At 62.7% G+C, this 56,007-nt stretch carries 50 protein-coding genes (1 of these 50 only partly in view); 26 read left to right on the forward strand and 24 right to left on the reverse strand.

Annotated elements, in window-relative coordinates:
* The first annotated feature begins 205 nt into the window (after positions 1-205).
* Positions 206-1,279 (forward strand): quinolinate synthase NadA, encoded by a 1,074-nt coding sequence (gene nadA, locus LG30_RS0105320; RefSeq protein ID WP_033129681.1) that lies wholly within the window; start codon positions 206-208, stop codon positions 1,277-1,279.
* Between the two features lie 156 nt (positions 1,280-1,435).
* Here the strand turns inward: nadA and LG30_RS0105325 are convergent, their stop codons facing one another.
* Together LG30_RS0105325 and gap are read right to left on the reverse strand one after the other, a co-directional pair.
* On the reverse strand, positions 1,436-2,305 hold the full coding sequence (locus LG30_RS0105325; protein ID WP_033129682.1) for a D-hexose-6-phosphate mutarotase: 870 nt from the start codon (positions 2,303-2,305) through the stop codon (positions 1,436-1,438).
* A gap of 109 nt (positions 2,306-2,414) precedes the next feature.
* Complete coding sequence (gene gap / locus LG30_RS0105330) at positions 2,415-3,410, reverse strand: type I glyceraldehyde-3-phosphate dehydrogenase (protein ID WP_033129683.1); 996 nt, start codon at positions 3,408-3,410, stop codon at positions 2,415-2,417.
* A gap of 344 nt (positions 3,411-3,754) precedes the next feature.
* On the opposite strand from gap, the gene malQ reads away from it, so the two are divergent.
* The 4 genes from malQ (at position 3,755) to msrB (ending at position 10,901) form a co-directional block, all read left to right on the forward strand.
* A complete protein-coding gene (malQ, locus tag LG30_RS0105335; protein WP_033129684.1) occupies positions 3,755-5,944 on the forward strand; it encodes a 4-alpha-glucanotransferase in 2,190 nt (729 codons plus the stop codon).
* Between the two features lie 79 nt (positions 5,945-6,023).
* A complete protein-coding gene (glgB, locus tag LG30_RS0105340) occupies positions 6,024-8,201 on the forward strand; it encodes a 1,4-alpha-glucan branching protein GlgB (protein ID WP_033129685.1) in 2,178 nt (725 codons plus the stop codon).
* On the forward strand, positions 8,201-10,342 hold the full coding sequence (gene glgX / locus LG30_RS0105345) for a glycogen debranching protein GlgX (RefSeq protein ID WP_033129686.1): 2,142 nt from the start codon (positions 8,201-8,203) through the stop codon (positions 10,340-10,342). Before glgB ends, glgX begins: the two co-directional genes overlap by 1 nt.
* Positions 10,343-10,487: 145 nt before the next feature.
* Positions 10,488-10,901, forward strand: a complete 414-nt coding sequence (gene msrB, locus LG30_RS0105350) for a peptide-methionine (R)-S-oxide reductase MsrB (protein WP_033129687.1) — start codon at positions 10,488-10,490, stop codon at positions 10,899-10,901.
* A 71-nt stretch (positions 10,902-10,972) separates the two neighbouring features.
* Here msrB and chrA read toward each other — a convergent pair whose 3' ends face one another.
* The 4 genes from chrA to LG30_RS0105370 form a co-directional block, all read right to left on the reverse strand.
* Positions 10,973-12,106: a chromate efflux transporter gene (gene chrA, locus LG30_RS0105355; protein ID WP_033129688.1), complete on the reverse strand. Its 1,134-nt coding sequence runs from the start codon at positions 12,104-12,106 to the stop codon at positions 10,973-10,975.
* Positions 12,107-12,164: 58 nt separating this feature from the next.
* Positions 12,165-12,605, reverse strand: coding sequence for a nucleotide triphosphate diphosphatase NUDT15 (locus tag LG30_RS0105360; RefSeq protein ID WP_033129689.1), 441 nt, complete (start codon positions 12,603-12,605; stop codon positions 12,165-12,167).
* Between the two features lie 240 nt (positions 12,606-12,845).
* On the reverse strand, positions 12,846-13,850 hold the full coding sequence (locus LG30_RS0105365; protein WP_033129690.1) for an NADP-dependent oxidoreductase: 1,005 nt from the start codon (positions 13,848-13,850) through the stop codon (positions 12,846-12,848).
* Positions 13,847-14,275 carry an organic hydroperoxide resistance protein gene (locus tag LG30_RS0105370; protein WP_033129691.1) on the reverse strand — a complete coding sequence of 143 codons (429 nt, stop codon included), beginning with the start codon at positions 14,273-14,275 and terminating at the stop codon, positions 13,847-13,849. The genes LG30_RS0105365 and LG30_RS0105370 overlap by 4 nt, the downstream gene beginning before the upstream one ends.
* 142 nt (positions 14,276-14,417) lie before the next feature.
* Here LG30_RS0105370 and LG30_RS0105375 point away from each other — a divergent pair, with 142 nt between their 5' ends.
* Together LG30_RS0105375 and LG30_RS0105380 are read left to right on the forward strand one after the other, a co-directional pair.
* Positions 14,418-14,843 (forward strand): MarR family winged helix-turn-helix transcriptional regulator, encoded by a 426-nt coding sequence (locus LG30_RS0105375; RefSeq protein ID WP_033129692.1) that lies wholly within the window; start codon positions 14,418-14,420, stop codon positions 14,841-14,843.
* Between the two features lie 232 nt (positions 14,844-15,075).
* Positions 15,076-15,393 carry a single stranded DNA-binding domain-containing protein gene (locus tag LG30_RS0105380; RefSeq protein WP_033129693.1) on the forward strand — a complete coding sequence of 106 codons (318 nt, stop codon included), beginning with the start codon at positions 15,076-15,078 and terminating at the stop codon, positions 15,391-15,393.
* 79 nt (positions 15,394-15,472) lie between these two features.
* Here the strand turns inward: LG30_RS0105380 and LG30_RS0105385 are convergent, their stop codons facing one another.
* Together LG30_RS0105385 and LG30_RS0105390 are read right to left on the reverse strand one after the other, a co-directional pair.
* Complete coding sequence (locus LG30_RS0105385) at positions 15,473-15,949, reverse strand: Lrp/AsnC family transcriptional regulator (protein WP_033129694.1); 477 nt, start codon at positions 15,947-15,949, stop codon at positions 15,473-15,475.
* 308 nt (positions 15,950-16,257) lie between these two features.
* Positions 16,258-16,878 carry a helix-turn-helix transcriptional regulator gene (locus LG30_RS0105390; protein ID WP_033129695.1) on the reverse strand — a complete coding sequence of 207 codons (621 nt, stop codon included), beginning with the start codon at positions 16,876-16,878 and terminating at the stop codon, positions 16,258-16,260.
* A 272-nt stretch (positions 16,879-17,150) separates the two neighbouring features.
* Between LG30_RS0105390 and LG30_RS0105395 the strand changes: the two genes are divergently transcribed.
* Both LG30_RS0105395 and LG30_RS0105400 read left to right on the forward strand, forming a co-directional pair.
* Entirely contained in the window at positions 17,151-18,389 is a 1,239-nt protein-coding gene (locus LG30_RS0105395) for an MFS transporter (RefSeq protein ID WP_033129696.1), read from the forward strand.
* A 187-nt stretch (positions 18,390-18,576) separates the two neighbouring features.
* Positions 18,577-19,398, forward strand: coding sequence for a Cof-type HAD-IIB family hydrolase (locus LG30_RS0105400; RefSeq protein WP_033129697.1), 822 nt, complete (start codon positions 18,577-18,579; stop codon positions 19,396-19,398).
* Positions 19,399-19,490: 92 nt separating this feature from the next.
* On the opposite strand, the gene LG30_RS0105405 is transcribed toward LG30_RS0105400, so the two are convergent.
* On the reverse strand, positions 19,491-20,054 hold the full coding sequence (locus LG30_RS0105405; protein WP_033129698.1) for a DUF2799 domain-containing protein: 564 nt from the start codon (positions 20,052-20,054) through the stop codon (positions 19,491-19,493).
* 195 nt (positions 20,055-20,249) lie between these two features.
* On the opposite strand from LG30_RS0105405, the gene LG30_RS0105410 reads away from it, so the two are divergent.
* Together LG30_RS0105410 and LG30_RS0105415 are read left to right on the forward strand one after the other, a co-directional pair.
* On the forward strand, positions 20,250-21,089 hold the full coding sequence (locus LG30_RS0105410) for an isopenicillin N synthase family dioxygenase (RefSeq protein ID WP_033129699.1): 840 nt from the start codon (positions 20,250-20,252) through the stop codon (positions 21,087-21,089).
* A gap of 211 nt (positions 21,090-21,300) precedes the next feature.
* On the forward strand, positions 21,301-22,614 hold the full coding sequence (locus LG30_RS0105415) for a sodium-dependent transporter (RefSeq protein ID WP_033129700.1): 1,314 nt from the start codon (positions 21,301-21,303) through the stop codon (positions 22,612-22,614).
* Here the strand turns inward: LG30_RS0105415 and LG30_RS21915 are convergent.
* On the reverse strand, positions 22,580-22,774 hold the full coding sequence (locus tag LG30_RS21915) for a hypothetical protein (RefSeq protein ID WP_152599045.1): 195 nt from the start codon (positions 22,772-22,774) through the stop codon (positions 22,580-22,582). The two genes, LG30_RS0105415 and LG30_RS21915, sit on opposite strands and share 35 nt — an antisense overlap.
* Positions 22,775-23,041: 267 nt before the next feature.
* On the opposite strand from LG30_RS21915, the gene LG30_RS0105420 reads away from it, so the two are divergent.
* Positions 23,042-24,355 carry a sodium-dependent transporter gene (locus LG30_RS0105420; RefSeq protein ID WP_033129701.1) on the forward strand — a complete coding sequence of 438 codons (1,314 nt, stop codon included), beginning with the start codon at positions 23,042-23,044 and terminating at the stop codon, positions 24,353-24,355.
* Positions 24,356-24,530: 175 nt separating this feature from the next.
* Here the strand turns inward: LG30_RS0105420 and LG30_RS0105425 are convergent, their stop codons facing one another.
* Entirely contained in the window at positions 24,531-24,995 is a 465-nt protein-coding gene (locus tag LG30_RS0105425; protein WP_033129702.1) for a hypothetical protein, read from the reverse strand.
* Between the two features lie 27 nt (positions 24,996-25,022).
* Entirely contained in the window at positions 25,023-26,396 is a 1,374-nt protein-coding gene (locus tag LG30_RS0105430) for an aminotransferase-like domain-containing protein (protein WP_033129703.1), read from the reverse strand.
* Positions 26,397-26,513: 117 nt separating this feature from the next.
* Between LG30_RS0105430 and LG30_RS0105435 the strand changes: the two genes are divergently transcribed.
* The 3 genes from LG30_RS0105435 to LG30_RS0105445 all read left to right on the forward strand — a co-directional run bounded on the left by LG30_RS0105435 (position 26,514) and on the right by LG30_RS0105445 (position 28,590).
* On the forward strand, positions 26,514-27,110 hold the full coding sequence (locus tag LG30_RS0105435; protein ID WP_033129704.1) for a LysE family translocator: 597 nt from the start codon (positions 26,514-26,516) through the stop codon (positions 27,108-27,110).
* A gap of 102 nt (positions 27,111-27,212) precedes the next feature.
* Positions 27,213-27,803: a LysE family translocator gene (locus LG30_RS0105440; protein ID WP_033129705.1), complete on the forward strand. Its 591-nt coding sequence runs from the start codon at positions 27,213-27,215 to the stop codon at positions 27,801-27,803.
* Positions 27,804-27,897: 94 nt separating this feature from the next.
* Positions 27,898-28,590 (forward strand): aspartate/glutamate racemase family protein, encoded by a 693-nt coding sequence (locus tag LG30_RS0105445; RefSeq protein WP_033129706.1) that lies wholly within the window; start codon positions 27,898-27,900, stop codon positions 28,588-28,590.
* A 246-nt stretch (positions 28,591-28,836) separates the two neighbouring features.
* Here the strand turns inward: LG30_RS0105445 and LG30_RS0105450 are convergent, their stop codons facing one another.
* Positions 28,837-30,627: an AMP-dependent synthetase/ligase gene (locus LG30_RS0105450; protein ID WP_033129707.1), complete on the reverse strand. Its 1,791-nt coding sequence runs from the start codon at positions 30,625-30,627 to the stop codon at positions 28,837-28,839.
* Between the two features lie 182 nt (positions 30,628-30,809).
* Here LG30_RS0105450 and LG30_RS0105455 point away from each other — a divergent pair, with 182 nt between their 5' ends.
* Positions 30,810-31,355, forward strand: a complete 546-nt coding sequence (locus tag LG30_RS0105455) for a thioredoxin domain-containing protein (protein WP_033129708.1) — start codon at positions 30,810-30,812, stop codon at positions 31,353-31,355.
* Between the two features lie 56 nt (positions 31,356-31,411).
* Here the strand turns inward: LG30_RS0105455 and rimI are convergent, their stop codons facing one another.
* Positions 31,412-31,873, reverse strand: a complete 462-nt coding sequence (gene rimI, locus LG30_RS0105460; protein WP_033129709.1) for a ribosomal protein S18-alanine N-acetyltransferase — start codon at positions 31,871-31,873, stop codon at positions 31,412-31,414.
* A 138-nt stretch (positions 31,874-32,011) separates the two neighbouring features.
* Positions 32,012-32,419, reverse strand: a complete 408-nt coding sequence (locus LG30_RS0105465) for a DNA polymerase III subunit psi (protein WP_033129710.1) — start codon at positions 32,417-32,419, stop codon at positions 32,012-32,014.
* A gap of 232 nt (positions 32,420-32,651) precedes the next feature.
* Between LG30_RS0105465 and LG30_RS0105470 the strand changes: the two genes are divergently transcribed.
* Complete coding sequence (locus tag LG30_RS0105470; RefSeq protein ID WP_033129711.1) at positions 32,652-34,259, forward strand: ATPase RavA domain-containing protein; 1,608 nt, start codon at positions 32,652-32,654, stop codon at positions 34,257-34,259.
* A gap of 102 nt (positions 34,260-34,361) precedes the next feature.
* Positions 34,362-35,816 (forward strand): ATPase RavA stimulator ViaA, encoded by a 1,455-nt coding sequence (viaA, locus tag LG30_RS0105475; protein WP_033129712.1) that lies wholly within the window; start codon positions 34,362-34,364, stop codon positions 35,814-35,816.
* Positions 35,817-35,920: 104 nt separating this feature from the next.
* Here viaA and LG30_RS0105480 read toward each other — a convergent pair whose 3' ends face one another.
* Positions 35,921-36,925 carry a sensor domain-containing diguanylate cyclase gene (locus tag LG30_RS0105480; protein WP_033129713.1) on the reverse strand — a complete coding sequence of 335 codons (1,005 nt, stop codon included), beginning with the start codon at positions 36,923-36,925 and terminating at the stop codon, positions 35,921-35,923.
* Positions 36,926-37,122: 197 nt separating this feature from the next.
* Between LG30_RS0105480 and LG30_RS0105485 the strand changes: the two genes are divergently transcribed.
* The 3 genes from LG30_RS0105485 (at position 37,123) to LG30_RS0105495 (ending at position 41,395) form a co-directional block, all read left to right on the forward strand.
* Positions 37,123-38,997, forward strand: coding sequence for a GGDEF domain-containing protein (locus LG30_RS0105485; RefSeq protein ID WP_033129735.1), 1,875 nt, complete (start codon positions 37,123-37,125; stop codon positions 38,995-38,997).
* A gap of 253 nt (positions 38,998-39,250) precedes the next feature.
* The gene (prfC, locus tag LG30_RS0105490) at positions 39,251-40,840 is read left to right on the forward strand and encodes a peptide chain release factor 3 (protein WP_152599047.1); all 1,590 of its coding nucleotides are present in this window, start codon (positions 39,251-39,253) and stop codon (positions 40,838-40,840) included.
* Between the two features lie 216 nt (positions 40,841-41,056).
* Positions 41,057-41,395, forward strand: a complete 339-nt coding sequence (locus LG30_RS0105495; protein WP_033129715.1) for a nuclear transport factor 2 family protein — start codon at positions 41,057-41,059, stop codon at positions 41,393-41,395.
* 161 nt (positions 41,396-41,556) lie between these two features.
* Here LG30_RS0105495 and LG30_RS0105500 read toward each other — a convergent pair whose 3' ends face one another.
* The 3 genes from LG30_RS0105500 to LG30_RS0105510 form a co-directional block, all read right to left on the reverse strand.
* Complete coding sequence (locus tag LG30_RS0105500; protein ID WP_033129716.1) at positions 41,557-42,018, reverse strand: acyltransferase; 462 nt, start codon at positions 42,016-42,018, stop codon at positions 41,557-41,559.
* Entirely contained in the window at positions 42,015-42,944 is a 930-nt protein-coding gene (locus LG30_RS21355) for a bifunctional helix-turn-helix transcriptional regulator/GNAT family N-acetyltransferase (protein ID WP_033129717.1), read from the reverse strand. The genes LG30_RS0105500 and LG30_RS21355 overlap by 4 nt, the downstream gene beginning before the upstream one ends.
* Before the next feature lie 277 nt (positions 42,945-43,221).
* A complete protein-coding gene (locus tag LG30_RS0105510) occupies positions 43,222-44,259 on the reverse strand; it encodes an alkene reductase (protein ID WP_033129718.1) in 1,038 nt (345 codons plus the stop codon).
* Positions 44,260-44,431: 172 nt separating this feature from the next.
* Between LG30_RS0105510 and LG30_RS0105515 the strand changes: the two genes are divergently transcribed.
* A complete protein-coding gene (locus tag LG30_RS0105515) occupies positions 44,432-45,004 on the forward strand; it encodes a TetR/AcrR family transcriptional regulator (RefSeq protein ID WP_033129719.1) in 573 nt (190 codons plus the stop codon).
* A 92-nt stretch (positions 45,005-45,096) separates the two neighbouring features.
* Positions 45,097-46,509 (forward strand): DUF2252 domain-containing protein, encoded by a 1,413-nt coding sequence (locus LG30_RS0105520; RefSeq protein ID WP_052100858.1) that lies wholly within the window; start codon positions 45,097-45,099, stop codon positions 46,507-46,509.
* Between the two features lie 162 nt (positions 46,510-46,671).
* On the opposite strand, the gene LG30_RS0105525 is transcribed toward LG30_RS0105520, so the two are convergent.
* Positions 46,672-47,583: a LysR family transcriptional regulator gene (locus tag LG30_RS0105525; protein WP_033129720.1), complete on the reverse strand. Its 912-nt coding sequence runs from the start codon at positions 47,581-47,583 to the stop codon at positions 46,672-46,674.
* A 146-nt stretch (positions 47,584-47,729) separates the two neighbouring features.
* On the opposite strand from LG30_RS0105525, the gene aguA reads away from it, so the two are divergent.
* Both aguA and LG30_RS0105535 read left to right on the forward strand, forming a co-directional pair.
* Complete coding sequence (gene aguA / locus LG30_RS0105530; protein WP_033129721.1) at positions 47,730-48,827, forward strand: agmatine deiminase; 1,098 nt, start codon at positions 47,730-47,732, stop codon at positions 48,825-48,827.
* Positions 48,828-48,996: 169 nt separating this feature from the next.
* Positions 48,997-50,700, forward strand: a complete 1,704-nt coding sequence (locus LG30_RS0105535) for an amidase (RefSeq protein WP_033129722.1) — start codon at positions 48,997-48,999, stop codon at positions 50,698-50,700.
* A 238-nt stretch (positions 50,701-50,938) separates the two neighbouring features.
* Here the strand turns inward: LG30_RS0105535 and LG30_RS0105540 are convergent, their stop codons facing one another.
* The 3 genes from LG30_RS0105540 to LG30_RS0105550 form a co-directional block, all read right to left on the reverse strand.
* Positions 50,939-51,652, reverse strand: coding sequence for a hypothetical protein (locus tag LG30_RS0105540; RefSeq protein ID WP_033129723.1), 714 nt, complete (start codon positions 51,650-51,652; stop codon positions 50,939-50,941).
* Positions 51,653-51,787: 135 nt separating this feature from the next.
* Complete coding sequence (locus tag LG30_RS0105545) at positions 51,788-52,243, reverse strand: GNAT family N-acetyltransferase (RefSeq protein WP_033129724.1); 456 nt, start codon at positions 52,241-52,243, stop codon at positions 51,788-51,790.
* A 283-nt stretch (positions 52,244-52,526) separates the two neighbouring features.
* Positions 52,527-53,951 (reverse strand): DASS family sodium-coupled anion symporter, encoded by a 1,425-nt coding sequence (locus LG30_RS0105550; protein ID WP_033129725.1) that lies wholly within the window; start codon positions 53,949-53,951, stop codon positions 52,527-52,529.
* A gap of 388 nt (positions 53,952-54,339) precedes the next feature.
* Between LG30_RS0105550 and LG30_RS0105555 the strand changes: the two genes are divergently transcribed.
* Positions 54,340-55,632 (forward strand): lipopolysaccharide biosynthesis protein, encoded by a 1,293-nt coding sequence (locus tag LG30_RS0105555; RefSeq protein ID WP_033129737.1) that lies wholly within the window; start codon positions 54,340-54,342, stop codon positions 55,630-55,632.
* Between the two features lie 102 nt (positions 55,633-55,734).
* Here the strand turns inward: LG30_RS0105555 and LG30_RS0105560 are convergent, their stop codons facing one another.
* Positions 55,735-56,007: the 3' portion of a DEAD/DEAH box helicase gene (locus LG30_RS0105560; protein WP_033129726.1), read on the reverse strand. The gene runs 972 nt beyond the window's last position; only the last 273 of its 1,245 coding nucleotides appear in the window; the start codon falls outside the window, past its right edge; its stop codon occupies positions 55,735-55,737.

Genomic DNA, 56,007 nt, shown 5'->3' on the forward strand with positions numbered 1-56,007 from the left:
TAACGACCACCACTTTCTTTTCAAAGAAAGCCAGAAGCCCGCTGCATCGCGGGTTTTTTCGTTTCTACGATCTGGCGGCTGATCAGCCAAAACATAATCATGAGGCCGTGGAATCACTTATCCCGTCGGCTGGATTTGTTGATGGGTTTGTGGCTTGCTTCTGGGTATAATTTTTACCTTTCCAAGCGTTGATGGAACAGTCGCAATGAGCAATGCACTGATCAGTGTCCCTCCGGTCATCGAGATGGACTATCCCTTTCCGGTCAAACCGGCTCCCCTGACTGCCGAACAGAAGGCGGCCCTGATCACCGAGATCAAGGCGCTGCTCGAGACGCGTCAGGCCGTGCTGGTTGCCCACTATTACACTGACCCCGAGATCCAGGCGCTGGCCGAGGCCACAGGCGGTTTCGTCGGTGACTCCCTCGAGATGGCCCGTTTTGGCCGGGATCACGCCGCCCAGACCCTGATCGTGGCCGGGGTGCGTTTCATGGGAGAGACCTCCAAGATCCTGAGCCCTCACAAGCGGGTGCTGATGCCAACCCTGGAGGCCGAGTGTTCCCTTGATCTGGGCTGCCCCATCGATCAGTTCTCCGCGTTCTGTGACGCCCATCCAGACCACATAGTGGTGGTCTATGCCAATACCTCGGCCGCCGTGAAGGCACGGGCCGACTGGGTGGTGACCTCCAGCATTGCGCTGGAGATCGTCGAGCACCTCGACAGTCAGGGCCACAAGATCATCTGGGGTCCGGACAGGCACCTCGGCGCCTATATCGAAAAGAAGACCGGGGCCGAGATGTTACGCTGGCAGGGGCACTGCATCGTCCATGACGAGTTCAAGGCCAAGGCCCTGCGCGAGCTCAAGGCCCAGAACCCGGATGCGGCCGTGCTGGTACACCCGGAATCCCCCGCCTCGGTCATCGAGCTGGCCGACGCGGTGGGCTCCACCAGTCAGCTGATCAAGGCGGCCAAAGAGCTGCCCCAGCAGAAGCTGATCGTGGCGACCGATCGCGGCATCTTCTACAAGATGCAGCAGGCCTGCCCGGACAAGGAGATGGTCGAGGCGCCGACCGGTGGTGATGGTGCCACCTGCCGCAGCTGTGCCCATTGCCCCTGGATGGCGATGAACGGCCTGGTGGCGATCAAGGAGGCGTTGACCGATGGCGCCGAGCGTCACGAGATCCTGGTGGACGAGGCGCTGCGGGTGAAGGCACTGATCCCGCTGGATCGGATGCTGAACTTTGCCGCCGAGCTCAGGCTCAAGACCCAGGGCAATGCCTGATTTCTTCGGAGCATTGAACGTAAAGAGGGCACCCAATGGGTGCCCTCTTTCGTTATGGAGGCGGTGCTCCTTATCCGGCATCACTGTGATGTCAGCATTGACGGTGATGACGGTCTCGACCCGGAGGCTGGAGAGAGAGCCGTCGTCACTCAGGGATCAGATGATCACGGTAGAGAAGCTGTGCTCCTCATCCGGCGCTATGACTACTCCAGCCTCGGCCGTGATGGCGGCTTCGACACAGAGCATGGTGCGGTAGCCGTCATCGCTCATGTCGGCCATGGCGCTGGCGCCTTCCAGCCAGGGGGTCCAGACCACTATGCTGTCGTGGTTGCCGCTGACCACATGAGTGGCACGCTCCGCATCCTGAACAGTGACTCTGGGCTCTGGTTGCAGGTAGATGCGATCCAGGGCGCCAGAGAGCGTCAGAGCGCCCTGCTGCTGTGCTGGTTGGCCACCGGTCACCTTGTCCAGGTAAGGTGCGCCCAGGCCAGTCACGCTGACGGCTGCCGGGCTGCTTATCTGCAGATAGGTATGCAGGGCGGCGTTGTAGACGAGGGGGCTGTTGCCAGTGTTGCGGGTGGTCAGCACCAGTGACAACTCCTTGCCGATCAGCACGTCCAGCTCCAGCTCGAAGGCGTGAGGCCAGAGGGCACGGCTGGCGTCGGTGTCGCGCAGAGACAGATGGACGAGCGTGCCATCCTCGTGGTCGGAGACGCCATCCAGGGACCACAGTGTGGTGCGGGCGAAGCCATGGGCGGGTTTGCCGCTGCCAACGCGCGCGGGTGCGGGGCCAAACCAGGGCCAGCACAGGGGGATGCCACCCCGGATGGGCTTGCTGCCGTCCAGCACGGCCTTGTCACTGAGCCAGAGAGAAGCCGGTTCACCATGGCGCTGATAGCTCAGCACATGGGCGCCAAACAGGCTGATCTCGGCCTTGGCATAGGCATTGTCGATGGTCAGCAGGGGCAGCCCTGTCTCGTTGTGGCTGAGGCTGCAGTGGGCTGTCAGAGTGCGTATGGGTTGCATGAAGGCTCCTGTGCTCGCGCACATTCAGAAAAGAGGGTTACAAGACTCAGAATACAAAAAGGCGGCCAATGGCCGCCTTTTTTCAAGCTACGCGATTGCGCATCCCAAATTACTTGGAGATGTGAGCGATCAGGTCCAGAACCTTGCTGGAGTAGCCCATTTCGTTGTCGTACCAAGATACAACTTTAACGAATTTGTCGTTCAGCGCGATACCAGCCTTGGCATCGAACACGGAAGTCTGACGCTCACCCAGGAAGTCAGTGGAGACCACTTGATCTTCGGTGTAGCCCAGCACGCCCTTCATGGAACCTTCGGAGGCGGCTTTCATGGCTGCGCAGATTTCGGCGTAGGTGGCGGCTTTCTTCAGGTTGACGGTCAGGTCAACAACGGACACGTCCGGAGTCGGTACGCGGAAAGCCATGCCGGTCAGTTTGCCGTTCAGTTCCGGGATAACGACGCCAACAGCCTTGGCAGCACCGGTAGAGGACGGGATGATGTTCTGAGCCGCACCGCGGCCACCGCGCCAGTCTTTGGCTGACGGACCATCAACGGTCTTCTGGGTAGCAGTGGTAGCGTGGACAGTGGTCATCAGGCCGGATTCGATACCGAAGGTATCGTTCAGAACCTTGGCGATCGGGGCCAGGCAGTTGGTGGTGCAGGAAGCGTTGGAAACGATGTCCTGGCCAGCGTAGGTAGAGTCGTTAACACCCATGACGAACATAGGGGTAGCGTCTTTGGACGGGCCGGTCAGTACGACTTTCTTGGCACCGGCAGCGATGTGCTTACGAGCAGTCGCGTCGTCCAGGAACAGACCGGTGGCTTCGGCAACAACGTCAACACCGATGGCATCCCACTTCAGGTTTGCCGGGTCACGTTCAGCGGTAACACGTACGGTTTTGCCGTTGACAACCAGGTTGCCGTCTTTGACTTCAACGGTGCCATTGAAGCGGCCGTGAGTGGAGTCGTACTTCAGCATGTAAGCCATGTAGTCAACGTCGATCAGGTCGTTGATGCCAACCACTTCGATGTCAGCACGCTCAGCGGCCAGACGGAAGACGAAACGGCCGATACGGCCAAAACCGTTAATACCTACTTTGATAGTCATATTTGGTTACCTAACTGTTCAGTAGTCAAAGAAAATTCCGTTTGTAAATTTACTAGAACTCACCGGTGAGTCAACCAACAATCTGTCTGAAATTGCGCTATATCATGAAAAACTGTGAAATTTATTTTCGGTTTATGTAACTGACTACCAACTTTTGTCGAAAATGCCATCGGCTGGTTCTCGTCACAGAGATCAACAATAGTGCCTGCTCGGTCACACATCCAGCCGGGGAGATATGTAAAAATGTGCGCGGTTTAGCATGGCCAAAGAGCCACTGTTCAAGCACCACCCATAAAAATTAATCAAATAGTATAGATAGAATCCACAGCGGGAATTCTCAAACTATGACCACCCTGATTGAACAGCTGGCTGCCGCCAAAGGCATCGCCAGCGAGTATGTTGATGCCTGGGGCCACCCGGCCCAGGTATCCGAAGAGAGCAAGGCCGCCATGCTGGGCGCCATGGGTTACCGCGTCGATGACGAGGCCGCCCTGACCGAGCAGCTGGAGCAGGAGCACCGCCAGCACTGGTTGCGTCCATTGGATCCCGTGATGGTGGTGCGCAGTGGCGAGGCCATCAGCCTGGAAGTTCGTCTGCCCATCGAGTTCGTCAACGATGCGTTGCATTGGCAGATCGCGCTGGAGCAAGGAGCCCTGTTGTCCGGCCAGCTGACCCCCATCGAGGGAGAGCTGGTCGGGGTCGCCGAGTTTGAGGAGATGGAATGCCAGGCCTATCGCGTGGCGCTGGATGTGCAGCCCGAGCTCGGCTATCACCAGCTGATCCTGCTGGAAGAGGGCAACGACGAGCCACTGGCCAGCATGCGCCTCATCGTCGCTCCCAAGTCCTGCTACAAGCAGGCGCCGATCGCCAACGGGCGCAAGGTGTGGGGCCCGAGCGTGCAGCTTTATTGCCTGCGCAGCCGCCACAACTGGGGCATGGGGGATTTCAGCGATCTCGGCCAGCTGGTCGAGAAGGCGGCCGCCTGGGGCGCCCACTTCGTCGGTCTGAACCCGATCCACGCGCTCTATCCGGCCAACCCGGAGAGCGCCAGCCCTTACAGCCCCTCCTCCCGTCGCTGGCTCAACGTGGCCTACATCAACGTCGAGGCGGTGCCCGAGTTTCTGGCCAACGAGCGACTCAAGGCCGAGGTAGCCAATCCTGCCTTCCAGCAGCACCTCGCCTCCCTGCGTGCCAAGGAGAACGTGGACTATACCGGCGTCATCGAAACCAAGATCGGCATGTTGCGTCAGGTGTTCGAACAGGCCAGCTTTGGCGCCGAGCGCCAGGCCAAGTTCGATGCCTTCGTGGCCGCCGGTGGCGACAGCCTGCAACAGCAGGCGGCGTTCGATGCGATCCAGGCTCATTTCTATGCCAAGGGCGACAATGCCTGGGGCTGGCCGGTCTGGCCAGAGGCGCTGCGTGATTACCACAATCCCGAAGTGGCAGCCTGGATGCGCGAGCACAGTCAGGATGTGGCGTTCTATCTCTATCTGCAGTTCCTGGCCGACGAGCAGCTTGCGCAAGCCGATGCCCGTGCCAAGGCTGCCGGCATGGTGATGGGGATCTACCGCGATCTGGCGGTGGGTGTCTCCGAAGGTTCCACCGAGATCTGGGCGAACCGGGATCTCTACTGCCCCAAGGCCTCGGTCGGTGCGCCGCCCGATATCCTGGGCCCGCTCGGTCAGAACTGGGGCCTGCCCCCCATGAACCCGAACCAGCTGTTCGAGGCGGCCTATCAGCCCATGGTGGACCTGTTCCGCGCCAACATGCGTGCCTGTGGCGCGCTGCGTATCGACCACGTGATGGCCTTGCTGCGCCTGTGGTGGGTGCCGCCCGGAGAGTCTGCCGCCAAGGGTGCCTACATCTACTACCCGGTCAACGATCTGCTGGGGATCCTGGCGCTCGAATCTCACCGCAATCAGTGTCTGCTGATCGGTGAAGATCTCGGCACAGTGCCGGAGGGCATAGATGTCACTCTTAAAGAGAACGGCGTGCACTCCTACAAGGTGTTCTTCTTCGAGCGCTCCAAGGGGGATGGCGGCTTCATCTCTCCTGCCCACTACACCGAGCAGGCGATGTCGGCCCTGACCACCCACGACATGCCGACCCTGAAGGGGTTCTGGCATTGCGACGATCTGGCGCTCGGTCGCGAGCTGGGATTGTATCCAGATGAAGAGGTGCTCAAGACCCTGTATGCTGATCGCCACCAGGCCAAGCAGCGGATCCTTGACAGTCTGCACGCCCATGGGGTCATCTCTGACAGCGTCAGTCATGACGTGAACTGGGTCGGCATGAACACCGAGCTCAACCACGGTCTGCAGCTCCACATGTCCCGCGGCAGCTGCGCCCTGTTCAGCACCCAGCTGGAAGACTGGCTGGAGATGGACAAGCCGGTCAACGTGCCGGGTACCAGTTACGAGTATCCCAACTGGCGTCGCAAGCTCTCTCGCGATCTGGAGGATATTTTTGCCGATGAGGCGCTCAAGGCGCTGGCAGGCAAGATGAGCCAGGCCCGTGACGAGGCCAGTCGTTGAGCCATTGTCGCCAACTGACTTACTTTCATCCGCTTCGGCCTCGGCCGGAGCGGATGCTCAGCCATGAAAGGAAATGTCGATGCCCGTTGAACATTTGGTTGCCGCCCGCTGTGCCGAGCCCTTCTCCCATCTAGGCCTGCTGGCCAATCCGGGTGGACCAGGCCTGAAACTCACCGCCTGGTTGCCCGATGCCCTCGAGGTCCGAGTCAGGGATCTCAAGTCCGGCAAGATAGTGGCCACCCTGACCCCCGCCGACGAAGCGGGCCTTTTTGAAACTGTTTTCACCCGTCGCAAGAATCCCTTCCCCTATCAGCTGATCGCCAGCTACCCCGATGCCAGTGCCGAATTCACCGACCCCTATCAGTTTCAGGCCACCGCCTGGGATGGCCTGGCAGAACTGACCTCGCAGCCGGAAAACATCTACCACACCCTCGGTGCCCAGCTGCGCAGCGTCGACCATCTTGGCCAGCGGGTGGAAGGGGTACGCTTCGCGGTCTATGCGCCGAGCGCCAGCGCGGTGAGCCTGATCGGCGACTTCAACTTCTGGGACGGTCGCCGCCACCCCATGCAGCGCAGCCAGTGCGGTCACTGGGTGTTGTTCGTGCCGGGCCTCAAGGCGGGGGATCGCTACAAGTTTGAACTGAAAGATCCGGCCGGCCACCGGTTGCCCCACAAGAGCGACCCGGTCGGCTTCTATTGCGAGCAATACCCGTCCTTTGCCTCCGTCATCCACGACCATGAGCAGTACCAGTGGCAGGATACCGCCTGGCGCGAGAGCCAGCACAACGACAAGCGGGGGCAGCCGCTCTCCATCTATGAGCTGCACGTGGGCTCCTGGAAGCGTCATCCCAACGGTGACAGCCTGAGCTGGCGCGAGCTGGCGGTGGAGCTGGTCGACTACGTCAGGCAGATGGAGTACACCCATATCGAGCTGATGCCGGTCTCCGAGCACCCCTTCAGCGGCTCCTGGGGCTATCAGCCGGTGGGCATGTTCTCGCCGACCAGCCGCTTCGGCAGCGTCGATGACTTCAAATACTTCGTCGATCAGTGCCACCAGGCCGGGATAGGCGTGATCCTGGATTGGGTACCGGCCCACTTCCCGGCGGATGCCCACGGTCTGGCCCGCTTCGACGGTACCCCGCTCTATGAGTACGAGGATCCACGCCGTGGCTGGCACCCGGACTGGAACTCCTACATCTACGACTTCGGTCGCAACAACGTGCGCCAGTTCCTGGTGGCGAGCGCCCTGTTCTGGCTCGACAAGTTTCACATCGACGGTCTGCGAGTGGATGCGGTCGCCTCCATGCTCTACCTGGATTACTCCCGCAACGCCGGCGAGTGGGTGCCGAACGTCGATGGCGGCAACCACAACTACGAGGCCATCAGCCTGCTGAAGTGGACCAACGAAGAGGTGTACGGCAAGTATCCCCACACCATGACCATCGCCGAGGAGTCCACCGCCTTCGCCGGGGTCTCCCGTCCCACCTTCCTCGGCGGCCTAGGATTTGGCTTCAAGTGGAATATGGGCTGGATGCACGACACCCTGAGCTACATGCAGAAGGAGCCCATCCATCGCCGCTATCACCACAACGAGATGACCTTCTCCATGGTGTATCACTATGACGAGAACTTCATCCTGCCGCTGTCCCACGACGAAGTGGTGCACGGCAAGCACTCCTTGCTCTACAAGATGCCGGGAGACGAGTGGCAGCAGGCCGCGAATCTGCGGGCCTACATGGGCTTCATGTACGCTCATCCGGGCAAGAAGCTGAACTTTATGGGCACCGAAATCGCCCAGAGCAACGAGTGGAATCACGATGCCCAGCTGCCCTGGCAGTTGCTGCAATACCCCAAGCACGGCGGTCAGCAGCGGCTGATCCGGGATCTCAACCGCCTCTATCGTCATGAAGCTGCCTTGTATCAGGCCGATTATGAGCAAGCGGGCTTCCGCTGGCTGGATCACAACGACGCCGACAACAGCATCTTCGCCTGGCTGAGAGCTGACAAACAGGGTGAAAATCCCGTCCTGATCGCCAGCAACTTCACCCCGGTACCGCGCATCGCCTATCGACTGGGGGTGCCGGCGGCAGGCCACTACGCCGTGGTGCTCAACACCGACAGCGAGCATTACTGGGGCAGCAACTATGATGTGGGTCTGGCCTTCGTCGCCGAGCCGACGCCCTGGCAGGGGATGGCGCACAGCATAGTGCTGGACTTGCCGCCGCTGGCGACCTTGTTCATCAAACAGGAGTCTTGATGTTTGTAATGGAAAACGGGGTGGACTACCCGCTGGGCGCCCGACTCGATGAGACGGGTTGCCACTTCTGTGTCTGGGCCCCCCAATCGGATCGGGTGGAACTCTGCCTGTTCGATGAACAGGAGCAGGAGCTGGTTCGGCTGACGCTGCCCGGCCAGCGTGGCCAGTATCGTTTCGGCCATGTGCGCGGCGTCAGGGCGGGTCAGCGTTATGGCTACCGGATCCATGGCACGCCACGGGACGGCATGCTGTTCGATCCCGACAAGCTGCTGATCGATCCCTATGCCAGGGCGCTCAGTCGTCCGACCCACTGGGACGACGAGCAGTATGAGGGGGACAGTGCGGCCATGGTGGCCAAGTCGGTGGTGGTGGATGACGCCTTCGACTGGCAGGGGATCGGCAAGCCTGCCATTTCTCCCGAGCGGGTCGTCGTCTACGAGACCCACGTCAAGGGCTTCACCCGCCAGCATCCCGGCGTCCCCGCCGAGCTGCGTGGCACCTACCTCGGCATCAGCCATCCGCTGATGATCGAACACCTGACCACCCTTGGGGTCACCTCGGTGCAGCTGATGCCGGTGGCGGCCTTCATGTCCGAGCCCAGGCTCGAGCAGCTGGGGCTCACCAATTATTGGGGCTACAACCCCATCGCCTTCTTCGCCCCTGAGCCGCGCTACGGGGCGGGAGAGGCGCTGACCGAGTTCAAGACCATGGTGCGCGAGCTGCACAGAGCCGGGCTCGAGGTGATACTCGACGTGGTCTACAACCACACCGCCGAATCCGGCGCCGACGGCCCCATGCTGTCCCTCAAGGGGTTCGACAACGCGGGCTACTACGCCTTCGAGGCGGGGGCGCACGGCCCGGACTACAACCGTCACGCCAACGTGACCGGCTGTGGCAACAGCGTCAACCTGGATCACCCCAACAGCCTGCGGCTGGTGCTGGATGCCCTGCGCTACTGGGTGACCGAGATGCAGGTGGATGGCTTCCGCTTCGACTTGGCGGTCACCCTGGCGCGGGAGGCGGGGGAGTTCGATCCCATGAGCGCCTTCTTCAAGGCCCTGCTGGCGGATCCCGTGCTGGCGCGGGTCAAGCTCATCGCCGAACCCTGGGACATAGGCCCCTTCGGCTATCGGCTCGGTCAGTTCCCGAGCCAGTGGTTGGAGATCAACGATCGCTATCGCGACACTGTGCGCGCCTTCTGGCGCGGGGATGCCGGCAAGATGGGGGACTTTGCAACCCGTCTGGTGGGCTCGCGGGATCTGTTCCCGAAGAACTGGCGCGCCCCTCACACCAGCGTCAACTACCTCTGTTACCACGACGGCTTCACCCTGGAGGATCTGGTCTCCTACAACCAGCGCCACAATCAGGCCAACGGCGAGGACAACCGAGACGGTCACGGCAACAACCTCTCCTACAACCATGGGGTCGAGGGGCCGACCCTGGATCCCAGGATCAACAACCTGCGCCAGCAGCAGAAGCGCAACCTCATTGCCACCCTGCTGCTCTCCCAGGGCACCCCGCACTTCCTGGCCGGGGACGAGATGGGGCGCAGCCAGCTTGGCAACAACAACGCCTACTGTCAGGACAACCAGATAAGCTGGGTCAACTGGCAACTGCGACCGGAGGATGAACGGCTGCTCGCCTTCACCCGGCAGATGATGGCACTGCGGGCGGAATCCGGGGTCTTCTCCAATCTGCAACTGAGCGACGACAGCTGGAATGGCACCACCGTCAGCTGCCACAAGGTCAACTGGTATCACCCCGATGGCCATCAGCTCAACGATCAGGACTGGCATGCCCCCATGGGGCAGGCGTTTGCCATGGACATCGGCATGATCGAGGGGGACGGGGAACGCTGGTACGTGCTGTTCAATGCCAGCGACTACGACATCCAGTTCCGCCTGCCGCCACCCGGCACCGGACTGGAGTGGGTTCAGGTCATCGACACCGCCACCAACGACGGCCTGCCCTTCCTGCCGGACGACATCAAGCGGCAGGTGGCGGTGGGGCGTGCCCACTCCCTCAAGCTGCTGGAGCGCGTCGCCCTGTCGGCGGTGGCCTTGGCAAGGGAAGGGGTGATGGCGGCGCAGGATGTTGCCGTCTTGTTGCCAACGGGATCACAGTTCCCGCTGGCGGGGTAGAGTGAAACGGCCTGACTGGGTATGCTGGGCGCCGTTACCCATGGCAAGGAGTCCGTATGAATGGCAACAATCCTGAACGGTGGCGCAGCAATCCCGAGAACTCGGCAGTGTCATTTCTGCCCGGTAAGCATGACGAGGAGTCCGTATGAATGGCAACAATCCTGCACGGTGGCGCAGCAATCCCGAGCAGTGGCGCAACAAACTGAGCGCCGAACAGTTTCGCGTCTGCTGGGAGAAAGGCACTGAGCAGCCCTACAGCGGTGCCCTGCTCCACAACCGCAAGAGCGGCGACTATCAGTGTGTCTGCTGCAAGAGCGTGCTGTTTCACTCAGGAGCCAAGTTTGATTCGGGCTGCGGCTGGCCCTCGTTCGATCGGGCCATCGAGGGGACAGTGACCTACACCGAGGATCGCAGCCACGGCATGGCACGGGTGGAAATTACCTGCAGCCAGTGTGGCTCCCACCTCGGCCACGTCTTCCCGGACGGGCCGACCGAGACCGGCCAGCGCTACTGCGTCAACAGCCTGAGCCTGGACTTCGAGCCCGATACCGACGCCTGAAAGCGTCAGAAATGAAAAATGGCGCCTCCGCTTGCGGAGGCGCCATTTTTTTATGGGGTCTTGGTTGGCCCTCAGATCAGCAGCAGGCTGGCCCCGACCAGCAGGGCGGCGAGCGCCAGTATGGGCAGCCTGATGACGCGCAGCAGATAGAAGGCGACGGCGGCCAGCGCCAGATCGGCCGGTGCCAGCACGGCGCTTAGCCACACCGGCTGATAGAGGGCGGCCAGCAGCAGCCCCACCACGGCGGCGTTGATCCCCGTCACCGCCCCTGCCAGCCGGGGTCGGGCCAGCCAGCTTTGCCAGCAGGGCCCCATGGCCCACAGCAGCAGAAAGCCCGGCAGGAACAGCGCCAGGGTCGCCAGCAGGGCGCCCAGGAGCGGCGTGGCCGGCAGCAGCAAGGCGCCGAGGTAGCTGGCCAGGCTGAACATGGGGCCCGGCACCAGTTGGGCCAGGCTGTAGCCGGTCAGGAACTGCGGCTGGCTGAGGCTGTGGCCAACGCTCTCCTGCAACAGGGGCAGCACCACGTGGCCGCCGCCGAACACCAGGCTGCCCGCCCGATAGAAGTCGGCAACCAGCTGGCTGGCCGGGCCCTGAGCCAGCCAGGGCAGGCCGACAAACAGCAGGCCGAACAGGATCAGGGTTGGCCAGTGGGGCGGATGGGCGGATACGGGGTGGGAGTTTGCCGGTGCTGCCTGCCGGGCGCAGAGCAGGGCGGCCCCGATCAGCATGGCTGACTGGGTCAGCAGGCCGGGCTGCCACCAGAGCGCGGCGGCGGTGGCCACCATGATGCCCTGCTGCAACCGGCTCTTGCAGAACTGGCGGCTCATGGTGAGCACGGCATCTGCCACCACCACCAGGGCCAGCAGCTTGAGGCCGTGCAGGGCGGCATCCAGCCAGAGGTTGGTGCCGGCTTGGCCGAGGCCGATGGCCGCCGCCAGCAGCAACAGGAAGGAGGGGAGGGTGAAACCGAGGAAGGCGGCCAGCGCCCCTCCCAGCCCCGCCCGATGACGACCGATGGCGAAGCCGAGCTGGCTGGAGGCCGGGCCCGGCAACAGCTGGCACAGCGCCAGCAGCTGGGCAAACTCGGCCTGGCTCAGCCAGCCAAGGCGGGTGACGAAGGTACGCTGAAAGTAGCCGATATGGGCGGCGGGTCCGCCGAAGCCGACGCAGCCCAACCACAAAAACTGAATAAACACCTTTCCCACGTCGTCACTCCCTCGTTGTCATCATCGACCCCGATGATATGACAAAGCGGCGACTTTTTTATGACAGTTCGGATTGCGGCAGATAGCAGCGCCCCGCCAGCCAGCAGGCGATGGACTGGCGGCTGGCATCGAAATGGGGCTCCGGCAGCGCGCGGGGATCGCACCAGATCCAGCCTTCGCACTTGTCCGGCTCCAGCAGTTGTGGCTCCCCTTCCACCTCGGCCAGCAGGGTGACAGAGATGTAATGCAGCCCGCTCTCCTGCCAGGTCTCCAGGTTGTTGGTGACGGCGATGACCCTGGGGGCCTCGATGACGAAGCCTGTCTCTTCCGCGACTTCCCGGATGGCGGCGGACTCGAAGCTTTCCCCCAACTCCAGATGACCGCCGGCGATGGACCAGTAGGGGGCGTGGCTGCCCCTGCGCTTGCCGAGCAGTACCTGGCCCTGATGGTTGACGAGGATGACACCGACCCCGACGCGAGGATAGGGGGTGGTGGACATATAAGCTCCTTGCTGTGGCATCACCATGAGAGAGAGGCCTGCCTGGTCAGGATGACGTCAGCATCTCCGACGCGGGGATAGGAAGTAGTGGACATACAGGCTCCTTGCAAAGACGAGACAGACCATAAAAAACGGGCCCACCTTAGGTCGGATGGGCCCGCTGTGCAAGTGGCTGACTGGCGATCAGGAAGGGGATCTAATCCCCCTTGAGCCGCATCTTGCCGGTATGATGGGAGAGACTTAATCCAGCCTGACCAGCATTTTGCCGGTGTTGCGTCCCTCGAACAGCCCGATAAAGGCCTGCGGCATGCTGGCCAGCCCCTCGCTGACGGTCTCCTCGGCCTGCAGGGCGCCCGCCTCGAACGCCGGGATGGCCTCGGCCAGGAAGTCGCCATAGTGCTGCCAGTGATCGGAGACCAGCAGCCCCTGCATCAGGATGCGTTTGCGGATCATCTGGGCGAGGTTGCGCGGGCCCTTCGCCTCGCCATTGCTGTTGTACTGCTCGATGAGGCCGCACAGGACGATGCGCCCGTGCAGCGCCATGTTGTTGAGGGCCGCGTCCAGCATGGCGCCCCCCACGTTCTCGAAGTAGACCTGAATGCCTTCCGGAGCGAGGCGGGCCAGCTCGGCGTCGAGATCCGGCGTCTCCCTGTAGTTGATCACCGCATCGGCGCCCAGCGTCTTGAGATAGGCGACCTTGTCGGCCGAGCCGGTCGAGCCTATCACCCGTGCCCCGGCGCGCTTGGCGAGCTGCACCGCCATGGTGCCGACCGCGCCCGAGGCGGCCGAGACCAGCAGGGTCTCACCGGCCTGCAGGCGGGCGACCTTGTGCAAACCCGCCCAGGCGGTCATGCCCGGCATGCCGAGGGCGCCGAGGAAGCGTTGGGACGGCAGCGCTGTGGCGGGCAACCGGGTCAGCTGCTCCCCCTTGGCGACGAAGGCATCCCGCCAGCCCAGCATGCTGCTCACCCGATCCCCCACCTTGAAACCGGGGTGGCGCGAGGCCAGCACGGTGCCGATGGCGCCGCCATCGAGGGGGCCATTGAGGGGGAAGGGGGGCACATAGCTCTTGGCTTCGCTCATGCGGCCGCGCATGTAGGGATCCACCGACAGCCACTGGTTGGCGACCAGCACCTCCCCCTCCTGAGGCTCGGGCAGGGGAACCTCCCGCAGGGCGAAGTCGGCCGGGGTGGGCAGGCCGGTCGGGCGACGCAGCAGCTGAATTTGATGGCTGAGCTGACTCATGGTGTTTCCTCCAGTGGGGTACCGTTGAGAGAGAGATGGGTGATCACATTGCCCCGCATGGCGTTGGAGAAGGGGCAGGTCTGGTGTGCCAGACGCACTATTTGCTCAGCCTGCACCCCCGGGAGGGAGACGTCCAGTGCGATGGCGAAATTGAAGCGGCCGTCGTTCAGGGCCAGCAGCTCGACGCTCGCCTCGACCGGGGCGCTGGCGAGGGGCGCGCCGAGCTGCCTGGCCACGTGGATCAGCGCGTTGGAGAAGCAGGCGGCATAGCCGGCGGCCAGCAACTGCTCGGGGTTGTTGCCATGGCCGTTGCCGCCGAGGGCGGTCGGCAGGGCCAGCGCCAGTTGCAGGCTGTTGTCCAGGGTATGGACCTCGCCGTTGCGGCCCGCCTGGGCGATGGCCTGAGTGCGATAGAGTGTCTTCATGTCGGTGCCTTCGAATTGATTTGCGTGCAAACTAAAGCGAGACTAATCCCGAACCCTTGGGCTGGCAACTGTTTTGTGTGCAAATTATTCAGCCCTCCGTTTTCCTGAGGTATACTGGCCCCACTTGTCAGCGAGGTGCCCCATGAGTGAATTGAAAAAGCAGGTCTGTTTTGCCCTCTACAGCGCCTCCAATGCGGTGATGCGCGCCTACCGGCCGTTGCTGGACAAGCTGGATCTGACCTACACCCAATATCTGGTCATGCTGTCGCTCTGGGCGCGGGACGAGGTCAGCCTCAAGGAGATAGGTCAGGAGACCGGGCTGGATGCGGGCACCCTGACCCCCATCGTCAAGCGGCTGGAGAGCAAGGGTTGGCTGACGCGCAGCGTCTCCAGCGAGGATGAGCGCCAGAAGTGTATCCGTCTGACCGAGGCGGGGCGCGAGCTGCAGCAAGGGGTCAAGGATTGTTGCCTGGTCGACAACCTGCGCAGCCAGCTGGATCTGGATGATGCGGAGCTGGCTCAGCTCAAGCAGCTCTGCGACCGCCTGGCCGGGCAGCTGGGGCGCTGAGTCCGGCCCCGGCCATGGCCGGGAGCCATCCCCCTTTGGACGAATACGCTGCAAGCTGAACCTGTGGTAGATAAAGCCGCCAAAATAGTGTGATACAGGCATCATAAAATGACATAACCGGCTCCTTTGCCGGTTTTTTTCGCGATCTCGCCTGCACTTTGGCGCCTTGTTCATGGTGCGCTCATTTTTATCTTCCCATACTGGCCCCACAGTGCCATCAAAGGAGAGAGAGATGCAGTCATCCATCGTCGGGCTCTCCATTCTGTGGGGGCTGGCCAGTTTTGGTGTTCAGGGGGATTTCATCGAGAGCCGTGATTCCGTTGCGCCGTCCTGGCAAGCCGAGTCCAGAGTGGAGATGGAAGGGTATTTGATAGAGTCGCTCGGCGAAGATCGCTGGGTGTTCGACAACGGCAGCGAGAGCCTGCTGGTCTCCCTGCCAGAGGGGCACTGGGTCCCTGCCGGTGAGCGGCTGCGCCTGAGTGGCGAGCCCCAGCAGGAGCAGGCCGGCTGGCTCCTGCAGGTGCAGGACGTCAGTCAGGTGGCGGTCTGAGCTCGGCCGCGAACCAGGGCTGAAGCAACAAAAGAGGAGGCCAGGGCCTCCTCTTGTTTATGGTCAGATCCCATCGTGGCTAGCCCAGATGATTGAGGGGCAGCGCCGTCTTGTGTTTGATGCGGCGCAGCACGAAGCTGGAGCGCACGCCGGTCACGCCGGAGATGTGGGTCAGCTTGTCCAGCAGGAAGTGCTGATAGTGCTCCATGTCCCGCACCACCACCTTGAGCTGATAGTCGGCGTCATTGCCGGTGATGAGATCGCACTCCAGCACCTCGGGCAGCTCCTGAATGGCCCGATCGAAGTTCTCGAACCGCTCCGGGGTGTGCCTGTCCATGGAGATGTGAATGTAGGCGGTGAGCGTCAGCCCCAGCTGGCGGGCATTGAGCAGGGTGACGTGGGTATCGATGAGACCGGCATCTTCCAGCGCCTTGACCCGGCGCGAGCAGGGGGAAGGGGAGAGACCGACCAGCTCGGCCAGCTCCAGGTTGCTGATGCGGCCATTCTCCTGCATCAACTCCAGAATATGCCTGTCGATACGATCCAGTTTCAGCATTATCCGTTCCTCGTTGCAATTACTGATTCACTTTCCCTAGATTAAGGGTGAACTATTGCAAAAACAACTGTAAAAACTTGCTACTTCACAACCACTCACCGCGGCGGGAAGGGTACCATGGTTACATCTTCCGGTGGCAAAACAGATACCCGACCAGGTCTCTGTGGTGAAGGACCTTACCGGGTCAAACGCCCCATCAGCCGTCCGACTCTATCGGGAAACGACAGGCTGGAACGAGAGCATCTCCTCCCCGAAGGCAACAAAGCAGGCATCCCGGCGCCTGCTTTGTTGTTTCTGGCGTTCAGCCATCAGGGCTGCGGCCTGATGCGATAGAGACAGCGTTGATCCCCCTCCAGCAGATATTGCTCCCGCTCCACCCCCGCCGGGGCCAGCAGCTCGCGAAACAGCGCCAGTTCGCTTCTGCAAAATCCCCGGCAGGCCCGCGCGGCGGCGCAGATGGGGCAGTGACTCTCCCACCACAACCAGCTGCCATCCTCCTCCTGGCGCATGTCTGCCATATAGCCTTCCCGGCTGCGCAGCGTCTTGAGCGCGGCCAGCCGCTGTGCCAGCTCTGGCTGGTTCAGCTCGGCCTGATAGCGGATCCGCATCTGCTGCTCCCGCCTTGCGATGAGCTGTTCCATGCCCTCCTCGCCAAACAGCTGCTGGACGTCGTCGATGAGCTGCAGGGCCAGCTCGCTGTGGGTGTCGGGGAAGCGCTGCCAGGCCTGATCGGTCAGGTGCCAGAGTCGCACCGGGCGACCCCGGCCACGGGCCTCGTCGCTAAAGCCCACCCAGCCTTCGGCCTCCAGCGCGATCAGATGCTGGCGGGCGCCCATGGAGGTCATCTGCAATTGCTCGCCGAGGGCGGCGGCGCTCTGGGGACCGTGGGTCTTCAACAGGTACAGGATCTTGTCGGTGCTGGCGTTCATTGGGTGGCCTTGGTTATCGACAGGCACTCGCCGGAGGCGGCGCTCTGGGGGAGCCACAGCATCTTGAGCAGGAAGAGTATCTTGTCGGTGCTGGCGTTCATTGGGTGACTCTCGTTATCGGCAGGCACGCTCGGTGGCATCTAGAGCAGGAACAGCAGGCCTTGATGGGCCATTATGGGGAGGGGTCCCATTTAAATCAACAATTCACTTTACTTAATGCCCCGTCTCCACTCAGTATAAATAAACAAATGACTTTATTTAATGAGGCGTACATGGAAGGAATCAAGACGCAAGCCAGTCTCTGGGTGCTGGTGATGACGGTGACCCTGGCGGTGGCGGGTTTCAGCCTGCCTTCTCCCGTGCTGGCGCCGCTGATGCTGGATCCGGCCCAGGGTATGCTGACCCCGGAGGCCTCTGACTGGAGCCGCAAGCTGTGGCTCGGGGTCATCATGGGGCTCTACCCGTTGTTTCAGCTGCTGGGGGCGCCCTGGCTCGGCAAGCTGTCGGATCGTCATGGTCGCAAGCCGGTGCTGACCCTCTGCCTGGTCGGGGTGCTGGCGGGTTATGTGCTGATGGCCCTGGGGATCGCCTGGCGCTCCCTGCCGCTCTTGCTGCTGAGCCGGGTGGTGGAGGGCTTCTTCAACGGCGACATCGCCATAGTGCAGGCGATGGCGGCGGACATGAGCACCACCAGGACCAAGGCGCGCAACTTCGCCCGCATCAACATCGGCATGAACCTGGGCTGGGTGCTGGGCCCCATGATAGGGGGCTATGCCGCCGTGGTGTCCGGGGATTACAGCCTGGCGGCCTGGCTGGCGGTGGCCATGACGGTGGGCAACCTGCTGCTGGTGCTCTGGCTGCTGCCCAACCGGCCGCCGGTGCCCGCCGAGCAGGAGCTGGCCTCCCTCTCGACCCGCCAACTGCTGCTGCAACCTCGCCTGCTGCCCTACTTTGTGCTGACCCTGCTCAGCTACGGGGCCGTGCAGCTCTACTTCACCTACTTCAACGTCTGGTTGGTGGAGCGGCTGGCCTGGGATCCGGTACAACTGGCGCAGGGGGCCGTGCTGGTGAGCGTGCCCATGATGCTGGGCTCCTGGATAGGGGAGCAACTCGCCCGTCACTGGCGTGGCAGCAGCCTCGGCATCGTCGGTCACCTGGTGATGGCGGCGGGCATGCTGATGTTCGTGCTGCCCACTCAGTGGTGGGGGCTGGCACTCACCTTCATCCCGGCCGGTATCGGCATGAGCCTGGGGGAGCTGGCCACCTCGGTCGCCGTCTCCAACCGCAGCCATCCCCAGCAGCAGGGGCAGGCGATGGGGCTCTACCGCGGGCTGGCGGTGGGCAGCGAGATCCTGGCGGTGGTGGTGGGCAGCGTGGCGCTGCTGGCGGGCACCGAGTGGCCCTTCTATCTGGCGACCCTCGCCGGGATCGGCTGCGCCCTCGGCTTCTATGGTCTGCGCCGGGCGGCGGACAGGCGCGAGCAGGCGGGTGCCCAGGCCGAGCCGGGCTGATCCCGGCCGACGGGATCACGGATTGGCGACGGCGGGGCAGCGGGGACTTGCATAGTCGCGCCGACTCTGGGACGGTATGGCTCTTTGCTTTTTTCTGCCTCGGAGGTGATATGAGTCGTTTTCAGGCCATTGCGCTAGAACCGGGACTGTATGGCACCTCGCACGGTTCGATATTCTTGGAGGTGATATGAGTCATTACCAGGCCATTGCGCTCGATATGGATGGCACCCTGCTGACCCGGGATCACAAGATCTCGTCCGCGACCCGGGCGGCGCTGGCGCAGGCCCGCGCCCACGATATCAAGGTGCTGCTGGTGACGGGCCGCCACTTCATGACGGCGCGCCCCTTCCACCACGAGTTGGCCCTCGACACCCCCATCATCTGCAGCAACGGCGCCTACCTCTACGATCCGCTGCAAGACAGTATCCTGGCGGGGGATCCCCTGTCGGTGGCGCCCCTTCGAGCGCTGCTGGCCGAGGTCGAGGCCCAGCAGATGGAGGCGCAGTTCCACCTGAGCGACGGCATCGGCTACATCGGTTGCGAGGAGTATGTCACCCGCATCCAGAGTCGGTCGGATAAGCTGCCGGCGCACCTCAAGATCTCCCTGCTGCCGGCGGAGGATATCGAGGCCTGGCTGCAGAAACCAGTCTGGAAGTTGGAGCTGTTCAGTCAGGATCCCGGCCGCTTGCATCGCTTCGTGGGGGAGGTGGTGCAGGGTCTGCCCTTTACCCAGGACTGGGCGGCGCCCTATGCGGTGGAGCTGGTGCAACCCGGTTGCAGCAAGGGCAACCGGCTGGCCCAGTGGGCCGCGAGCGAAGGCATTGCGATGGAAAACGTGGTGGCGTTTGGGGATAACAACAACGACATCAGCATGTTCGAGCAGGTGGGGCTGGCGGTGGCCATGGGCAATGCGGCGCCCCAGATCCAGGCGCACGCCCACCAGGTCACCGCCGATCACAACGAGGATGGCATCGCGCTGGCACTGCAGCGCTGGGTACTGCCCTCCTGATCTCTCGAAAGATTGGGACCAGGGGGCACTGCCGTCGGGGCGCCCCTGATCCTCATTGGAGGCGCGGGAGGGGATAGCGCCCTCCTCGACGATCAGCTGCCGAAGGAGAACTGGATCACCCGATCCGGGAAGCGGATGCGGTTGTACTCCCGGCGAACGCCTTCGTAGTGGCGCACGGCCCTGTCACGCTGGGCGCGGTAGTAGTCCCGCTGTTTGCTGTCGCTCTCGCCCCGGATCTGCTGATCCAGCTGGTAGATGTTGCGCTCGGTCCGCTCCAGTTCCTGCTCCAGCTCGCCGAGGCGCTGTGCCAGCAGGAATTCCTTGCGACCGCGTTCGAACTGGGTGAGGAAGGTCGTGTCGTTGGGGCAGACCCCCAGGTATTCGTTCCCCTCCCGCCCCTTGCTGTAGGCAAGCTCGGGGATGCAGTAGAGCTCCAGTCCCTTGGCGTAGCCCCGCTGCCACTCGGCCTCGTCCACCTTGAGGCCATATTCGCCACAGGTCTTGCTGTAACCGGCGCTGGCCGCCCGGGTCTTGCCCTCTGTCCCGTCCTGATAGCCCTGGTTGTACCAACTCATGGCGCGGCACTCCTCTTCCGACAGCGAACCGCAACCGGCGAGCAACAGGGGCAGGGTCAGCAACAGCATCCTGGGGGACATGGGAGGGCTCCTAATGTGAAAGTGCAGGCATTCTAGAGAGGATGGACGATCAGGACAAGTCTCCACCGCAACCGGGATAACATGATGTTTTTATCAATACTTTCAACCTGTTGCGGACGCAGTCCTGGCAGACTTTTCTTGCCGGGATTGGCAGGGTAAACTGCGCCTACTTTTAACTGGCGCGTAACAAAAACAATGAAAGTCCTGACCGTCGATTATCGCTCCCCCGATGCGGCCGAGCGCTTCACCGAATCCCTGCGTACTACCGGCTTCGGGGTGTTGACCAATCACCCCATCCCCAAGGAGCTGGTGCAGTCCATCTATGACAACTGGTATCGCTTCTTCATGAGCGAGCAGAAGCACGACTTCCTGTTCAAGCGCGAGACCCAGGACGGCTACTTCCCGCCGTCGGTGTCCGAGGTGGCCAAGGGCAACACCCAGAAAGACCTCAAGGAGTACTTCCATCTCTACCCCTGGGGTCAGATGCCGGAGGAGCTGAAGGCCCAGGCGATGGAGTACTATGCCCTCGCCAACAACCTGGCCGCCGAGCTGCTCGGCTGGGTGGAGCAGTACACCCCGAAGGACATCGCCGCCCACTACAGCTGCCCGCTCTCCTCCATGATCGAAGAGAGCCAGAAGACCCTGCTGCGGGTGCTGCACTACCCGCCGTTCGACGGCACAGAGGCGCCGGGGGCTATCCGTGCCGCCGCCCACGAGGACATCAACCTGCTCACCATTTTGCCCGCCGCCAACGAGCCTGGCCTGCAGGTGAAGGGATCCGATGGTGAATGGATGGACGTGCCCTGCGACTTTGGCACCCTCATCATCAACATCGGTGACATGCTGCAGGAGGCCTCCCACGGCTACTACCCCTCCACCACCCATCGCGTCATCAACCCGACCGGTGGCAGCGCCGCTAAGTCCCGCATCTCCCTGCCGCTGTTCCTGCACCCGCGCCCGGACGTGGTGCTCTCGGAGCGTCACACCGCCCACAGCTACCTGATGGAGCGGCTGCGGGAGCTGGGGGTGATCTAACCTGACGCCCACCTTTAAGGGACCGAAAACCGGAGCAAATAGGCTCCGGTTTTTATTGGGTGGCATCTTTGGGTAGAAATCCGAATATTATTGGTCATTGCTGCCAATAAAGCGGTTTTACGCCGGATATACGCCGAGTGATTGCGCGCCCCCGGGCGTACTCTGGGCGCCATTTCGGGCCCCGTGGGTGGGCCCCTCGCTCGGAGTTCTTATGCAGCAGTCCCAATGGTCATCCCGGCTCGGTTACATCCTGGCCGCCGCGGGTTCCGCGGTCGGTCTCGGCGCCATCTGGAAGTTCCCCTATGTCACCGCCGCCAACGGCGGTGGCGCCTTCCTGCTGGTGTTCCTGCTGTTCAGCTTCACCCTGGGGGTGGCGGTGCTGATGGGAGAGACCCTGCTCGGCAGCCTGAGCCGGCGCGGGGTGGTGGGGGCCTTCGGCACGCTGCTGGGCCAACGCTGGCGCTGGGTCGGTGCCATGGGGCTCTTGTGCAGCCTGCTCATCTTCTGTTTCTACAGCGTGGTCGGCGGCTGGACCCTGGGCTACACCGGCATGGCGCTGGCGGGTGAGCTGCGCCACGGGGACGGGGCGGCGCTCACCGCCCGCTTCAACGACTACGTCGGGGATCCGCTCTGGCCCGTGCTGACCCACCTGCTGTTCGCCGGTCTCACCTGGTGGTTCGTGCAGGGCGGGGTACAAAAAGGGGTGGAGCGCACCCTGCGCTGGATGATGCCGGCCCTGTTCATCATGATCCTGCTGCTGGTGGCCTTCGGCCTGACCCTGCCCAATGCCATGGCCGGGGTGCGCCACTTCCTGCTGCCGGACTTCAGCAAGCTCGGCATGTCCGGGGTGCTGGACGCCCTGGGGCTGGCCTTCTTCTCCCTCTCCATCGGGCTTGGCATCCACACCACCTATGGCGCCTACCTGCCCTCCAGCGAAGGGGTTGGCCGCTCCAGCCTCTGGGTGGTACTGCTGGCGAGCCTGATCGCCGTGCTGGCGGGACTGATGATCTTCCCGGTGCTGGCCTCCACGGGGATTGACCCGACTGCCGGGCCGGGGCTCACCTTTATGACCATGCCGGCCGTGTTCCAGCAGTTGCCGTTCGGCCAGGGGCTGGCGGTGGTGTTCTTCGCCCTCTTGGTGGTGGCGGCGCTCTCGTCTTCCATCTCCCTGCTGGAGCATTTGCAGTGTTTCCTCTGCGAGAGTTTCGGCTGGTCGCGGCGCGCCTCCTGCGGCCTCATCACGGCGCTGGTGATGGCGGGGGGCATACCGGTCAGCCTGTCGTTCGGCCCCTGGGCGAGCATCACCCTGTTTGGCAAGAACATCTTCGAGCTGCTGGACTTCGTCACCTCCAACCTGCTGATGCCGCTGTTCGGCCTGGCCCTCACCCTGCTGCTTGGCTGGCAGCTCGGCCGCAAGGCGCTGCCCGAGGGATTGGCTCCCCACTGGCGCCAGCTGGTGATGGGTTGCTGGCGCTGGCTGGCCCCCTTGCTCATCGGCGGCATCCTGGTGCGGGGTCTGCTGTAAACTCGGCGGCGGGCCCCAGGTCCACCGCCTTGAACTGCCATGATGATATGGCCGCCGGGTGGTCAGCGTTCATCGTCGTGGCGGGATTGACCATATGGAAAAATCCAACAAAGCGGGCCTTGTCGATATTTTTGATGGGTAATTTGATTTTTTTAACCATCAATATTCTGTTTTATGGGCCCATGGGGACTATTAACTGTCAACCTCTCTTTCCATGGTTTAGGCTGTGCCCCCTGTTTTGCGTTCGGGTCACCCCCTCATGTCACCTTTCATCACCTCCTTTGGTCGATTTTTTAGCTCGCAAGAGAGGTGACCTTGCACGCGCAGTTTGTCTGAATGTTCATTGCAAAGGTCGCCAGAGGCGGCCTTTTTTATTTCCCGTCATGGTCAGGAGTCTCGATTCGATGTTGTCTTCCCCGGAGGTTGTATGAGCCAGGTTCAGTGGTCTTCCCGTCTTGGGCATGTGTTGGCGGCAGCCGGCACCGCTATCGGCCTCGGTGCCATCTGGAAGTTTCCCTATGTGACCGCCACCAACGGCGGCGGCGCTTTCCTGCTGGTGTTCCTGCTGTTCAGCTTCACCCTGGGGGTAGCGGTGCTGGTGGGGGAGACATTGCTCGGCAGCCGCAGTCAGCGCGGGGTGCTCGGCGCCTTCAACCAGCTGGTGGGGCCGAACTGGCGCTGGATGGGCTACATGGGGATACTGTGCGGCTTCTTCATCTACAGCTTCTACAGCGTGGTGGGGGGCTGGACCGTGGGCTATGCGGCGCTGGCGGTGATGGGCAAGCTGAACCTGAGCGAGGGTTCGGCGCTGACCGCCCTGTTCAACGGCTATGTCAGCCATCCCGGGTGGCCGGTGCTGACCCATCTGGTGTTTGCCGCGCTCACCTGGTGGTTCGTGCAGGGGGGCATCCAGAAGGGGGTGGAGCGGGCCCTGCGCTGGATGATGCCGGCGCTGTTCATCATGATGTTGCTGCTGGTGGGGGTGGGGCTCTCCATGCCGGGCTCCATGGCCGGGGTGCGCCAGCTGCTGCTGCCGGACTTCTCCATGCTGACCGGTCAGAGCGTGCTGGACGCCCTGGGACTCGCCTTCTTCTCCCTCTCCATCGGCCTGGGGGTGCATACCACCTATGGCGCTTACCTGCCAAACAGCGAGGGGGTGTTGAAATCCGGGGTCTGGGTGGTGACCCTGGCGAGCCTCATCTCGGTGCTGGCAGGCTTGATGATCTTCCCGGCACTGGCCTCGACCGGCATCGATCCCACCGCCGGTCCCGGCCTCACCTTTATGACCATGCCCGCGGTGTTCAGTCACCTGCCGTTCGGCCAGGGGCTTGGGGTGGTCTTCTTCCTGCTGCTGCTGGTGGCGGCGCTCTCCTCCTCCATCTCCATGCTGGAGCATTTGGTGCGCTTCACCACAGAGGAGTGGGGCTGGTCCCGGCGCGGTGCCTGCCGGGTGCTGACCCTGCTGATCATGGCCTCCGGCATCCCGGTCAGCCTGTCATTCGGCCCCTGGAGCGAGCTGACCCTGTTTGGCAAGACGATATTCGACTTGCTGGACTACCTCACCTCCAACCTGATGATGCCGCTGTTCGGCCTGGTGCTGACCCTGCTGCTGGGCTGGCGACTGGGAGACAGCATTCTGCCCGCCGACCTGTCGCCCTTTATGCGTGGCTGCCTGCTCTGGTGCTGGCGGCTGGTGGCGCCGCTGCTGATCGGCGGTATCCTGGTGCGAGGCATCATCTGACCTCCTGTAGAGCCGGTTGTGGATAGCACGAGGATGTCGGTGGCCGGTGGTGTCATTGCTGATCGCCGGCATTCTGGTGCGAGGCATCATCTGACGGGCTTAAAGAGATAAGGGATAAAGCGAGAGGGGTTGGCCAGTGGCCAACCCCTCTTTGTATCTGGGCATCTGGCGCTGCTTATTGCAGCCCCGGCCCCTTGGCGGAGAAGGGGCAGTCGGCCTGCTGGATGAGGTGGCGCCCCTGATGGCCATCTCCCTGCCAGACGAGATCGAGCTGACCGAGTCGGCCGAGGTGGCGCAGCTCGAACTCGTAACGCAGGCAGGGGTTGTCCGTGGGCAGCGCCTTCATGCCCGCCGGCAGTTGATAGCGATAGCGCAGCAGGGGGCCATCCTGCAGTGCTATCTCTGCGGGCACCAGCCCTTCCGCCGTGGGGGAGGGCGCCTCGAGATAGCGACGCAGGGCGACGGGGGCGTCAATGGCCTTCTGGTAGTGGAGCCCGTTCATGGCCGCCAGCTCCTCCTCCAGCCGTGCCAGCTCCCCTTCCAGTCCGCTCAGGGCCTGGCCGAGCTGCTGATGGGCGGGGGCGGCACAGCCTCCCAGCAGCAGGGTCATGAGTAACAGGGGGGCGCGGGGTGGCAACATGAAGGCTCCTTCTGGGCGGGCCACTGACTATAGCAGGGGATTGGTCGGCGGCGCGCGGCGCAGCAGGCCGGCGAGACGCTCGAGCCCCTCGGCGACACGGGCGTCGGTGGCGGGCTGGCTGAGGCTCAGGCGCACCCCCTGCGGCGCGGCAAATTGGCCGGCGGCGAAGTGTTCCCCACTGGCGACCCCGACGTCAAGGGCGTTGGCCGCCTCGGCAAACTCCTGACTGCGCCAAGGCTCGGGCAGGGGTAGCCAGGCGTGCATGGAGCCCGGCTGCCAGCGGGCGCCTGGCAGCAGGTGGCGCAGCAACTCTCCCCGGCGCGCCAGGATCCGTCTCTGCAGCTCGATGAGCGGCATGATCTGGTGCTGGCTCACCAGCTTGCAGGCCAGCTCGATGAGCAGCGGGCTCACCATCCAGCTCGACAGCCGCATCGCCTGGGCGAAGCCGTTGCGCAGGGACGGCGGTGTCAGCACGAAACCGACGCGCAGGCCGCCGCAGGCGATCTTGGCCAGGCTGCCGAGGTAGATGACCCGCTCCGGCGCGAGATTGACCAGGGGGGGAGTGGTGGTCTCCGGCAGCAGGCCGTTGACGTCGTCCTCGATGATCAGCAGGTCGTGGCGACGGGCGATAGAGACTATGGCCTCCCGCCGCGCCAGGCTCATGATGGCGGTGGTGGGGTTCTGCAGGGTGGGGGTCAAATAGAGCAACTTGGCCCGCCGCTGGCGGCAGGCCGCATCCAGCGCCGCCGGGATCAAGCCCTCCTCGTCCAGCGGCAGGCCCACCACCTGGTTCTTCAGCTGGCGCGCGTTGCCCAGCATGCCGGGGTAGCTGAGGCCCTCGCACAGGATGGTTTCCCCCACGCAGCCGGTGGCGAGCAGGGCCAGCATGATGCCGTGCTGGGCACCGTGGCTGAACAGCAGGTGCTCCTCGCGGCAATGGACCCCCAGGCCGGTGAGCCAGTCGACGAACAGCTGGCGCTGCTCGAGCCGTCCCGCCTCCTTGTCATAGCCGAGCAGGGCATTGAGATCCCCTTCCGCCAGCTCGTTCAGCATGGGCTTGATGATGGCGGCCCTGTCCAGCTGCACCGGCAGGTTCTGCCAAAGCTCGATGCGGTGACTGTCTTCGTTGCGGATCACCCACTCGTTTGCCGGATCCGCCTCCCCCCTGACCCAGGTGCCGTGGCCCACCCTGGCGGCCAGCAGGCCGCGCCGTTCGGCCTCGGCGTAGGCGCGGGTGACGGTGCCGACCGTCACGCCGAGCTTGTCCGCCAGCGCCCGCATGGTCGGCAGCCGGGTCTGGGGCGGCAGGGTGCCGCCATGGATGGCCTGCTCTATGGCCTTGACCAGTTTCAGGTAGAGGGGGCCTTCGAAGGCATCGAGGTTGGGGGTCCAGATTGTCATGGTGACAATAAATCCATTGATCGCAATATTGTCTCAATATAGCGTGAATATCAGCCGTTAAACAACCTCGATACCCACATTGTATCGATACAATATGATCTGATGGGAGATAAATCCATGACCATGGAATGGTATGCCACCCTGTTTGGCTTCGCCCTGCTCACCTGTGGCACCCCGGGGCCCAACAATCTCATGTTGACGGCATCCGGTGCCAACTTCGGGGTGCGCCGCACCCTGCCGCATCTGATAGGTGTGGTGGTGGGCCAGCCGGTGCTGCAACTGGTGCTGGCGCTGGGCTTCTATCCGTTGTTCGAGCGCTGGCCCCTGCTCAAGCTGAGCCTGCAGGTGCTGGGCAGCCTCTATCTGCTGTGGCTGGCGTGGCGCATCGCCGTGGCCGGTGCCCCCGGCGATCCGGCACGGCGCTCGCGTCCGCTGACCTTCCTGGAAGGGCTGGGCTTCCAGTTCCTCAACCCCAAGGCCTGGATGATGGGGATCTCGGCCATCAGTCTGTTTAGCCTGCCGGGGAGCGATTATTGGCCGAGCCTGTGGGGCATCATGTCCGTCTTCCCCATGGCGGGGTTGCCGGTCTGCTTCGCCTGGGTGCTGTTCGGTCATCAGCTCAGCCGCTGGATCAATTCGGATAAAGGCTGGCGCCGCCTCAACGGCAGCCTGGGCGCCCTGACCGCGCTCTGTGTGGTGATGCTCTGGTATTGATGAGTGACTGATTATTAATGCAAATAAAGTGCATTGCTGACCTTGTCGTCAGGGCGCAGGCTCTGCATATTAGGGAGCTTGCTGTCACTCTATGAGGTTGAGATGGATCTGAACTGGTTGCTTCCCCTGGCGGGCTTTGCCCTGATCACCTGTGGCACGCCGGGCCCCAACAACATGTTGCTCACCAGCGCCGGTGCGGCCCAGGGCTTTCGCCGCTCGGTGCCGCTACTGGTGGGGGTGGTGGGTGGCATCAATTTGATGATCCTGGCCATGGCACTGGGGCTGGGGGTGGTGTTCGAGAAGCTGCCGCTGCTGCACGAGGGGCTCAAGATCCTCGGCTCGGCCTACCTGCTCTGGCTGGCCTGGAAGGTGGCGACCGCCAGCGGCCCGGCCGAGGGCAACAGGCCGCTCATCCCGGCTCACCAGGGGGCCATGCTGCAACTGCTCAACCCCAAGGCCTGGATGATGGCGCTCTCCGCCATCAGCGGCTTCACCCTGGCGGGAGAAGCCTATTGGCCATCCGCCGGCTGGGTGCTCGGCATCTTCTTCGTGACCGGCCTCTACACCGGTGCCTTCTGGGTGCTGTTCGGTGCCCAGGTGCGCCGACTCATCCGCACCGCCAGGGGCTGGCGTCGTTTCAACCGAACCATGGGGCTCGCCACGGCGGCCTGCGTGCTGATGATCTGGATTTAGGCCTTTGGCCTTACCCTCTGTCTTGTTGGCCCTGCGGGGCCTTTTTTGTCTGCGGGTGGCGGCATTGTCACCCTCCATGGTGAGAGGAGCTGCTATGAAATGTATCGGTCTGCTGGGGGGCATGAGCTGGGAGTCCAGCGTCAGCTACTATCAGGCGCTCAACCGGGGCGTGCGGGCCCGGCTCGGCGGCCTGCACTCGGCACGGGTGTTGCTCAACAGCGTCGACTTTGCCGAGATAGAGCGGCTGCAGCACGCGGGGGACTGGCCCGCCACCGCCCGCCTGCTGAGCATCGCGGCCCGGGATCTGCAGGCCGGTGGCGCCGATTTCCTGCTGATAGGCACCAACACCATGCACAAGGTGGCCCCGGAGATAGCCGCCGCCATCGAGATCCCGCTGCTGCACATCGCGGACGCCACCGCCAGGCGCCTGCAGGCAGACGGGGTGACCCGGGTCGGCCTGCTCGGTACCCGCTTCACCATGGAGCAGGATTTTTACAAGGGGCGGCTGGAGGCGCAGTTCGGATTGGAGGTGCTGGTGCCGCCGGCGGCCGAGCGGGAGCGGGTGCACAGCATCATCTATGACGAGCTCTGTCTGGGGCAGATCTTGACGTCATCGCGGGCCGAATACCTCGCCATCATCGCCGGGCTGGCGCAGGCGGGTGCCCAGGCGGTGATCCTGGGCTGCACCGAGATAGCCCTGCTGATGGGGGATGCAAAGGCTGCGGTGCCGCTCTACGACACCACCGCCATTCATGCGGAGGCGGCGGTGGAGTGGGCGCTGGGCTGAGGACCTGTCCACGATATTACTGCGAGGCCGTGACCAAGGCTCATGTGCTGCTCGCTTGTTTGTAATCAAGAAAGCTCACCTGTATCTATAGGCTCCGGTTCCTGCGCTGCTTTTTACCTTGCTGACGACCTCTCGCGGCAGTTCGTAGACAGGTTCTGAGGCTCTGTCGCGAGGAGCTCGTCGTAAAAAAGAGCATAAAAAAGAGGCGCCATGCGCCTCTTTTTGCCATTTTGGGTAAGTCTTTGCTTATACGTGGCTGTACATCGCCTCGATCTCGCTCTGGTACTTGGCCTCGATGATCTTGCGGCGCAGCTTCATGGTGGGGGTGATCTCCCCGAGCTCCATGGAGAAGGCGCTCGGCAGCAGGGTGAACTTCTTCACCTGCTCGAACTTGGCCAGCTCCTGTTGCAACTCATGAATGCGTGACTCGAAGAATTCCACCACCCGGGAGTGGCGCAGCAGCTCGGTCTTGCACTGATATTGCAGGTTGATGGAGCGGGCGTACTCCTCCAGCGATTCGAAGCAGGGCACGATCAGCGCCGACACGAAGTGACGGGCGTCGGCGACGATGGCAATTTGCTCGATGAAGCGATCCTTGCCGAGGGTGCCTTCCACCAGTTGCGGTGCCACGTACTTGCCGTTGGAGGTCTTCATCAGCTCCTTGAGGCGTTCGGTGAAGTAGAGGTTGCCCTTGTCGTCCATCTCGCCGGCATCGCCGGTGCGCAGGAAGCCATCCTCGGTCATCACCTCGGCGGTGGCCTCTGGCTTGTTGTAGTAGCCGCGCATCACGGTCGGGGAGCGAACCAGCAGCTCGTTGTTCTCACCCAGCTTCACCTCGATGCCGCTGAGCACAGTGCCGATGGAGCCCAGCTTGAACTGTTGATCCTCGAAGCAGCAGACGGTGGCCGTGGTCTCGGTCATGCCGTAGCCATACTTGAGGTTGAGCCCCATGGCCTGGAAGAAGAGGTTCACATCGTCCGCGAGGCGGGCGCCCGCCACCGGCAGGAAGCGGGTGCGGCCACCGAAGCGGGCGCGCAGCTTGCGAAACACCAGCCGCTCCGCCAGTGCGAGCTTGGCATAGAGCAGCGGCGAGGCGGATTCGCCCGCCTGACGGGTGGCCACCATCTGCTGGCCAACTTTAGTGGCCCAGCCGAACAGGGCGCGGCGCAGGCGCGGTGCCTGGGCGACCTTGGCCTGGATCATGGCGTAGGCCTTCTCGTAGAGGCGCGGCACGGCGCACATCACGGTCGGTTGCACCTCGCCGATGACGTCCATCACCTTCTGGGGATCGCGGATGTAGACGTTCTCGGCGCCGCAGTAGAGCACGTAGTAGGTCCAGACGCGCTCGAACACGTGGCTCAGCGGCAGCATGCACAGAGAGACGTCCTGCTGATTCAGATCCAGGCGCTTGTCGTGCATCTCGAAGCAGGCGGCGACGTTGGCAAAATCGAGCATGACGCCCTTGGGCTCACCCGTGGTGCCCGAGGTGTAGATCAGGGTCAGCAGGTCGTCCATCCGGTACTGCTGCTCGCGAAGGCGCAGCGCCTGCTCGCTCGGCTGATGATTGCCCGAGGAGAGGAAGGTCTGGAAGTGGCTGGCCTCCGCACAGCCGCGCAGATCGACGGCGCCGTCCAGGGTGACGATCTGGCGGATCTCGCCATTGTTCAACAGCTGGAGCGCCTGATCGAACTGCTGCTGCTCCCCCACGAACAGCAGGCTGATGTTGGCGTCACGCACTATGTAGCGCAACTGCTCCAGGGTGCTGGTGGGGTAGATGGGCACGCTGACGCCGCGGGCGGCGAGGATGCCGAGATCGGCCTGGGTCCATTCCGGCATGTTGCGGGCATAGATACCGACCATCTCGGTGGGCTGGTGGCCGGTACGGATCAGGGCCTGGGCGCAATAGTCCATCGCCTGACCCAGGGTGCGCCAGCCGATGGCACGCCACTGGCCATCCTGCTGGACGCGCAGGGCGGCCTTGTTGCCAAGGCGGGCAATGCGTTCCCGCATCAGTCGAACCAGATGAAACTGCGGCATCCTCAATCATCCTCAAGTAACAGTTGTACGCCCGTGAGGGCACTCAAAATCGCGCTGGAGTGTAAACTCTAGCATTACAGCTTACAAGTGTGCGCCGTTTGTCCTGGATCACAAAGTCGTCAAGTCGGATTGCCTCAGGCATGATGGGACAAAGAGATCGGATTCGTTCAGGGAGGGGAGCCATGAAGTTCGGGATCAAGAGCCTGTTCACGGGGGGCTTGCTGCTGCTGGCGGGGGTCGGTGTGCTCTGGTTTGTGCTGGGAGGCTTGCCTGCGGGGGAGGACAATCCCTGGCTGAGCGGGGCCGAGGGTTACGAACAGGGTCAGCAACGGGCACTGAGCGAGGGGATCCCTTTGCTCTACGTGATCGAACACGCCAAGTGTCGACGCTGCAAGACCCTCGACACCCTGTTGTGGCGCGCTCCCGAGCTGCAATCCAGCCTGGCCGGGCTGGTCAAGGTGCGGCTCAACCCCGATGCGGGGGATGGCAGTGCCCACATACTGCGCCGCTTCCCCCAGGTGGCGACGTCACCCGGCATCTATCTCCAGCGACCGGGTGAGCCGCTGCGGCCCATCAGAGTCGAGGTGGAGGAGCAGCAGATCTGGATGCCGGGAGTGACCTATGGTCGCGGCTTCTTCATGCCGCTGTCGGTTGCTGGCTTCGACGCCGTGGTGCGCGTCACCCTCACCCTGGAGGAGCCCGCCATCGACAATGCGCCCTTGCCCTGAGACGTGGGGGGTTGAGAATGTGGCTCGGCCGACAGAGAGCCGTTTTGACCGGCGGCTTAACCGAAGTCGAACAGGCGGGACATCAGCACCGCGTCTTCCCTGTCCTGACCGGTGCCGTAGTAGTCGGCGCGGCGGCAATATTCGGCGAAGCCTTCACTCTCGTAGAGGGATATGGCGCGCTTGTTGCCGGCGCGCACCTCCAGGAACCAGGCCTCCGCCTTCTTCGCCTTACTGCGGGCGAGGTACTCCTTGAGCAGCGCCCGGCCCAGCCCTTTGCCCTGAAAATCGGGGTGCACGCAGATGTTCATCAGCGAGCTGTCGCCCGCCACCAGATCCGCGATGTAGAAGCCGGCGGGGCGATCGTCCACCAGCATCAGGCCGTTGAGATAGCGCGGCCCGAAGCAGGAGAGCAGGTTGGCCTGGCTCCAGGGCTCCTGATGGGCGGCCTGCTCTATGGGGTAGATGAGCGCAAAATCGCTCTCTTGCAGCGGACGAAAGCTGAGGTTGGCGTCAGACATGATAACTCCGGGAAGGATTCGCACTTGCGATACAGGGCATGGCCATGCCATGGTCGTTGGCTGAGAAGGCCGGGCGGCGCAAGTCTGGATGACTGGGGTGGTGCCATGAGCCGATGGCGAGTCGGTGCATGGCCTGGTTTAGCCGGGCAGTCGCTGCCGGCACTGCTGCCACAGGGCGCGCTTGTGCGCCGCATCGGGCTTAAGCGGACAGACCAGGGCGTCGGGCCAGTGCGCATCGGCGGCCGTCAGCCAGAGCAGGGGCGGAGTCGCCCCCTCGGGCAGCTCCCCTAGCAAGGAGACCTCGTCCGGCCCTATGCCGAGCAGATGGCAGATGTCTGCCAGCAAGCTCGGGGCGGGCAGCGCCGGTGCCAGCAGCCACAGCTTGCCCGTTGGCAGGGGGGCCTGCGCTGGCGCGGGGACGGCGTTATCCGCCGTTGCCTGTGCGGGCTCGCCCCCCGCCTGGAGCGGGGCTCTGAGCTGCCAGCTCTGTATGCCCATCCTGGCCAGGATGCGCTGACGCAGGGGGTCCAGTAGGGGATCTTGCATGGCGAAGGCTCACTCTTGATCTGTATTGGGGTAAATTCTGATGCGCAGAGTACACTCTCGCCGGATTTGCTGCACCCTTTGCGCATTGCGGCTATCCCCGAACAGGGATTTTCAGCGGGATCCCCGGCGCCTTGCGGCGGGGATGACCAGAATCAACAGACATTGCAGTGGCGCGCGGCCAGAGGCCGGACCGTGTCGTCACGCTCGACCACCAGCTTCGGAAACTGTGCCTATGCCGCCTTTAGCCCAGAATACTGTTCGTGCCATCCCCATCCAGGAGCGCCTGCCCAGGTTGCTGGCCGCTCTCGGAGAGGGGTTATACGAGCGGCAGGATGCCCTGCGGCTCGGCCTGCTGGCGGCCCTCAGCGGCGAGAGCGTCTTCCTGCTCGGCCCTCCCGGCATCGCCAAGAGCCTGATCGCTCGGCGGCTCAAGCTGGCCTTTCATGACGCTCGCCACTTCGAGTACCTGATGACCCGTTTCAGCACGCCGGAGGAGGTGTTCGGGCCCCTCTCCATCCAGGCGCTGAAGGAGGATGGCAAGTACCTGCGGCTGACCCGCGGCTACCTGCCGGAGGCCGAGGTGGTGTTTCTCGACGAGATCTGGAAGGCGGGCCCCGCCATCCTCAACACCCTGCTCACCGCCATCAACGAGCGCCAGTTCCGCAACGGCGACAGCCAGCATCCCATCCCCATGCGGCTGCTGGTGACCGCCTCCAACGAGTTGCCCGCGCCGGACAGCGGGCTGGAGGCGCTGTACGACCGCATGCTGGTGCGGATCTGGATGGACAGGGTGCAGGAGAAATCCAACTTCCAGGCCATGCTGGCGAGCGATGGTCAATCCCACCAGAACCTGTCCCCCTCGGTGCAGATCCATGGCGAGGAGTATGAGGCCTGGCAGGGACAGATCGAGCAGGTGCGCCTGCCGGACGCCTGCTTCGAGCTCATTTATCAGCTGCGCCAGCAGCTCGACAGCCAGCTCGGCCACGGCTGCTACGTGTCGGATCGGCGCTGGAAGAAGGCCGTAAGGCTCATCAAGGCGAGTGCCTTCTTCAACGGTCGCGACGAGGTGGCGCCGCTGGATCTGCTGCTGTTCAAGGATTGCCTCTGGCACGACGAAGCCTCCCGCACCGCCCTGCTGGAGATGATCGGCGAATTCTCCCGCCTCTACGGCTACCAGCAACTGGCCATGACCCGCCAGCTGCTCTCCCTGCGAGAGCAGTTCAAGCAGATCAAGAACGCGGTCTCCCTGCGGCTCGGCTGCAAGGCGGTCAAGCGCAAGCAGTGGTTCGGCCGCCGCGCCCGTGGCACCGAGCTGCCGCTGGCCAACGCCAAGCCCTTCGGCAAGCTGGTGCGCTTCCATCTGCTCACTCCGGCGCCGCTGGATGGCGGGGATCCCGAGCGCCTGACCGGCACCCTCACCTTCGATCGCACCCTGCTCTCCCACTGGCACCCGACCGGCGAGGCCCTGGTGGGCTGGCCCCTTGGCAACCCCAAGGAGGGGCACTACGAGCTGGTGCTCGACGCCGAGCTGCGGCTGCACGTGCTGGACATCCAGCGCCAGCCGGTGCCCCTGGTGCTGGTGGAGCGCGCCGCCATCCCCGAGGTGGTGATCGCGCCCTGGCAAGCCGAATTGACTGAGCTGGTGGATCAGGTGAGCCGGGTGCAGCAGAGCCTCAAGGTGCAGCGGGGGCTGTTCGATCGTCACCAGCCCCATCTGTTTATCGGGGCGCACTGGTTGCAGCAGGTGGAAGACAGCTTCTTCGTGTTGAACCGGGATCTGGAGCGGTTGCGCGCCGAGCTGCTGCAGTGGCGTGACCGCCTGTCCGGGTTCGATGCATAATGGTTTTTTGTGCTGCAATAGTCGCAAATAACAAGTCAAACATGCTACTGGTGTGTGACTGGCAGCCTCTCCTTTGTCAGCGTCGCCTCATAAGGAGATCCCGTGCTTGAGATCGGCATGATGGATCTGGGGCTCCTCATGGGGGAGGGGGAACTGGCGGGAGAGATGGCGTTGCTGCTGGCCTCCACCCCCAAGATCTCCGAATTCCTGAAACGTTCCCCGCTGCAGGGCAAGCTGCTCAAGAAACGCATCCAGAGCTGGAGCGAACAGCTCGGCGAGGAGATGCGCCACAAGCCGGTGCCGGTGGCGCTGGAGCAGGAGTACCGGCTCTATCAGGCGCACCGGTTGCTGCCCATGACCGAGCTGGTGGGCCGCCTGCCCGCCCTGCTGGAGGCGCTGGATCAGCACAGCCCCTTCGCCGGCGATGCCCGCAGCCTGGTGCGCCAGATCATGGTGCAGCCCACCGAGGGCCTGCGTCAGCTGTTTATCGAGAAGTGGCGGGCCAGCCTGGTGGGCAGCCTGCTGCAACTGCAGCAGCAGATCGCCGAGGCGGAGCGGGAGAAGCAGCGCCAGGAGATAGAGGATCAGCTGCTGGCGAACCGCACCCTGGCCGACGCCCTGGATCCGCACCAGATCTCGGCCGGCGGCCTCTGGGATCTGGCCCAGGGCAGCTGGCACAAACGCAGCCTGGTGCTGGTGCAACAATATGCCCGCATGTTGCAGCGCGAGCCCTTGCTCGGGGAGATCGCCGCCCTGCTCGGGCGCAGCGAGCGGGAGCGACGCACCGACTCCCTGACTCTGCCACCTGTGCCGGTGCATGAGCTCGAGGAGGTGCAGACCGACGACGTACCGGACGATCTGGTGGGGGTACACCCGGCCAGCGACCTGATGCGGCTGTTGCCGAGCGAGGCGGTGATGCTGGCCCTGCCCGAGCTGGAGCTGGAGTTCTATCGCCGCTACCTGGAGCGGCGGCTGCTCAGCTACCAGTCGCGGGGCACCCTGCCACGCCAGCGCCTGATGCTGCGATCCCCTGAACAGGGGGGGGAGGAGCCCCAGCCGCGCGGGCCCTTCATCGTCTGCGTCGATACCTCGGGCTCCATGGGGGGTTACCCTGAGGAGTGCGCCAAGGCGCTGTTCCTGGCGCTGCTCAAGGTGGCGATGGACGAGAAACGGGGCTGCTACCTGATGCTGTTTTCCACCGAGGTGGCGACCCTCGAGATCACCGCCGAGACCGGGCTCGACAAGGCGGAGCGCTTCCTCTCCATGAGCTTCCACGGCGGCACCGATCTGGTGCCCTGTCTCGAGCAGGCGCTGACCCAGCTGGAACGGCCGGATTTTGCCAAGGCCGATGTGCTGGTGATCTCCGATTTCATCGCCCAGAGCCTGCCCCATGCCCTGCTCGACAAGATGAACGCGAGGCGCAAACAGCAGACCCGTTTCCACGCCGTCGCCATGTCCAAACACGCCAAACCGGCGATCCTGCGAGTGTTCGACAACAGCTGGCTGCTGGACTGCGGCCTGCGTGGCCGGTTATTGCGGCGCTGGCAACGCAGCTGAGGGACAGCCTCCTTTCACTCTCTAGATGCTGACAATGCAACTGCGGGACAGCCTCCTGTCACCCTTTTTTCACTAGATGCTGACAATGCAGCTGAGCTCAGGTCTCAGGCGTCGGGTCTGTGGTGCAGTCCCCGTTCGCTCACCTGCTCCTGATCCAGCAGCGGTTGGCCGCTGGGCTGGGCGATGTGGAAACCCCGCTTGCCGCTGCGTTTGACCCTGTACATGGCCTGATCGGCCCTGGCCAGCGCGGTGCTGAAATCATCCTGCGGCCGGATGGCCGCTATCCCCATGCTCAGCCCCACCGCCGCCTCGCCATTGGGCAGCTCGAACGGGGTGGCGATGGCGTTGATGCACTGACGGGCCAGCTGGCTGGTTCTGGGATCCTCGGACGGCCAGGGCAGCAACAGCACGAACTCGTCCCCGCCGAGCCGACCCAGCCGGATGTCGTCGTCGCAGCAGGCACGCAGGCGCTGGCTGATGGCTACCAGCAGCTCGTCGCCGGCGCGGTGGCCCAGGTTGTCGTTCACCTGCTTGAAGTCGTCGAGATCGATGAAACAGATGGCCCTGTGCTCGCCGGGGAACTGGCGGTGCAGGGCGGTGCGGTTGAGCAGGCCGGTGAGGGGATCCCGGTGGGCGAGGCGGGCCAGTTGCTGCTCGTACTCCTTCTCGTGGGTGATGTCGATGTGGGAGCCCATCACCCGCAGGGGGTTGCCCTGTTCGTCCCGCTCCACCACCCGGCCTCTGTCCAGCACCCAGGTGACCTTGCCATCCTTGGCGAGCATGCGGTGAATCACCTGATAGAAGGGGCTCTTGCCCTCCAGGTGATCGAAGAAGGCCTGCAGCACCCGCTCCCTGTCCTCCGGGTGCAGATGGGCGCGCCAGACATCGAAGTGAGCCGATAGCTCCTTGGGCTGATAGCCGAGCATGGCGCCCCAGCGTCGGTTGAAGATGATGAGCTTGCCGGTGGGGATGTGGTTCTGCCAGATGCACAGGCCGGTGCCGTCCATGGCGGCATCCAGCTTCTCACGGGCATCCTCGGCCACCCGCTTCAGGCGCTCATTCTCCAGCAACAACCTGTCATGGGCCTCCTGCAGCTCCTCGTAGGTCATTCATCGTCCCTTCCCTTGTTCGAATCTGCCTATAGTCGATGCAGATTTTCATCCTGTAAAGAATGAGATGGCAGTAGTTGATAGCGAAGCGGATCGGGCTCCTCGTCAGCGGATGGCTGTGCGCCCGCGACAAGGAGGGATATTATTGGCACTGTGGGTGCGGCATGGGTGCCATCGAACGGGGAGACGGAGTCGGCATGAAGATCCTGATGAGCTGGAGTCTGCTGTTATGGCTGGGAGTGACCCAGGCCTGGGGAGCGCAAGCGCCGCTCACCGAGCCCGGTTTGTCCCGGGAGTTGCAGCAGTTGGAAGACCATACTCCGCCGGTGCGGGAGTTTCGTGCGCGGGTCGCGGCCCTTGCGGCCCACAGTGGGGACTATCCGGCAGAGGCGCAGGGGCGCATCGCCCGGCTGCAGTGCTGGGCCCAGCCTGCCGAGCGCGATGACGATTATGCGCGGGCCGTGGGGTTTGCCGAGCAGGCGCTGACCCAGGCCCGTGAGCGCAAGGACCGCGTCACCGAGAGCGGCTTGCTCGCCTGCCGCGGCTTTCATCAGCAGTTGCTCGGCAACATGACCGAGGCCAGCCAGGATTACGCCGACGCGCTGACCCTGGCGCGCCGGCTGGGGGATGAGCGGCAACGGGCCGACATCCTCAGCTTGCGAGGGGACATGTACTCCTATCAGGGAGAGATGGCCGAGGGACTGATGGAGCTCATCGATGCCCATCGGCGCTACGAGGGGCTCGGGCTGGAAGAAAAAGGGCGTGAGGTGCTGGCCAAGATCGCCAATACCTATCGCAGGATGGGGGTCTACGAGCGGGCACAAGGCTATTTTCAGGAGCTGGATCACGATTACCGGGTTCTGGGTGACGAGGAACACCTGGTCGGCATCCATACCCAGCAGGGATTGCTCTATATGGAGAGCGGGGAGTACGACAAGGCCCTGCCGCTGATGGTAGAGGCCGAGCGCTATTATCTGGCGCAGCAACAGGAGGGGATGCTGGCCTGGAGCCGGATCGAGATGGCCACCGTCCTGCTCAATCAGGGCAAGGCGGCAGAGGCCACGGGCAAGCTGGAGCAGGCCTCCTCCTTGTTGCATCAGGGGGAGGGGGCGGACAGCGTGACCCGCGGTCACTGGGACATCGTCATGGCGACCGTGCTGGAGGCCATGGGCAAACCGGCTGAGGCGCTGCCCCATCTGGAGCGGGCCGAGCGCGTCTTCGCCAGGGAGCGGAACCTGCGTTTCCTGGCCTGGATCCATGAGGTGCGGGCGCGGGTATACGAGCGGCAGGGGCGCATCAGGGAGGCGCTGCTCAGCCTCAAGCAGTTCGTGCAGACCCGGCACGAGCTCGAGCAGATGCTGCGGGAGCAGCGCTCCTTGCAACTGCGCTTCGAGTTCGATCTCGCCCGCAAGGAGCTGGAGAACCAGACCCTCAGATCCAACCAGCAGTTGCAGGCCGAAAAGCTCAAGCAACTGCAGGAGCGGCGTTACTGGCAATATCTGGTGGTGGCGCTGCTGATCCTGGTGATGGGCATATTGGTGCTCCACCAGCGCAGCCGCACCCGCAAGATGCACCGCCTCGCCATGACCGACGAGCTGACAGGCATTCACAACCGGCGCCAGATCCAGGCCAAGGGGCGAAAGTTATTCAGCCAGACGCGGGAGGGCGGCAAGCCGTTTTGCGTGCTGTTGCTGGATATCGATCACTTCAAGAAGGTCAACGATCAGCTGGGTCACCACGTGGGGGATCGGGTGCTGACCGCCGTGGCCCAGTGCATCGAGGATCAGCTGCGCAGCCTGGACAGGGTCGGGCGCAACGGGGGCGAGGAGTTCCTGGTGCTGCTGCCGGATACCCGGCTCGACGAGGCGGCCGAGGTGGCGGAGCGGATCCGCGAGCAAGTTGCCCGACTGCGCATCGAGGAGGTGCCCGAGGATCACCCCATTCACATCAGCATAGGCTGTGCCCAGTACCGTCCCCAGGACGGCAATCTGGGGGAGCTGGTGCGCCGCGCCGACGAGGCCATGTATCAGGCCAAGCTGGCGGGCCGCAACCGGGTGGTGAAGGCACAATGATCCCGCTCGGGGTCTTGCCCTTTCCTGTTATGCCGGGCTGGGTATTTTTCACTCGCGCGGGTATAATGTCGCGCAATTTTGCTTTGACCCAGGCGAGAAGGCCCATGTAACGCAACGCTCTTTCCTTTCCCACCGGTTGGCCAGATGGCCCGCCCGGGTGGCGCCGTTGTGTGCAGGGGGCCCCATTCTCATGGTGGCATCCGCATTTATTCCCACGGGGGCCTGAGGCCCTCGCTCAAAAGAAGAACACTGAATTATGTCTGCTGAATTTCTGAGTGAAGTCTCCAAGAGACGCACTTTTGCGATCATCTCGCACCCGGATGCGGGTAAAACCACCATCACCGAGAAAGTCCTGCTGTTCGGACAGGCCATTCAGCGCGCCGGCACCGTCAAGGGCCGTGGATCGGGCCAGCACGCCAAGTCCGACTGGATGGAGATGGAGAAGCAACGCGGCATCTCCATCACCACCTCTGTGATGCAGTTCCCCTACAGCGACTGCCTGGTCAACCTGCTCGATACCCCGGGTCACGAGGACTTCTCCGAAGATACCTACCGTACCCTGACGGCGGTGGACTGTTGTCTGATGGTCATCGATGCCGCCAAGGGCGTCGAAGATCGGACCCGCAAGCTGATGGAAGTCACCCGTCTGCGGGACACCCCCATCCTCACCTTCATGAACAAGATGGACCGCGAAGTGCGCGACCCCATGGAAGTCATGGACGAGGTGGAGCGCGAGCTGAAGATCATGTGCGCCCCCATCACCTGGCCCATCAGCTGCGGCAAATCCTTCAAGGGGGTCTATCACCTCTACAAGGACGAGGTCTATCTGTACCAGACCGGTCAGGGCCACACCATCCAGGAGAAGCGGGTGGTGAAGGGTCTGCACAACCCGGATCTGGACGCCGCCATCGGTGAGGATCTGGCGGCGCAACTGCGCGGCGAGCTGGAGCTGGTGCAAGGCGCCTCCCCCGAGTTCGATCACGAGGCCTTCATCGCCGGCGAGATGACCCCGGTCTTCTTCGGTACCGCGCTCGGCAACTTCGGTGTCGACCACATGCTGGACGGCCTGACCGACTGGGCCCCGGCCCCGATGCCGCGCAAGGCCGAGAGCCGTGAAGTGAGCGCGACCGAGGAGAAATTCTCCGGTTTCGTGTTCAAGATCCAGGCGAACATGGATCCCAAGCACCGCGACCGTATCGCCTTTATGCGCATCGTGTCAGGTACTTACAGTAAAGGCATGAAGATGCGCCACGTGCGCATCGGCAAGGACGTGAACATCTCCGACGCCGTCACCTTCATGGCCGGTGACCGCGAGCAGGCCGTCGAGGCCTGTGCCGGCGACATCATCGGCTTGCACAACCACGGCACCATCCAGATCGGCGACACCTTCACCCAGGGCGAGGATCTGAAATTCACCGGCATCCCGAACTTCGCCCCCGAGCTGTTCCGCCGCATCCGCCTGCGCGACCCCCTCAAGCAGAAGCAACTGCTCAAGGGGCTGGTGCAGCTCTCCGAAGAGGGCGCGGTGCAGGTGTTCCGTCCGCTCATCAGCAACGACCTCATCGTCGGTGCCGTCGGTGTGCTGCAGTTTGACGTAGTGGTCTCCCGCCTGAAGAGCGAGTACAACGTCGAGGCCCTGTACGAGGCGGTCAACGTCTCCACCGCCCGCTGGGTGGAAGGCACAGACGTCAAGAAGTTCGAGGAGTTCAAGCGCAAGAACGAACTGAACCTGGCGCTGGATGGCGGTGACAACCTCACCTACATAGCCCCGACCATGGTCAACCTGCGACTGGCCCAGGAGCGTCATCCCGACGTACTGTTCCGCCAGACCCGCGAGCACTGATACCCGCTCGCAGGCCTCAAGGCTGACGATAAAAAAGACCCCGCCTCGGCGGGGTCTTTTTTTGCTCGCAGATAGTGCCCGTAGATAGTGCCTGGAGATGGCGCACCGTGATGACGGCTGCTCAGAGTGAGCCAGATAGGCCCTACCAGATGACAGTCGACAGCGGGGGAAAAGCCCTCTATAACAGGGATTCCTTTCATCGTCAGGGAGTGACAGATGTCCGCCGAACTGCCCGTCGCGGCGCAATTTGCCGCCTACAATGCCCACGACATCGACGCCTTCATGGCCTGCTTCGCCGAGGAATTCAGGGGATACCGGATGCCGACCGAGACGCCGTCCACCGTGGGGAAGGGGGCGCTGAGGGCCTTCTATACGGAGCACAGATTCAACAACCCCGCCCTGAGAGCCGAGCTGCTGTCGAGAACGGTAATGGGCAACAAGGTATTCGATCACGAGCGGATTTGTGGCCTCTCCCCCGAGCCCATCGAGAGCGTGGCCGTGTTCGAGGTGGAAGATGGCCTTATCAAGACCGCCTGGTTCTATTTCCCTTCCTGAGCCATAGCGCCAAACCAGGTAGCCGTGTTTTGCTGGCCGACAAATAGAAGAGACCCCGCCATGGCGGGGTCTTTTTGCTCCTTTCTCCCCCCCCCCCTTTTTGAACGTAAGGGGGAGAAGGGATGAGGGGGAGAGACACATTTTTACCGCGCAGTGGCTGGCTAGAAGGCGCGCAGCAGCCTGGCCGGATTACCGGCATAGGTGCCGGGAGTCAGGATGTCGCGGGTCACCACGGCGCCGGCACCGATGACGGCCCCCTTGCAGATCCGCACCGGCAATATGGTGGCGTTCGAACCGATGGAGACCTCATCCTCGATGAAGGTCCGGCCCCAATTCGCAGAGTCCGGGTCCGGGGCTCCCGCTCGAAACAGATCGTTGGCAAAGATGACGCCGTGGCCGATAAAGCAGCGGGCCCCGATGGTGACATGCTCACAGATAAAGCTGTGGGACTGGATCCGGGTGCCCGGCCCTATGCTGACGTTCGACTGGATCTCGACGAAGGGGCCAACGAACACATCGTCGGCCAGGGAACAACCATAGAGATTCACCGGTTCAACCAGCTTCACCCGCTCTCCGAACTGTACATCACGGATGCCGACCGTCAGGCGAGTCGGGCCGTTCATATCGCACTGTCCGGCATCAGCGTCAGCACCATGCAGATTTCGCAGGCATCGTGGCCCGTGCTGCCGAGCGGCCCCGGCAGGTGCTCGAAGCCCAGCGACTCGTAGAGCGAGGTCGCCTCCCGCAAGACGTCGGTGGTTTCCAGATAGCAGCGCTGGTAGCCGAGCGCTCTCGCCTCGGCCAGCGCCTGCAGCACCAGCCGCCGTCCCAGCCCCAGACCGCGCAGTACAGGCAGGAAGTACATCTTCTGCAGCTCGCACACTTCGTTTTCCGCCCCCGCCAGCGGGGCTATGCCGCCGCCGCCGAGAATGGCGCCGTCCGGTCCCTCGATGACCCAATAGCGGCTGCGCTCACCCTGATAGGTTTCATGGAGAAAATCGAGGTTCGGATCCGCCACCCCGTAACCCTTGTCGGCGGTGAGGCCGTACTCGGCGGAGACGGCGCGCACCACGGCGGCGATATGGGGGTTATCGGCAGGAACGATGGGACGGATCTGATAACCCTGCTGGCGGCGGGCCCGGGACAGGGCGCTGCGATACAGGCGCAGGCCGCTCCACAGCTGTTCGCACTCGGCGGGGCTGAGCTGGGCCAGCGCCAGCTCGGTGGCATTGTCCATCTCCTGATGCAGGGCCAGCAACTGAGCCTGGCCGGCGGCGGTGAGACGGGCCTCCTTGCTGCGCCCATCGGAAGGGTGGGGGTGCCAGTCGATGAGGCCCCGTTCGACGAGGCGAGCCAGCGGGCGGCTGGCGTTGGACTTGTCGATGCGCAGGCGCTCGGCCAGCTGCTGGTTGGTGGCGGGGCCGTTCTCGAGTTCGATCAGCAGGTGAGCCTCGAGTGGGCTCAAGGTCAGGGCGCCGCACTGTTGGGAGAGCATACCGAGCTCGCGTACCAGCTCCCGTGACAGGGCGCGAAGGGGACGGGGATCCATCTGTCATTGTCCTTTTGGTTGTCATCAGCAACCAATATAACCAACTGGTTGTCATCAGCAACTGCTTTCGTCGGGCTGGGGTAGGGGTTATGGGGCAGGCGCGGGGTTGGCGGGCACAAAAAAGGGCCCGGGAGTGGGGCCCAAACATTGGAAACCCGCGCCGGGGCGCGGATCCCATCCTTGGCCAGTAAAAGAGCCGGTTAGACCCGCTCGGCCTTGCTATACCAACTCGGCCGGCATGGTGTCGGCACGGGGTGCCACAAGAAGCCCGGTCTTGTTAAACCAGCTCAGCCAGCATGGAGTCGGCATAGGGGACCAGGGGCTCGGCCTTCTTCACCCTGGCGAGGTAGTCCGGGTTGGCGATGAGCGGGCGACCGATGGCGATGAGGTCGAAGCGATCCGCCTTGATGGCCTCGGCAGCGCTCTGTGCGCTGTAGTTGCCGACCCCGACCAGGTGACCGTCGTAGTGGGCGCGCAGGTAGTCGGAGGCGCGACCATCCAGGTAGTCGAAGGTGAGGCTGTCATCGAAGATGCCGAGGTGCACATAGGCCAGGGGGCGGCGGTTGAGCTCGGCCAGCAGATGGTCGAACACGGCACGGTCCCGCACATCCCCGGCCAGATGCACATAGGCACCGGGGGAGAGGCGCAGCCCCACCCGATCGCCGCCGATGCGGGCACTGATGGCATCCACCACTTCCAGCGCGAAGCGGCTCATGTTCTGTGGCGTGGCGCCGTACTGGTCGTCGCGCAGGTTGCTCGAATGGTGCAGGAACTGATCGATGAGGTAGCCGTTGGCACCGTGGATCTCCACCCCGTCGAAACCGGCTTCGATGGCGTTGGCGGCAGCCTGGGCGTAATCCTCGACCAGCTGCGTTATCTCAGTGACGGTCAGGGCGCGCGGCACCTGATAGACCAGCTCGCGCATGCGCGGCACTGTGCCGTCATGGGCGACGGCGGACGGGGCCAGCACCTCGGCATGGTGGAAGAAAGGGTGGGAGAGACGACCCACGTGCCACAGTTGGGCGAAGATCTTGCCACCCTTGGCGTGCACGGCGCCGGTGACCTGTTTCCAGCCTTCCACCTGCTCCGGGCTGTAGAGACCCGGGGTGTTCGGGTAGCCCTGACCGTCCGGGCGAATGATGGTGGCCTCGGAGATGATGAGACCGATGTCGGCACGACGCCCATAGTAGGCGGCCATCTGCTGGGTGGGCACCAGACCCGGGCCCGCCATGCAGCGAGTCAGGGGAGCCATCATGAAGCGATTCGCTAGCGTGAGAGTGCCGTTGAGGCGATAGGGTTGAAACAGGGTATCCATGGTCGTCTGTCCTCGGGGAGTAATTCTTGAACGTGCATTCAAGACGTTTTTTGTTTTGTACGCAAGTCTTTTTTGAACGAGGGTTCAGCATGGGTTGGTGTTGCCCGTCCGCTGGGGTAAACTTGCCGCCCTTTTCTCCCCGGCTAGCCGGGACCCTGCCAACGGAGATCCCATGCGCAGCGCCGAGTTTGATCGGGACCATGTCCTGCGACACGCCATGGAGGCCTTTCGCGCCAGGGGCTATGCCAAGACCACCATGCAGGAGCTGGTCGCGGCCACCGGTCTGCACCCGGGTAGTCTCTACGCCGCCTTTGGCAACAAGCGCGGCCTGCTGCTGGCGGCCGTTGACCACTATGTGCAGGAGAAATGCGCCCTGCGCCGTCGCTGCTTCGACCGGACAAGCCCGCTCGATGGCCTGCGCGCTTACTTCAACCAGCTGGTGGACGATGCCCTGCAGGGCTCCTGCCTGATCACCCGCACCCTGATGGAGCTGGCGGAGCAGGACGAGGAGCTGCACCTGCGCCTCAAGGCCATCTATGGCGAGCTGGAGGCCGATCTGGCGCTGATCCTGCGACAGGCGAGCGCGTGCGGCGAGCTGCCCGCCGGCTGTGACATTCCCATCCTGACCGCCTTCTTGCAGATCAATATCCAGGGCCTGGTCACCTTCTCCCAGTGCCGCCCGGATCGCACCCTGCTCAGTGCCGTAGTGGATCAGCTGATGGACTCCCTGAGCGCCGCCGGCTAACCAGCCAGGGCGGGTCGATTTTTTCCCGCCACCCTTGCCCTCATTTGTTCCCTCTTCCATCTTGATGATGAGATCTCATGGAGGAAACGAGCATGGCCAAGCCATCCAAATCCCAGGCGATGCTGCTGCATTTCACCGCCCCGCGCAGCACCATTGCGGAGCGGTTCGCCGCCGGTAAACAACTGCGTGAACGGGTCCCCCGCGAATCACACGCCCAGCTGCCGCCCCCCTTGCCCGAACGGGATCCCATCGCCGTGCTCAAGGCCCAGGCCGCCACCCGGTTGCAGCGGCTGGTGCCGGTGCGCCATGCCAGGATGCAGGAGTCGCCTTTCGCCTTCCTGCGCGGGGCGGCTGCCATCATGGCGGCGGATCTCGCCACCACCCCCCGCTCCGGGCTGATGGTGCAGGCCTGTGGTGACATGCATGTGGCCAACATCGGCCTCTATGCGAGCGCCGAGCGCAACCTGGTGCTGGCCATCAACGACTTCGACGAAACCCATCTCGGCCCTTGGGAATGGGATCTCAAGCGCCTGGCCGCCAGCGCCCTGGTGGCCGCCGACTATCTTGGGGCCGACGCCGCCCGTCAGCGGGAAGCGGCCAGAGTGATAGCGTCCAGCTATCGCAGCCGGCTGCGGGAATACGGCAAACTGGGATTTATGAGGGTCTGGTATGACCGCATCGATCAGGCCTCGGTACTCAACGCCTTCTCTACGGATGCCCACCAGCGGATCGAGGCCACCTTCCTCAAGGCCCGGGGGCGCAACCATCTGCAGGTACTCGGCAAGATGACGGATCTGGTGGACGATCAGCACAGGATCCGCGAGATCCACCCCTTCGTCATCCGCGAGACCCACACCGAGGATGGCCAACCCGTCTATGAGGTGCTGGGGGAACTGCTGGAGGCCTATCTGGCTTCCCTGCCGGAGGACAGGCGGATCCTGCTGCAGCGCTACCGGGTGGTGGACGTGGTGCGCAAGGTGGTCGGGGTCGGCAGCGTGGGAACCCGCTGCTGGGTGATACTGCTGACCGGGGCCGATGATGAGGATCCCCTCTTCCTGCAGGTCAAGGAGGCGCAGCCCTCGGTGCTGGCCCCCTATTTCACCTCGGAGGACGACAGCGGCAGCCAGGGGCGGCGGGTGGTGCGGGGGCAGCGCATGATCCAGGGCTCACCGGACATCTTCCTCGGCTGGTGCGAGCTGAAGGGCCGCCACTTCTACGTGCGCCAACTGCGGGACATGAAGGGGGGGATCGACATCACCCCCGGCGTGGTGAAAGTCCGCCACTTCATCGAGCATTGTCAGCTCTGTGGCTGGGCCCTGGCGCTGGCCCATGCCAAGTCGGGGGATGCGGCGCAAATCGCCGGCTACATGGGCAAGTCGGATGCGATGGATGAGGCCATCGCCGACTTCGCCGTGGCCTATGGTCAGCGTACCCGGGAGGATCACCGCCTGCTGCTGGCGGCCATCGCCCGCGGGGATCTGCCGGTCGCCTCAGAGGCGAGGTGAACGCTTCCCCTCACCCTGGCCCTCTCCCGGAGGGAGAGGGGACTGATCGAGGATTTGTTGGGCGTTGTGGGTTGGTCATGCAGGTTGAGCCAAGATTTTTCCACAGACCAGGTATCCGCTCCCTTCTCCCCTTGTGGGAGAAGGGCAGGGGATGAGGGGGGATTAGTCAGGGCTCACCAACTCCTTCATCAGCTCCTTCAACCAGATCAAGGCCGGTTGTTGCGCATGCACCGGGTGCCAGACGCAGTTGAGATGGTAATCCGGCACATCTTCCGGCAGCGGCAGGCTCTTGAGCAGCCAGTGTTCGGCCAAGAGCTCGGCGACCTTGCTGGGCAGCACCAGCAGGTGATCGCTCTGGCTCACGATGGCGGCGGCGGACATATAGCTCTGGCTGTTGACCGAGATGGTGCGCGCGAGGCCCCGGGTCTTGAGAAACTGGTCCAGGCTGGCCTCCGAGGTGCCCAGCGGCGAGTGGAACACATGGGGCATCTCCACCAGCTGCGCGAGGGTGATCCGCTCCTCCGGCAACTCGCGGGTGGCGCGCACCAGCCCGGCCAGGGGTTCGGTCAGCCAGGTCTCTTTGCCAAGATACCTCGGCACCTGCATGTACTCGTCAAACCCCAGCACCAGATCGATCTCGCCGCTGGCGAGCTCCGCCTCCGGCAGGCTGTCGCGCAGGATGCGGATCTCGATGGTGACCGCGGGCGCCAGTTTTTTGAGGCGCGAGATGAGCGGCGGGATCAGCACGCACTCCACGTAGTCGGTGGTGCAGAGCACGAAGCGGCGTTTGGAGTGGCGCGGCTCGAACAGCTCCTCGTCGCTGAGTTGTTGTTCGAGCAGTCGCAGCGCCTGCTGCACCCCCAGGTGCAACCGCTGGGCGCGGGGGGTCGGCAGCATCCCCTGGGGCGTGCGTACCAGTAGCGGATCGCCGAAGAAGGTGCGCAGCCGGCCGAGGGAGTGGCTCATGGCGGGCTGGCTGATAAACAGCGCCTCCGAGGCGCGGGTGACGCTGCCTTGTGTCATCAGGGCGTCAAAGGCGAGCAGCAGATTGAGGTCGAGCTGGTGTAATTTCATGGAGGGATTATTCGCGCTGTTTATGGGACAATTAATCCTATTCATTTGATTGATGTGAACGCAACTTCTTACACTGCGACTCACTCTTATTTTTCCACGTTCCCGCGTCAATCCGGGGGGCCTCAATCCATGCAAGGAGTCTTGCGATGAGCATCAAGACCAATACTTCCACCCCGGCCGCTGACGGCTTCACCATGCCTGCCGAGTGGGCGCACCAGCAGGCCGTCTGGATGATCTGGCCGTTCCGTCCGGACAACTGGCGTGAAGCGGGTCGTTTCGCCCAACAGACTTTTGCCAAGGTGGCCGATGCCATCGGCGGCGCCACCCCGGTCTTCATGGGGGTGCCGGCCGAGTTCATGGAGCAGGCCCGCACCATCATGCCCGCCCACGTCACCCTGGTGGAGATGGCGAGCGATGACTGCTGGGCCCGCGACAGCGGCCCGACCGTGGTCACCAATGCCGCCGGCGAATGCCGTGGGGTAGATTGGGGCTTCAACGCCTGGGGCGGCCTCAAGGGCGGCCTCTACGCCCCCTGGAACCAGGATGAGGAAGTGGCCGCCAAGATGCTGGCCGAGCACGGCATGAGCCGCTACGACGCGCCGCTGATCCTGGAGGGGGGCTCCATCCACGTGGATGGCGAAGGCACCTGCATGACCACCGCCGAGTGCCTGCTGAACGAGAACCGCAACCCCCACCTCTCCAAGGGTCAGATCGAAGCCTTGCTGCGCGACTATCTGGGGGTGAAGAGCTTTATCTGGCTGAACGAGGGTGTCTATCTGGACGAGACCGACGGCCATATCGACAACATCTGCTGTTTCGTGCGCCCGGGTGAAGTGGCCCTGCACTGGACCGACGACGAGAACGACCCCCAGTACGCCCGCTCCCTGGCTGCCCTCGAGGTGCTGGAAGCGGCGGTGGATGCCAAGGGTCGCAAGCTGAAAGTCTGGAAGCTGCCCCAGCCGGGCCCGCTGTTCTGTACCGAAGAGGAGTCTGCCGGCGTCGAGAGCGGCAGCGGCGTGCCGCGCGAGGCCGAGGGTCGTCTGGCCGGTTCCTACGTGAACTTCCTGATCACCAACGATCGCATCGTCTACCCGCTGCTGGATGTCGCCACCGACGACGAAGCCCAGCGCATTCTGGAAGAGATCTTCCCGGAGCATAAGGTCATCGGTGTGCCCGCCCGCGAGATCCTGCTGGGTGGCGGCAATATCCACTGCATCACCCAGCAGATCCCGTCCGGCAAATAAGCCGTAGGCGAGACTGTTCGACAAAACCCCACTCTGGTGGGGTTTTGTCCCTTGATGGCGTGGTGGTCGAAGGCGCTGAATGCGGCGACCACCATCACAAGCAATCACCTGCGATATGTCCGCTTTGCGGCAGATATCGCACAGCGTCACCCTTTTACAGGAGATCCCCATGATCGAAGTGACAGAGGTTTCCATTGCCGAGCTGCGTGCCGCGCTCGAATCCGGCCGCACCACCGCGGTCGAACTGGTCGAGGCCTACTTGGCCCGCATTGCCGCCTACAACGGCCCCGAGACTGACACCAAGCTCAACGCCTTGGTGGTGCCCAATCCCGATGCGCTGAAAGAGGCACAAGCCTCCGATGCTCGCCGCGCCCGTGGCGAGACCCTGGGGCCGCTCGACGGCATCCCCTACACCGCCAAAGACAGCTACCTGGTCAAGGGGCTGACCGCCGCCTCCGGTAGCCCGGCGTTCAAGGATCTGGTGGCCCAGCGCGACGCCTTCACCGTCGAGCGTCTGCGGGCCGCCGGTGCCATCTGTCTGGGCAAAACCAACATGCCGCCCATGGCCAATGGCGGCATGCAGCGTGGCGTCTATGGCCGCGCCGAGAGCCCCTACAACGCCGACTATCTCACTGCGCCCTTTGCATCCGGCTCCTCCAACGGGGCCGGCACCGCCACCGCCGCCAGCTTCGCCGCCTTCGGTCTGGCCGAAGAGACCTGGTCGAGCGGCCGTGGCCCTGCCTCCAACAACGGCCTCTGTGCCTATACCCCGTCCCGCGGCGTGATCTCGGTGCGTGGCAACTGGCCCCTGACCCCAACCATGGACGTGGTGGTGCCTTACGCCCGCACCATGAGCGATCTCTTGGAAGTGCTGGACGTGGTGGTGGCCGACGATAGCGACACCCGTGGGGATCTGTGGCGTCTGCAGCCCTGGGTCAAGTTGCCCAAGGCCTCCGAGGTGCGCCCGGCCTCCTACCTTGATCTTGCCGCCGGTACCTCCGCCCTCAAGGGCAAGCGCCTCGGCGTGCCGCGCATGTTTATCAACAAGGATGAACTGGCCGGCACCAGCGAGAATCCCGGTATCGGCGGCCCGACCGGTCAGCGCATCCATACCCGCGAGTCTGTGATCGCGCTCTGGGAACAGGCCCGCAAGGCCCTGGAAGCCGCCGGCGCCGAGGTGATTGAGGTGGACTTCCCGCTGGTTTCCAACTGCGAAGGGGACAGACCCGGTGCGCCGACCGTGTTCAACCGCGGCATCGTTAGCCCTGAGTTTCTCAACGACGAGCTGTGGGAGCTGTCCGGTTGGGCGTTCGACGACTTCCTGCGCGCCAACGGCGATCCCAAGCTCAATAAGCTTGAGGACGTCGACGGGCCCAAGATCTTCCCCCACGATCCGGGCACACTGCCTAACCGTGAAGGGGATCTGGCGGCCGGCATGGACGAGTACGTCAATATGGCCAAGCGCGGTCTGAAATCCTGGGATGAGATAACCACAGTGCCGGACGGCCTGCGCGGCCTGGAGCAGACCCGCAAGCTGGATCTGGAGGACTGGATGGACGAGCTCAAGCTCGATGCCGTGTTGTTCCCGACCGTGGCCGACGTGGGCCCGGCTGATGCGGACGTGAATCCGGCCTCCGCCGACATCGCCTGGAGCAACGGCATCTGGGTCGCCAACGGTAACCTCGCCATTCGCCATCTCGGCGTGCCGACCGTCACCGTCCCCATGGGGGTCATGGCCGATATCGGCATGCCGGTGGGCCTGACCTTCGCCGGTCGCGCCTATGACGACAATAACCTGCTGCGCGTCGCCTCGGCCTTCGAGTCCACCGGCAGCAAGCGCCAGGTGCCGCCGCGCACGCCGCCGTTGGCTTGATAGCCATCAGTAGCTAAATATTCCGGGTTAGTCCGATGATTAAACAAAAAACCACCTGTTATGCGGGTGGTTTTTTATTTCCATTCACGGCTTTATCCAACAGATATTATTTGATAAGTAGTCCTGTTGCTTGATAAATAAAATTGCTACGAGAGACTTTTATGGGTATTGATAGTCGATGCTATTATTAGCAATTCATTGTTGTATGATAAAGGTATTTTAATTTTTAGTTGGACATTTACTCAATGCTATATGTAAAATCAATGGCATCTATTTGTGAAAGTCCATTGTTTATCATCTCATCATTGATCTCGCTTGTGCATATGGGGTCTCCATTTCTAGCGTAGGGAAATAAAATATTTATTTGAGCAACAAAATGGCCAATCTTTTTTATATGGAGAATGATTTCACTAGACATGACAAGTAACTCTTCATTTCTATTGTTATCTTCATGAATATCCCTTAGTCGAGCTCGAATAACTTGTAGTTCAGCAAGAATGTTGGCCATGTACATAGCATCAGATTGACTTGCTACGGCAATACAACGTTGAAATGTTGATCCTACCCACTCAGGGAGTTCATAAAACTCACCGCTTATATATAGTGAGTACGGATCGCTGGAGGGGGAATCTTTTTTCTCGTAGGCCTTTTTAAGAAGGCCCGCAGAGTGTTTGCAAAAATATATTAGCTGAGAGAGTGCTTCTGGCAGAAGAGCTTTAGCAGCCAAAAGGTCTCTTTCTCTTCTTTGATTCTCTGAGTACATAGCGGCGGCAAGGGCAATAATGCTAGCCAGAAGGGCTATCATTGCTGCATTAAAAGTCTGCCATGTGTTCCAGATACTCTGTACATAATTCCAATCTAAATTGCTGATGTAAAATGGATAAGCTACCATGGATATTAAATATAACATAAACAGAGCGGAGATTAGAGCAATTAAATATTTATTAAACACTATCACATCCTTTTGTTATTAATGGTGTGGAAATATGGCGAATATATGGGGCATCTATATTGTCTGGTCAATGATGGTGGTGACACCCAAACGAACTATGTTTAGCATGCTTTGGCTGTTCTTCTTGACGCCTTGTTATTCGGGTAACTGAGTTTTGAGTGAAATACGCATCACCTTATGATCTGGCTCACTTTCAATATCCACCTCAGACCAACCCAAGGATTGATAGAGTGTCGGGACATTCGTATAAGCATAGAGATAGTCTTGTGAGGATTCTAACAACTGTGACACACCGACATTGATGAGTTGGCTGGCAAGGCCTTTACCCCGGTATTCGGCACTGACAAACACGGCATTGATCCAGATGACGTCACCGCCATGATGAGGCTCCTTGAAGCGAGAGTAAGCCAAACCCCCCATCACCACATCATTCATTACCGCAACAAGCACCGGCGGTAAGTTCGCATCTTTTGTGTAAGCATCACAAAGCCGAAAGTCTGACCACTCGGATTGAAATAACTGATCCAGTTGCGCTAAATAGGGAGAGTTTTCTTCGCAATGAAGCAGTTCAATTCTATGTAGGTTTGTCATATCTCTCCAAAGGGCCGCCGGTTCGAATAGCGAAGCCTATTCGGACGATCGCGATAAGGGGTAGCCAGAAGCCCGTTGCCATCCAAGGTTTCCTGCTTGTCTTGCCATCACGTCGTTCGCGATAAACGGACGATTACGCCACGCTAATCGTCCCTACATTACTGGGCTTATTGCGTTACCGCCACCCTCATCCCCCACCCCTTGTGCATGACAAGACGCGGGAGAAGGGGCAAATCCATTTCGTTGTTTCATTGGACGGGGGATGGCAGGGGGTCCCCGCCATCTAGATCAAGAACTGCCACCAGAGCAGGCCGATGGACATCACCACGGCAAAGCCTGCCAAGGCGATCACCAGGCCGATGCGCATCCACTCACCGCTGGTGTGATATCCCATGCCAAGCAGCAGCGGGATACGGGCATGGGAGTAAGTGGCCAGATTGCAGCCCACGTTGGTGATGGCGGCGATGCTAAAGATCGCCATCTCTTTGGGCACGCCGACTGCCAGCAGGGCGCCGGTGATCACGGGGGCCAGTGCCACTACCTTGGCGGTGCCGGAGGCGAAGGCATAGGAGGTGAAGAGATAGATCCCCATCACCACCACCAGCATGGGCAGGGTGCCAAAACCACCGAGAGTGCTGTGCATGAACTGGGAGAGTTCATTCCCCAGCCAGTCGGTGAAGCCGACCTGTTTGAGGTTGTCGGCCATCCCCATCAATACGCTGAACCAGATCAGGGTATCGAAGGCGGCGCTGTTGCCCTTGACGTCGTTCCAGTTCAGCACGCCGAGCAGCAGCAAGGCGGCGAGACCGAGGAAGGCGACCGTGGTGGCGTCCAGTCCCAGGTTGCTACCGCCGACCCAGAGCACGACCAGACCGACAAACACCCCCAGCAGGCTTTTCTCATGCCGTGACAGGGGGCCCATCTTGGTCAGCTCTTCCCGGGCGAAGCGGGGAACGTCCGGGGTAGCGCGAGTCTCGGGCCGGATCACCAGATAGAGCACGAAAGGAATGATCAGCAGCAGGCCGATGGCGGGTGGCAACAGATAAAGCGCCCATTCACGAAAGCCGATGGCAAGACCCGCCACGCTGGCGGCAATACCGACCAGCGCCAGATTGCCGGCGAAGCCGGTGCTGAAGGCGACGGCGGAGGCATCGTTCATGGCGCTGACGCTGGAGAGCAGGAACTGGCCAAGCTTGCGATCCTCCTTGTTGATGGTCTTGGCCAGGGAGTCGGCAATGGGCGCCACTATGGCGGCCCGCGCCGTGTTGCTCGGGGTGGCTGGCGCCAGGATAAAGTCAGCGACCGCCAGGCAGTAGGCGGAACGCAAGGTGGATTGGCCGAAGCGGCTCAGCAGCAAGAGGGCGATCCGTTTGCCGAGCCCTGTCTTGGCAAAGGCGCTGGCAATCATGAAGGCGATGACGATGAGCCAGATCAGTGGGTGATTGAAGTCGACAAGGGCTCCCTCGATGGCCGCCTTGGGGGTGGTTTCACCTCCGGCGTGGAGCACGGCATAGAGGGCGAGAGAGACAATGGCGATATAGCCAGTTGGGGCGACGTTGGTGACGATGACAAGGATGGTGGCGATAAACAGGATGGCGGTGTGGTAGGCCGCCGGCGCCAGCCCTGCCGGGGTAGGTAGTGACCAGCAGAATGCAGCCAGTAGCACGATACAAAATGCTGCCAGCTGGGGGGTTGTGGGTCTTTTCATGGTGATTCCCTTGTTTTGTACGTCACGGGGAGACGACTGGAGCCGTCCATGAGCCCACTATAAGAGGCGTGATTGGCCAAATCTGGGAACTTGTCAGCAATTCGATATCTTGTATTGATATTTTGATCAAAAGCGTGATGTTCGATAATCAACCCACTCATTCGGCAGTTGTACGCACTGCATTGGCGTCGCCGAGTGGCGCATGCTTTGGGCCTTACTGGTCGCTGTCCTGCGGTGATGGGGGCTAAGGCGTCGGTTTGAGGTGGGGGGATGGCGGCGCCCTTATCTCCTGCCGGGAAGGGGGACGGGATTAAGGCTGTTCAATCCGGGCCTCCTTTTTATAAGATGGGCCTCTCCCTTGCCTCGCAGCGACCCGGCCTTTCGAATCATGCAAGTTACGCAAGACGTGCAACCCGACTCTCTCACCCGTCTCAAGCAGGCCTTCGTCACCGGCATGTGGGCGTCGCTGGCCAGCATCCTCATCGGCTTCGCCTTCAAGGTGTGGCTGGCGCAGTGGGTGGCCAAGGGGGATCTGGCGCTGTTCAATAGCGTGGTGGACTTGATCTCCCTGTCCCTCATCCTGATGACCGGCTTTCGCTCCTCCATGGTGGTGAGCTACTCCCAGACCAGGAACGACAGAGACATCATCAATATCTTCCGCTACTTCCTCATCGGCATGGTGCTGCTCACCTGGGGGGTCGTGATCCCCTATATCAAGCACGGGCTCCATATCCGGGTGGAGTATCTGCACCTGGTGGGACTCATCGTCGGGCTGGGGCTCAAGGTCTATTTCACCAATCTGGTGGCCATGTACCGGATGTACGAGATCTCGAACAGGGTCACCTGGCTGGAGCCGCTCGCCAATGCCCTGATGTTTGGGATCTGCTACTTCGGCCTCGGGATGGAGGCGATCGCCTCGCTCTTCTACGGGCTGACTTTTTCCTCTCTGGGGATTGCCGGCTATATGTATCTGCATAGGCGCAGGGCCATCGCGACCCGGCCGCTCGCCAGGGTGGCGCTCGGCCCCGAGATGCGCAGCTATGTGAAGAAGAGCTTCACCGCGTCCCTCGAGGCAGGGGCCAGCATCCTGATGATCTACATCACAGTGCTGCTCACCATTCGCCACTTCAGCCTCGACGAGCTGGGGGATTTTCAGGTGGTGGTGCGCCCCATCTTCACTTATATGACGACCCTGTTCGTCTTCCCCATCTATCGCTTCGTGTTGCCGGAATTGGCGGTCAACCTGCGCAATGGCGATCACCGGCAGATCCGGCAGATCCGTAGCTGGATCTTCCGCCTGAGCGCCGTGGTTAGCACAATATTCTTCCTGGTGATGCTGCTGGCGGGCAAGTCGCTAGTATTGCTGCTGTTCCCCACCGACTATGCGGGGGCCGTGCCCGTGCTGTTCCACTTCTCCATCTTCTTCATCTTCATGATGCTCAACGGCTATCAGCTCGCCTATATCAAGGCCCACGGCCACTTTACCCAGAGCCTGATCATCCGGTTGGTGGGCATAGTGGCGCTGGTGGCGGCCTACTATCTGGTGGCCCAGTTCACCGCCAACGTGGTCGCTATCATAGTGGCGCTGGGCCTGGGCTATCTGGCGATGTTTATCCTCTCCACCCTGGCGGAGCGGCGGATCCTCAGATCCCTGCCGCCGGCGCTGGCAGTCCAGTCTTAGTGGTCGCAATGGCCTGACTGGACAATAAAAAACGCCCAATTGGGCGTTTTTTATTGTGGTGGAGAGACGCTATCGTGTCCGATTACGCTCCGCTAATCGCACCTACCGGACTTTGCCACTCTTGCCACCCAGCGCCTGTTTTCTGGCACGCTGTTTCTGGGCGGCCTTGCCGCTCCTGCGGGGTTCGGGCTCGAAGCGGGTGAGATCGGGCTCAAAACCCGGGAACCACTGCTGGGGCAGACGGGTATCGAGCACGGCTTCGACTTTCTCCAGCTGAGGCGCATCTTCCGGGCTGAACAGCGTGATGGCGAGCCCCTTGTTGCCGGCGCGACCGGTACGGCCGATGCGGTGCACGTAATCCTCAGGCTGATGTGG

Origin of the sequence: Aeromonas aquatica, assembly GCF_000764655.1 — a bacterium.
Lineage (GTDB): Bacteria > Pseudomonadota > Gammaproteobacteria > Enterobacterales > Aeromonadaceae > Aeromonas > Aeromonas aquatica.

What these genes read in the sequence shown, in the direction of transcription:
- LG30_RS0105510 (WP_033129718.1), bottom strand. Translation starts at nt 44,259, where the DNA reads ATGGATACCCTGTTTCAACCCTATCGCCTCAACGGCACTCTCACGCTA.
- LG30_RS0105380 (WP_033129693.1), top strand. Translation starts at nt 15,076, where the DNA reads ATGCAGTCATCCATCGTCGGGCTCTCCATTCTGTGGGGGCTGGCCAGT.
- LG30_RS0105420 (WP_033129701.1), top strand. Translation starts at nt 23,042, where the DNA reads ATGAGCCAGGTTCAGTGGTCTTCCCGTCTTGGGCATGTGTTGGCGGCA.
- LG30_RS0105360 (WP_033129689.1), bottom strand. Translation starts at nt 12,605, where the DNA reads ATGTCCACCACCCCCTATCCTCGCGTCGGGGTCGGTGTCATCCTCGTC.
- LG30_RS0105415 (WP_033129700.1), top strand. Translation starts at nt 21,301, where the DNA reads ATGCAGCAGTCCCAATGGTCATCCCGGCTCGGTTACATCCTGGCCGCC.
- gap (WP_033129683.1), bottom strand. Translation starts at nt 3,410, where the DNA reads ATGACTATCAAAGTAGGTATTAACGGTTTTGGCCGTATCGGCCGTTTC.
- nadA (WP_033129681.1), top strand. Translation starts at nt 206, where the DNA reads ATGAGCAATGCACTGATCAGTGTCCCTCCGGTCATCGAGATGGACTAT.
- LG30_RS0105520 (WP_052100858.1), top strand. Translation starts at nt 45,097, where the DNA reads ATGGCCAAGCCATCCAAATCCCAGGCGATGCTGCTGCATTTCACCGCC.
- LG30_RS0105500 (WP_033129716.1), bottom strand. Translation starts at nt 42,018, where the DNA reads ATGAACGGCCCGACTCGCCTGACGGTCGGCATCCGTGATGTACAGTTC.
- LG30_RS0105375 (WP_033129692.1), top strand. Translation starts at nt 14,418, where the DNA reads ATGAGTGAATTGAAAAAGCAGGTCTGTTTTGCCCTCTACAGCGCCTCC.
- glgB (WP_033129685.1), top strand. Translation starts at nt 6,024, where the DNA reads ATGCCCGTTGAACATTTGGTTGCCGCCCGCTGTGCCGAGCCCTTCTCC.
- LG30_RS0105365 (WP_033129690.1), bottom strand. Translation starts at nt 13,850, where the DNA reads ATGAGTCAGCTCAGCCATCAAATTCAGCTGCTGCGTCGCCCGACCGGC.
- LG30_RS0105495 (WP_033129715.1), top strand. Translation starts at nt 41,057, where the DNA reads ATGTCCGCCGAACTGCCCGTCGCGGCGCAATTTGCCGCCTACAATGCC.
- LG30_RS0105390 (WP_033129695.1), bottom strand. Translation starts at nt 16,878, where the DNA reads ATGAACGCCAGCACCGACAAGATCCTGTACCTGTTGAAGACCCACGGT.
- aguA (WP_033129721.1), top strand. Translation starts at nt 47,730, where the DNA reads ATGAGCATCAAGACCAATACTTCCACCCCGGCCGCTGACGGCTTCACC.
- LG30_RS0105550 (WP_033129725.1), bottom strand. Translation starts at nt 53,951, where the DNA reads ATGAAAAGACCCACAACCCCCCAGCTGGCAGCATTTTGTATCGTGCTA.
- LG30_RS0105435 (WP_033129704.1), top strand. Translation starts at nt 26,514, where the DNA reads ATGACCATGGAATGGTATGCCACCCTGTTTGGCTTCGCCCTGCTCACC.
- LG30_RS21915 (WP_152599045.1), bottom strand. Translation starts at nt 22,774, where the DNA reads ATGGTTAAAAAAATCAAATTACCCATCAAAAATATCGACAAGGCCCGC.
- LG30_RS0105370 (WP_033129691.1), bottom strand. Translation starts at nt 14,275, where the DNA reads ATGAAGACACTCTATCGCACTCAGGCCATCGCCCAGGCGGGCCGCAAC.
- LG30_RS0105385 (WP_033129694.1), bottom strand. Translation starts at nt 15,949, where the DNA reads ATGCTGAAACTGGATCGTATCGACAGGCATATTCTGGAGTTGATGCAG.
- LG30_RS0105410 (WP_033129699.1), top strand. Translation starts at nt 20,250, where the DNA reads ATGAAAGTCCTGACCGTCGATTATCGCTCCCCCGATGCGGCCGAGCGC.
- LG30_RS0105395 (WP_033129696.1), top strand. Translation starts at nt 17,151, where the DNA reads ATGGAAGGAATCAAGACGCAAGCCAGTCTCTGGGTGCTGGTGATGACG.
- LG30_RS0105325 (WP_033129682.1), bottom strand. Translation starts at nt 2,305, where the DNA reads ATGCAACCCATACGCACTCTGACAGCCCACTGCAGCCTCAGCCACAAC.
- LG30_RS0105405 (WP_033129698.1), bottom strand. Translation starts at nt 20,054, where the DNA reads ATGTCCCCCAGGATGCTGTTGCTGACCCTGCCCCTGTTGCTCGCCGGT.
- LG30_RS0105455 (WP_033129708.1), top strand. Translation starts at nt 30,810, where the DNA reads ATGAAGTTCGGGATCAAGAGCCTGTTCACGGGGGGCTTGCTGCTGCTG.
- LG30_RS0105450 (WP_033129707.1), bottom strand. Translation starts at nt 30,627, where the DNA reads ATGCCGCAGTTTCATCTGGTTCGACTGATGCGGGAACGCATTGCCCGC.
- glgX (WP_033129686.1), top strand. Translation starts at nt 8,201, where the DNA reads ATGTTTGTAATGGAAAACGGGGTGGACTACCCGCTGGGCGCCCGACTC.
- LG30_RS0105485 (WP_033129735.1), top strand. Translation starts at nt 37,123, where the DNA reads ATGAAGATCCTGATGAGCTGGAGTCTGCTGTTATGGCTGGGAGTGACC.
- LG30_RS0105535 (WP_033129722.1), top strand. Translation starts at nt 48,997, where the DNA reads ATGATCGAAGTGACAGAGGTTTCCATTGCCGAGCTGCGTGCCGCGCTC.
- rimI (WP_033129709.1), bottom strand. Translation starts at nt 31,873, where the DNA reads ATGTCTGACGCCAACCTCAGCTTTCGTCCGCTGCAAGAGAGCGATTTT.
- LG30_RS0105555 (WP_033129737.1), top strand. Translation starts at nt 54,340, where the DNA reads ATGCAAGTTACGCAAGACGTGCAACCCGACTCTCTCACCCGTCTCAAG.
- LG30_RS0105515 (WP_033129719.1), top strand. Translation starts at nt 44,432, where the DNA reads ATGCGCAGCGCCGAGTTTGATCGGGACCATGTCCTGCGACACGCCATG.
- LG30_RS0105440 (WP_033129705.1), top strand. Translation starts at nt 27,213, where the DNA reads ATGGATCTGAACTGGTTGCTTCCCCTGGCGGGCTTTGCCCTGATCACC.
- LG30_RS0105400 (WP_033129697.1), top strand. Translation starts at nt 18,577, where the DNA reads ATGAGTCATTACCAGGCCATTGCGCTCGATATGGATGGCACCCTGCTG.
- LG30_RS0105425 (WP_033129702.1), bottom strand. Translation starts at nt 24,995, where the DNA reads ATGTTGCCACCCCGCGCCCCCCTGTTACTCATGACCCTGCTGCTGGGA.
- msrB (WP_033129687.1), top strand. Translation starts at nt 10,488, where the DNA reads ATGAATGGCAACAATCCTGCACGGTGGCGCAGCAATCCCGAGCAGTGG.
- LG30_RS0105445 (WP_033129706.1), top strand. Translation starts at nt 27,898, where the DNA reads ATGAAATGTATCGGTCTGCTGGGGGGCATGAGCTGGGAGTCCAGCGTC.
- LG30_RS0105545 (WP_033129724.1), bottom strand. Translation starts at nt 52,243, where the DNA reads ATGACAAACCTACATAGAATTGAACTGCTTCATTGCGAAGAAAACTCT.
- LG30_RS0105465 (WP_033129710.1), bottom strand. Translation starts at nt 32,419, where the DNA reads ATGCAAGATCCCCTACTGGACCCCCTGCGTCAGCGCATCCTGGCCAGG.
- LG30_RS0105525 (WP_033129720.1), bottom strand. Translation starts at nt 47,583, where the DNA reads ATGAAATTACACCAGCTCGACCTCAATCTGCTGCTCGCCTTTGACGCC.
- LG30_RS0105430 (WP_033129703.1), bottom strand. Translation starts at nt 26,396, where the DNA reads ATGACAATCTGGACCCCCAACCTCGATGCCTTCGAAGGCCCCCTCTAC.
- LG30_RS0105470 (WP_033129711.1), top strand. Translation starts at nt 32,652, where the DNA reads ATGCCGCCTTTAGCCCAGAATACTGTTCGTGCCATCCCCATCCAGGAG.
- LG30_RS0105480 (WP_033129713.1), bottom strand. Translation starts at nt 36,925, where the DNA reads ATGACCTACGAGGAGCTGCAGGAGGCCCATGACAGGTTGTTGCTGGAG.
- malQ (WP_033129684.1), top strand. Translation starts at nt 3,755, where the DNA reads ATGACCACCCTGATTGAACAGCTGGCTGCCGCCAAAGGCATCGCCAGC.
- LG30_RS21355 (WP_033129717.1), bottom strand. Translation starts at nt 42,944, where the DNA reads ATGGATCCCCGTCCCCTTCGCGCCCTGTCACGGGAGCTGGTACGCGAG.